The sequence below is a fragment of the Aeromicrobium sp. Root472D3 genome, assembly GCF_001426485.1.
Lineage (GTDB): Bacteria > Actinomycetota > Actinomycetes > Propionibacteriales > Nocardioidaceae > Aeromicrobium.
The window spans coordinates 111907-169577 of the sequence record NZ_LMET01000002.1; the positions used below are offsets into that span (position 1 = coordinate 111907).

Below are 57671 nucleotides of genomic sequence, written 5' to 3' on the forward strand. Positions count from 1 at the left end.
TCGACGCCGGTGTCGGGGCGGGCGGCCGTGATGCCGCCGGCGACGTCGCCGTCGATGATGAACTTGATGCGGGCGCCCGCGGCGCGGATCTCGTCGACGAGACCCTGGTGGCGGGGACGATCGAGGACGCAGACCGTCACGTCGCTGTTCGAGATGCCCTTGGCCTTGGCGACGAGGGCGATGTTCTCGGCGACGGGCAGCCGGATGTCGACGACCTCGGCGGCCTCGGGGCCGGCGATGAGCTTCTCCATGTAGAACACGGCGGACGGGTCGTACATCGAGCCGCGGGGAGCCACGGCCATGACCGACACCGCGTTGGGCAGGCTCTTGGCCGTCAGGGTCGTGCCGTCGATGGGATCGACCGCGACGTCGCACGCCGGACCGGTGCCGTCGCCGACCTCCTCGCCGTTGAACAGCATGGGGGCCTCGTCCTTCTCGCCCTCGCCGATCACGACGACACCGCTCATCTGCACGGTGTTGATGAGCGAGCGCATCGCGTTGACCGCGACACCGTCGGCACCGTTCTTGTCGCCGCGGCCGACCCACCGGCCGGCGGCCATGGCTCCTGCCTCGGTCACACGGACCAGGTCGAGGGCGAGGTTGCGGTCGGGCGCCTGGGCGGCGGGCTTGAGGCTGTCCACGGGCACAGCCTAGCGGTCGGCCGCCCCGGGCGGGTCGGCGACGAGGTGGCACGGAGCACGTCGGCGGCTCGCCCCGTAAAGTGGGATGGCCGACACCGCAGGGGTGTCGCAGAGGTGAGGACGTAGTGCCATGAGCTCGACCGGATCGTCCCGCGGCAATCCCGCGATCGGCGACATCATCCGTTCGATGGTCGTGATCGGCGCCGTGATCCTCGGCCTCTACGGCATCGGACAGCTGTTCACCGCGAAGCCCGAGGCGAGCGTCGAGACCGTCGACTACGCCCAGGTCGTGTCGCAGGCGCGTCCCGCGGCGACGTTCCCGCTCGCGGCGCCGACGGGTCTGCCGGAGGGGTGGCGGGCGACGTCCGCGCGCTTCCAGGAGAACGGCTGGCACCTCGGCGTGCTGACCGACACCGACGACTACGTCGGCCTCGAGCAGCTCAAGGGCCCCGCCGTCCGCGCGGTCGAGCGCTTCGCTGACGGCAGCAAGAGCGACGGCACGGCCGACGTCGCGGGGCAGACGTGGAACGTCCGCACGGGGCCGAACGGACGCCTGACCTACCTGCGCAACGAGGACGGGCTCACGACGCTGCTGAACACGACGGTCTCGCGGCCCGTGCTCGAGGACTACATCGCGTCGCTGTCGACGTCCTGAGCCGCGGTGGCCTTGGCCAGGCGAGCCCTCGCGCCGTCGAGCCACTGCTGGCAGATCGCCGCGAGCTGCTCGCCGCGCTCCCACAGCGCGAGCGACTCGTCGAGGCTCGTGCCGCCCTGCTCGAGCCGCGACACGACCGCGATGAGCTCGTCGCGGGCCTGCTCGTAGGGGATCTCGGGCGGTGACGCGGGCTGTGTCGTCTCAGGCATGGTCGTCCTCGGGGCTGGTGGAAGCGGTGGCGGCGGGCTCGGTGGCGGGGTCGGTGGCGGCGGGGTCGGTGGCGAGCGTGCGGGTCGTGATCGTGCCGTCGGCGACGCGGACGGTCAGCTCGGTGTCGGCCGTGACCTGGCCGATCGAGGTGACGACGGTGCCGTCGGCCAGCTGGGCGACGCCGTAGCCGCGCTCGAGGGTCGCGAGCGGCGAGAGCCCCCGGACGCGGGCGAGGTGGTGGACGATCTCGTCGCCCGCCCGGTCGAGGCGGTGGCCCAGCGAGCGGCGCGAGCGGTCGCGCCAGTCGCGGACGACGGACTGCTCGGCGTCGACGAGGGTCGACGGCTGGGCGAGCACGGGGCGTGAGCGGACGTCGGCCAGCCCGCGCACCTCGCGGTCGACCATCGAGCGGATCGCGAGGGACGCGCGCTCGCGCATCATCGCGACGCCGGCGAGCTCCTCGCGGACGTCCGGGACGATGCGCTTGGCGGCGTCGGTCGGCGTGGACGCCCGCAGGTCGGCGACGAGGTCGAGGATCGGGGTGTCCGGCTCGTGGCCGATCGCGCTGACGACCGGCAGCGCGTACGCGTGCACGGCCCGCACGAGCGCCTCGTCGGAGAACGGCAGGAGGTCCTCGACCGAACCGCCGCCGCGGGCGATGACGACGAGGTCGATCGAGCGGTCGGCGGCCAGCTCGGCGAGCGCGCCCATGACGTCGCGCGCCGAGTCGTTGCCCTGCATCAGGGCGTGGCGCACGACGAAGTGGACGTCGGGCCAGCGCAGGCGCGCGTTCTCGAGGATGTCGCGCTCGGCCGCGGAGTTGCGACCGGTGATCAGCCCGATGCCGCGGGGCAGCAGCGGCAGCGGCTTCTTGAGCCGGGGGTCGAACAGGCCCTCGGCGGCGAGCAGCTGCCGCCGTCGCTCGAGCTGGGCCAGCAGCTCGCCCTCGCCCTGCGGGCGGATCTCGCGCAGGTCGAGCGAGAGGCTGCCGCGCGGTGCGTAGAACGCCGGCCTGGCGTGCACGACGACCCGCGATCCCTCCGTGACGGGGATCGGCGAGCCGTCGAGCACGCTCACGTGGCACTTGGCGTCGATCGAGATCTTCGCCGTCAGGTCACGCAGCGTCAGGAAGCAGATGCCCTGACGCCGCGTGAGCTGGGCGATCTCGGCCTCGACCCAGACGGCCCCCAGACGACCGATGTAGCCGTCGAGCAGCTGCGAGATCTGTCGCAGCGGCGCGGGGGTGTCCGCGCTGGTGTCGAGAGCCATGCCCTCAGCGTAGGGGCCGGGTACCCCGTGTCAGCGGGACGTGTCGAGGCCGGCCTCGGCCGAGGCGACCGTGACCGATCCGCCGGCGGGACGACGCACGACGTAGCCGCTCGACCAGATGTCGTGACGGCCGACGGGGACGCCGGTGCGCTGGGCCTCCCACATCTCGCCGTCACCGGCGTAGATGGCCGAGTGGTAGGCGGTGCCGCCGCGCATGAAGACCAGGATGTCGCCGGGCTTCTTCTTGCTCTTGGGGACGCTGGCGCCCGAGAGCTGCGCCCCGGACGTGCGACCGATCTTCTTGCCGGCCTTCTTGTAGACGTACTGGACGTAGCCGGCGCAGTCGAAGCCGCTGGGCGTCGCGCCGCCGTAGCGGTACGGCTTGCCCTTGAGCTTCTTGGCCTGGCTGATGACGGCCTTGGACCGGTCGGTCTTGACGGTCTTGACCGTGGTCTTGGTCGAGCCCTCGGCCAGGGCCGGGGCGGACAGTCCGGTGAGGACGATGGCGGAGCCGAGAACGAGGCTCGCTGAGACGCGTGCGTACATGCGCATAGGGGGGTTCCTTCGTGCACGCCTGTGAAAGATGACCTGTCGGGTTCAGGCGCGAAGGATGCCTGTCGGTGGTGCCGATTAACCCCAAGACTCCGTGGGAGCCGCACTGCTGGGTCTTCCATGCCCGTCGCGGTTGGATCGATGACTGCGGACGTGACGGGCCTCGGCGCGTGCGCAGTGCCGACCTGGTGAGGCCAACGCCGCAGAACGTTACAGACCGATGACGAATGATGCTCGCGGGGGCCGTGTGAGGTTGATCGCCCTGCGGTCCCGGGACGTTCGGCTCTTCGGGGGCCGCGAGGCGTCATCGCCTAGGATGGGGGCCATGTCCTCCCAGGTCTCCCTCGGCATGCCCCCCGTCGGCGGCAGCGTGCTGCTCGCCGACCCGCGCGGCTACTGCGCCGGCGTCGACCGGGCCGTCATCACGGTCGAGAAGGCCCTCGACCTCTACGGTGCGCCGGTCTACGTGCGCAAGCAGATCGTGCACAACAAGCACGTCGTCAACAACCTGGCCGCGCGCGGCGCGATCTTCGTCGAGGAGCTCGACGAGGTGCCCGAGGGGGCCACGGTCGTGTTCTCGGCCCACGGCGTGTCGCCGATGGTGCACGCCGAGGCGGCCGTCCGCAGCCTCAAGACGATCGACGCCACGTGCCCGCTCGTCACGAAGGTGCACCACGAGGCCCGACGCTTCGCGAGCGAGGGCAAGCACATCCTGCTGATCGGGCACGAGGGGCACGAGGAGGTCGAGGGGACGGCCGGCGAGGCGCCCGACGACATCACGATCGTCCAGACGCCCGACGACGTCGACGACCTCGAGTTCCCCGAGGGCACCCGGCTGTCGTGGTTGTCGCAGACGACGTTGAGCGTCGACGAGACCATGGAGACCGTCCGCCGCCTGCGCGAGAAGTTCCCGCAGCTGGAGGACCCGCCCAGCGACGACATCTGCTACGCGACCCAGAACCGCCAGGTCGCGGTCAAGGAGATCGCCAAGGACGCCGATCTCGTGATCGTCGTCGGCTCGGCCAACTCGTCCAACTCGGTGCGCCTGGTCGAGGTCGCCCTCGAGGCCGGCGCGAAGGCGTCGTACCGCATCGACGACATCTCCGAGTTCGACGAGGCCTGGCTCGTGGGGGTCGAGAAGGTCGGCGTCACGTCCGGCGCGTCGGTGCCCGACGACCTCGTGCAGGACGTGCTGGGCTTCCTCAGCGCGCACGGCCACCCCGACGCCGACGCCGTCCGCACCGCCGACGAGAGCCTGATCTTCGCCCTGCCCCCCGAGCTCCGCAAGGACATGAAGGCGGCCGGCGTCCCCTACAAGTGACCCGGACCCGTCACCGGGGGCGGACGACCAGCGCGCTGCCGCCACCTCGACGTCGCGGCTCGGCCACGGCGGTCAGACGTCCGCCTCGGCCGACCTCGATCGTGGCGGCGGCTCCGATCTCCGCGGCCGACGTGAACGTGTCGCCCGAGGGCGTCAGCCTCTGTCCGTAGGGCGCCAGCAGCTTCTCGTAGGCGGTGATGAACCCGGGCTCGGCCGGTGTCGAGGCGGTGTTGCGCTGCGAGGCGCGGGGTGCCGCGACGGCCTGCGGCAGCGTCATGCCGAGGTCGATGCGGTTGACCAGGATCTGCAGGACGGTCGTGATGATCGTCGCGCCTCCGGGGGAGCCGACGACGTACCTGAACCGGCCGCGATCGGTCACGATCGTCGGCGCCATCGACGAGCGCGGACGCTTGCCGGGGGCGATGCGGTTGGGGTCCTTCGGGTCGTACGCCGCGGTGAAGTCGGTCAGCTCGTTGTTGAGCAGGAAGCCGCGGCCCGGCACCGTCATGCCGGAGCCGCCGGTCTGCTCGATCGTCAGGGTGTACGAGGCGGCGTTGCCCCACCTGTCGACGACCGACAGGTGGGTCGTCGAGATGTTCTCGGTGTCGGGCCTGTCCTGCGTCGAGACGGTCGTGCAGCCCGACGCGTACGGGTTGCCCGCCGCCACGGGGCGCGTCGACGCCGTGGTCTGGTCGATCGAGCAGCGGCGCGCGTTCGCGAACCTCTGCGACGTCAGCCGCTTCGTCGGCACCTTCGTGAACCGCGGGTCGCCGACGTACGCGGCCCGGTCGGCGAAGGCACGGGCCGACGCCTCGAGGTACAGGTGCAGGCTGCGCGCCGTCCGCCGGCCGCCGCCGAGTCGGTACGTCTCGAGGATGTTGAGCGCCTCGCCGACCGACGTGCCGCCGGACGACCCCGGGGCCATGCCGTACACGTCGAGCCCGCGGTAGCGCACGTGCGTCGGTGCCTGGTGGCGCACCCGGTACGACGCGAGGTCCTTGGTCGAGAGGGTGCCGGCCGGCGCGGGGAGCGCCGAGGACGGGTCCTTGCGCGGCGAGCGGACGACGCTCGAGATCTCGCGCGCGAGCGCGCCGCGGTAGAAGGCCCTGGGGCCCTTGGTCGCGATCGACGTCAGGGTGCGGGCGAGCGCGGGGTTGCGGAAGCGGGTGCCGACCTTCGGCGCGTCGCCGCGCGGCAGGAAGAGCCTGGCCGTGTCGGGGAACGCCGAGAACCGCTCGGCGTTGTCGAGCGTCTGGTTGCGGAACGTCTGGTCGACGACGAAGCCCTTGCGGGCCAGCGCGATCGACGGCGCGAGGGTGCGCTTGAGCGACCGGGTGCCGAAGCGCTTCAGCGCGGCGTCCCACGTCGCGACGGTGCCGGGCACGCCGACCGCGACGCCGGACGACACGAGCTGCGGTGTGAACGGGTAGGGCTGGCCCGTCGCGGGGTCGACGAAGGCGTCGTTCGTGATGCCGGACGGCGCGGTCTCGCGGCCGTCGATCGTGCTGACCTCGTCCTTCTTCGCGTCGTAGTAGACGAAGTAGCCGCCGCCACCGATGCCGGCGCTGTAGGGCTCCGAGACGCCGAGGCCGGACGCCATGGCGACCGCGGCGTCGGCGGCGTTGCCACCCTCGGCCAGCACCTGGCGACCGATGCGGCTCGCGTTGACGTCCACCGACGAGACCGCGCCTCCCGTGCCGGTGGCCGTCGAGGTGGATGACAGCCGACCCGTCCGCGACTCCGAGGCCGGGGCCGGCGCGGCCGAGGCCGCGGTGACGAGCGCTCCCGCGACGGCGGCGGCGCCGGTGGCGGCGACGAGACGGACGCGGCGGCGTGCGGTGTGGTGGACGACGGGCTCGGTCATGGCTTCCCCCCGGAAGGCGTGCGTGGCGTCTGCTCACCGTACGGCGGGCGAGACGTCTCCACCACCCGTTGCGGCCTGAGACAATGGGTCGGTGGAGACCGCCCTGACGCTCGTGACCCTGCTGGCCATCGTCGTCGCGGTCAGCGCGGTGGCCGGACGGTTCCGGATGTCGGCGCCGCTGGTGCTGATCGTCGTCGGCATCGCGGGCTCGTACGCGCCATTCGTCCCCGACTTCGAGCTGACGCCCGAGATCGTGCTGGTGGGGCTGCTGCCTCCGCTGCTCTACGCCGCGGCGATCCGCACGTCCCTGATCGACTTCCGGGCCAACAAGCGTCCGATCATGCTGCTGAGCGTGGGGCTGGTGCTGTTCACGACCGCCGGGGTCGGTCTGCTGGTGTGGTGGCTCCTCGGGGTCCCGCTGGCCGCCGCCTTCGCCCTCGGTGCGGTCGTCGCGCCGCCCGACGCCGTCGCCGCCACGGCGATCGCGCGGCGGGTGGGCCTGCCGCGCCGGGTCGTGACGATCCTCGAGGGCGAGAGCCTGGTCAACGACGCCACGGCGATCGTCACGCTGCGCACGTCGATCGCCGCGATCGGCGGGACGGTCAGCGTCTGGCAGATCGGCGCCGGGTTCGTGGTCTCGGCCGCTGGCGGCGTCGCGATCGGTCTGACGGTCGCGTTCGTCGTGGGACGCATCCGCCGCCTCATCGAGGACGAGGTCACCGACGTCGCGGTGTCGCTGCTGACGCCGTGGGTCGCGTACCTGCCGGCCGAGGAGATCCACGTGCGTGGTCTCGACTCGCAGCCGTCGGGCGTCCTCGCCGTCGTCGTCGCCGGGGTGATCCTGGGTCACAGGTCGCCGATCATCCAGTCGGGGGCGTCGCGGCTGTTCGAGCGCACCAACTGGGCGACGATCTCGTACGTCCTCGAGAACGCGGTCTTCCTGCTGATCGGCCTGCAGATCCGCACGATCGTCAACGACCTCGACGAGAGCACCCTGTCGGCCACGCGCATCACGGTCGCGTGCGTCGCCGTGCTGGCCGCGGTCATCGTGCTGCGGTTCGTGTGGGTGTTCCCCGCGACGTACCTGCCGCGGCTGGTCCCGCGGATCGCCGCCGCCGAGCCGCGTCCGGAGGCGCGGACGATCTTCATGGTCGCGTGGACGGGCATGCGCGGCGTCGTGACGCTGGCCGCGGTGTTCCTGCTGCCGCCGGACGTGCCGGAGCGCGAGGTGCTGGTGCTGATCGCCTTCGTCGTGACGGTCGGCACCTTGATGATCCAGGGCCTGACGATCCCGACGCTGGTGCGGCTGCTGCGCGTCCCCGGTCCCGACCGTCACGAGGACCACCTGCAGGAGGCCACGGTCTACCAGGCCGTGACCGATGCCGGCATGGCGTACCTCGACCGCGAGGTGCAGGGGACCGTCGGCGACGACGTCATGCACCGCCTCCGCGAGCGCGCCGCCGACCGGACCAACGCGGTGTGGGAGCGGCTGGGTGGTCTCGAGACGCCGAGCGCGCAGTACTCACGCCTGCGCGCCGCGATGCTGCACGAGGAGCGGCAGGAGCTGCTGCGCATCCGCGACGTCGGCGGCGTCGACCAGTCGATCCTGCAGCAGGTCATGAACGCGCTCGACGTCGAGGAGTCGATCCTCGACCGGCTGTCGGAGGGTGAGACGACGGCCGACCGCGAGACCGACCTGCGTCCGCCCGTCGACCCGGACGCCGCGTGCGAGCACCTGCGGGTCGCGTGCGACTACCCGAGGCCGCTGACGCCGACCGGCTGCGAGGAGTGTTTGCGTGACGGGACGCAGTGGGTGCACCTGCGGCTGTGCATGACGTGCGGGCACGTGGGGTGCTGCGACTCGTCGTCCGGGAAGCACGCCTCACGCCACTTCGAGGAGACGGGCCACCCCGTCATGCGCAGCTTCGAGCCGGGCGAGGCCTGGCGCTGGTGCTTCGTCGACGAGCTGACCGGCTGACCCCGGCCCGCGGTTTTCCCAGGTGAACCTGGGGTTCCGTCCTGACGTGCAGATTCCCAGGTGAACCTGGGAATCCCCGCCCGCGGGCGGCGTCAGGGACGGCGCGTGCGTGGCTCGTCGGTCAGGATGCGCAGCGCGATGATGACCAGGGCCAGGCCGCAGCCCGCGAACAGGGTCATGCCGTGGTCGAGCGTCGCCGCGATCAGTCGCGCGAAGGTGCCGGCGTCGGACGCCATGCCCTCGACGCGGATGGCGGACGGCTCGAACAGGCACACCAGCAGCAGGCTGACGACGAACAGCACCGGGGGGAGCACCCCGGTGGGGAACAGGTTGCGGACGCCGACGGCCATGGGTGGCGTCACGGCGATCAGGACGAACCCGACCGAGTAGAGCAGGTCGAGGCGTCCATCGACGAGGTCGAGCAGGACGATCGCGGTCATCGCGACGCAGGCCGCAACGATCGCCTGGCGGGCGGTCATGTCGGGCCGCGCCGTGCGAGGGGTGGTGCGCACCGCCTGCGTCATGGCACCGACGGTAGTTCATCGACGAGCTCGGGGGCCGTCAATGACCGGGGTGTCGTCTCGACGAGTCGCGGGGCCTCGACCGGCGTGTCGGCGACGTGCAGGGCGTTGAAGCGGCGCGCGGTGACCAGGAAGCGCGACTCGATCGAGCTGACGGCGTCGTTGTACGACTTGACCGTCGTCTCCAGCGAGCGGCCGAGCCGGTCGACGTGGCCCGCGACGGTGCCGATGCGGTCGTACATCTCGCGGGCGATGGTCTGGATCTCGCGGGCGTTGGCGGCGAGCTGCTCCTGGGTCCACGCGTAGGCGACGGTGCGCAGCAGGGCGATGAGCGTCGTCGGGGTGGCCAGGACGACCTTCTTGGCCGAGGCGTGCTCGAGCAGGCCCGGCTCGGCCTCGAGCGCCGCGGACAGGATCGACTCGCCGGGCACGAACAGCACGACGAACTCGGGCGTCTGGTCGAACTGCGCCCAGTACGACTTGGCCGCGAGCTGGTCGATGTGGGTGCGCACCTGGCGGACGTGACGTCGCAGGTGCTCGGCGGCCTCGGCCTCGGTGTCGGCCTGTGCGGCGTCGAGGTAGGCGTCGAGCGGAACCTTGGAGTCGACCACGACGCGCTTGTCGCCGGCGAGCCGCACCACCATGTCGGGTCGCAGCAGCGAGTCGCCGTGCGTGCTGACCTGCAGCTCGAAGTCGCAGTGGTCGAGCATGCCGGCGAGCTCGGCGGTGCGCTTGAGGTGCATCTCGCCCCAGCGGCCGCGCACCTGCGGGCGCCGCAGGGCCGTGGCGAGCGAGGCGGTCTCCTTGCGCAGCGAGTCGCTCGTGACCCTCACGGCGTCGACCTGCTCGCGCAGCTGGGTGTGCCACTCGATGCGGCTCGACTCGAGCTGGCGGAGCCGCTCGCCGAAGCGGTCGAGGCTCTCGCGGACGGGCTCGACGGCCTGGGCCGTGGCGGCGCGCGACAGGCTGAGGTCGCGGGCGGACGCGGTGGGCGCGCGTCGTCCGCCGAGGAGGTAGCCGATCGACAGCCCTGCGACGAGGGCCAGCAGGGCGGTCAGGAGGAGGGGGAAGGCTTCCATGTCCGCATCCTGACCGCGCCCACCGACAGTTCCGCCCGGGGCCACCCACCCGGGCCCAGCCGAACTCGCGAGTGGTGCGGTCTGGTCGATCTGGGACGGCGTGTCTGACCGAACTGCACCGCTCGGGGACGTCGATGCACCACTCGCGGCGCCGGGTCAGCCCTGCGAGCCGCCGGCGACCTCGTAGCTCCAGATCTCGCTGTGGGTCGAGACGGGTTTCGGGGCGTCGCCGCCCGCGCGCTCGGCGGCCGAGCGGTGTCCCTCGGCGAACGACGGCGAGCTGACCCAGGCCTGGAAGTCGTCCTCGCTGGCCCAGCGGGTGAGGACGAGCCACTGCGTGCGCTCGTCGGTCGGCTTGAGCAGCTCGAAGCCCTGGAAGCCCTCGGTGCCGTCGACGGCACCCGCGCGGGCGGCGAACCGGTGGGCGAGCTCGTCGCCCGATCCGTCGGGGACGGTGATGGCGTTGATCTTGATGACGGTCATGTCCCGAGCCTACGGACTGATATTTTCGAAGCCCCTCGGACGATCGGAAGCGGCATGCTGCCAGCCCACCACGCCGGCGCCTTCGCGCTCGCGGCACTGGCCCTCGTCGTCGTCCCCGGACCCAGCGTCCTGTTCGTGATCGGACGCTCGCTGTCGCTCGGACGGGTCGGGGGCTTCCTCAGCGTGCTGGGCAACGCCCTCGGGATGGTCCCCGCGATCGTCGCGGTGTCACTGGGCATCGGCGCCGTCGTCGCGCAGTCGCTCGTCGCCCTGACGGTGGTCAAGGTGCTCGGCGCGGCGTACCTGGTGTTCCTCGGCGTGCAGGCGATCCGCCACCGGCACGACCACGTCGGCAGCGGTCCCGAGCTGCCCGTCTCCCGACCGTCCGCGCGCCGGCTCGTGGCCGAGGGCTTCGTGGTCGGCGTGACCAACCCCAAGACGATCGTGTTCTTCGTGGCGGTCCTGCCCCAGTTCGTGAGCCGCGACGCCGGCGCGATCCCGCTGCAGCTGGCCCTGCTCGGCGGCATCTTCTGCGCGATCGCGCTGGCCTGCGACAGCGCGTGGGCGCTCACGGCGGGCACCGCCCGCTCGTGGTTCGCGCGTGACCCCGGCGTCTGGCGCGCATGGGGGCCGGCGGCGGCGTCATGATGATCGGCCTCGGCGGGGCGCTGGCCGTCACCGGCTCCAAGAGCTGACCCCGCGGAGGGCGACCCGTCCTCGGCGCCCTCAGCGGCGAACCACCAGCATGGACGGACACGCGCTCCTGGGCGCCTACGCGGTCGACGCCGTCGACGACCGCGAGCGGTGGACGTTCGAGCGGCACCTCGGCACGTGCGACGCGTGCTGGGACGAGGTCGCGTCCCTCGTGGTCACGTCGCGCGGGCTCGCGAGGATCAGACCGCCTGCGTCGTGACGCCACCGTCGGCCGGGGGAGCGGCGTGCAGGGCCCGCAGCGAGGTCGTCAGCAGGTCGGCGACCGACGCGGCCGGCAGCTCCAGCAGATCGGCGGCCTGCCGGTACGTGTGACCGCCGAACCGGCACAGCGCCAGCGAGGCGCGCTGGTGGACGGGCAGCTCGTGCAGGCGACTCAACGGCGTCGGCGCGGCCGGGACGATCGTCTCCAACTGCTCAGGGTGCCCGTCGAGCCAGGCGCGGACGACCGTCCCGCTCAGCCGGCCCAGGTCGTCGTCGGGCAGGGACGTCCGGACGGCCACGACGACCAGCTGCTCGGCGAGCTCGGGGTCGGTCGTCAGCACGCTCGCCACCGCGTGGAGATCGGCGCCGTGCAGGTCGAGGACCTGGAGGTGCTGCTCGCTCGTGCTGTTCATCGTCCTGCCATCCGCTCGGGGTCCTCTTCCGGACTGCCCCCTGGCTCCCCTTACCCCTTTCGTCGACCGTCCATGCGCCGGACGGGTGACAGAATCGAGCCGTGGCGATCATCGAGACCGAACGACTCACGTTGCGTCCGTTCACGACGGACGACGCAGACTTCGTGCTCGACCTGTTCGGGCGTCCGGAGGTGGCGCGCTGGAGCGGCTCGGGCGAGCTGATGACCCACCGCGACGAGGCCGTCGCGCGCATCGTACGTCAGCCCGGGCGCGCGGGCGACCACCCGGCGGCCGGCATCTTCCACGTCTCGACCCGAGCCGCGGGCGCGGTCGGGATGGCGATGCTGGTGCCGATCCCGGCGAGCACCTGCCTCGACCGCGACGACCTCGAGATCGGGTGGCACCTCCACCCCGACGCGTGGGGCAACGGGTACGCGACCGAGGCGGCGTCCGCCCTCGTCGCCCGGGGCTTCGGGCTCGGCGTGCCCGCGCTGCACGCCGTCACGCACCCCGACAACGTCGCCTCCCAGGCCGTCTGCGGACGCCTCGGCATGACCGACCTCGGCCTGCGCACCGATTGGTACGACAAGGAGCTGCGGGCGTTTCGCCTCGACCGCCCCTGACGACGTAGGATCGTCCCTCGTGGCTCTCAGCATCGGCATCGTCGGACTCCCCAACGCGGGCAAGTCGACCCTCTTCAACGCACTGACCAAGAACGACGTCCTCGCGGCGAACTACCCGTTCGCGACGATCGAGCCGAACGTCGGCGTGGTCGGCGTCCCCGACTCGCGGCTCGGACAGCTCGCCGAGATCTTCGGCTCGGAGAAGATCCTGCCGGCGACCGTCCAGTTCGTCGACATCGCGGGCATCGTGCGCGGTGCGTCCGAGGGCGAGGGGATGGGCAACAAGTTCCTGTCGCACATCCGCGAGTCGGACGCGATCTGCCAGGTCACGCGCGTCTTCCGCGACGAGGACGTCACGCACGTCGACGGCGACGTCAACCCCGCCAACGACATCGAGACGATCTCGATCGAGCTCGCGCTGGCCGACCTGCAGACCCTCGAGAACGCGCTGCCGCGGCTCGACAAGGAGTCGCGCAAGGACAAGTCGCTCGTCCCCGTGTTCGAGGAGGCCAAGAAGGCCAAGGAAGCGCTCGAGGCCGGCACCGGCGTGCTGAAGGCCGGGCTCGACCTCGAGCTGCTGCGCGACCTGCACCTCATGACGTCCAAGCGGTTCATCTACGTCTTCAACTGCGACGCCGACGAGCTGAACGACGACGCGCTCAAGCAGCAGATGCGCGACCTCGTCGCCCCGTCGGAGGCGATCTTCCTCGACGCCAAGGGCGAGGCCGAGCTCGTCGAGCTGGGCGACGACGAGGACGCCGAGATCATGCGCGCCGAGATGCTCGCCGACATGGGCGTCGAGGAGCCCGGGCTCGACGCCCTCGCGCGCGTCGGCTTCGCGACCCTCGGCCTGCAGACGTACCTCACCGCGGGGCCCAAGGAGTCGCGGGCCTGGACGATCCCGCAGGGCGCCACGGCGCCCCAGGCGGCCGGCGTCATCCACACCGACTTCGAGCGCGGCTTCATCAAGGCCGAGATCGTCTCGTTCGACGACCTGGTCGAGGCCGGCTCGATGAGCGCCGCCAAGAGCGTCGGCAAGGTGCGCATGGAGGGCAAGGACTACGTCATGGCCGACGGCGACGTCGTGGAGTTCCGCTTCAACGTCTGAATCAGCACGTTTCCGCAGGTCAGAGCGTTATGAAGTGCTAGCGGTCCGCAAATAGTCCGCAATAATAACCGGAGACGACAGTCCGGATCCAGCACAATTCGACGTTGAGACAAGCCTTCGAGGTGCGCCGGACGAGTCATCAGTCGTGGCCTAGTGATGCTTGTCCAACCCCTCGGGAGAGGCGTATGCGACCGAACTCTCGGGCCGCCAGATCCACTGACACGTCGGCTAGCTCAGATCCGACTGCCTTCGCATCCACGGCGAAAGTGTGCGCTTGGCGACACGGTCTCTGTCAGAATCCGACCATGAGTGAAAAGGCATCTGCGGGTTGGTATCCCGCTCAGGACGGCACCGAGCGCTACTGGGACGGTGAAGTGTGGTCTGAGCACCTCCGACCGTCGGAGGAAAAGTCCGTGATCAGCTCTGCGACACCTTCAAAGAAGGACGGGATGTTCGCGAGGCGACGGCAAGCGAAAGATGCGGAAACAGCCCAGCAGGAAGGGGCTGCTCGCGAGGCGGGCTCCCTCGTCACAAGCGGTGTCTTCGGTACTTCGACGATCGAGATTTACGCCGGCGGCTACGTCAGAGTCGCATCAGGAGAACGTGCTGATCTTCTTGGTAGAACACATCCGGGGAAAGCGATGAGTCCGGGAGCGGCCGTAAGCATCAAGAAGAGCACTCCGTTTGAGAGACTTCACTCAATCAAGTTCACTCGCCCCGACCAGCAGGACCAATCGAGCAGTCTGGAGGGCTCAGTCGGCCCAGCTGTGGCAAACGTTCTGCGAGGCGGCAAGAACATCATCCGGGCAAGTGCGCCAGGGTTAGCGGCAGCAGGAATCGCTCATATCGCGTCAACCGGCGGGCGAACATCATTTCTGACGATCTCGACTGATAGACAAATTCATCAGCTCACGAATCAGGGCCACAACGGCATCGTCAAGACAGTGAACAAGGCGCATAACGAAATTGGCGCGGCGCTGGAGTTTGCAGGCAACGCCACGCTGGGTGCGACCCAGACACCGGATCCGAAATCAGTAACAGGCACGCAAACTGACAGTGCATTCTCAACAGTTGCGCCGCCATCGAGGGCCGCATCGCCGACCATCAGTGAGCGGGTCCGCGAGCTCGCCGACCTTCACCGCGACGGCATTCTGTCCGACGAAGAGTTCTCTGCTGCGAAGGCGAAGGTGCTCGACCAGCTTTGAATCTGGACTCGCGACCCGCAGGACTCTCCTCATCTGAGCGAACCACTCGCCTGGCCGCGGGGGAATGGACGATGCCTTCAGGAATTTCGCCGTGAGCACCGCTTCAACTCGTTTGCGCGGAGACCTTCGTGGTCAATCTCGAAGTACGCCACGTATCCGTCGTCGTTCTTCATCGCCCAGTCATCACATCCTTGTACGACCTGCTCCTCGACCCACATTCGAATCGTGCGTGCCCAATCGTGAGGTCTTGGGCCCCAAGCCTGTCCCCAAGGCTGCGGGAGAGGTGAGTCTGGCACCGGAAGCCGAAGCCCTCGAAGTCGGGTCCGTCGCGTGATGGAGAAGTGGATGTCAATGACCCCCACGGCCTCAGGCGGGGACGGCCAAGTCAGATCTGGGACCTCCGCTGAGCGAAGTTGCACCCACAAGGATTCGGCCAACACGTCGAAGAGCGCGCTCGTCAACTCGCGAAGGTGCTGTGTCCGGGCTGTGTCCATCAATCGAATGGTCTAGCGGAGGTCTGACAAATCGCCGACGTGCGACATCCGACGGGCGGCCCGGCGAGCGTCGCGCGTAAACCAGAGCTCGGTTCGCGGGCCGTTAGGCGACCGGGCCACCCAAGGTGAAAAGCCCCAGATCAATCTCGCGCGCGCTAAGGCCGAGCCCTTCAACTCTCGCTTCATTAACGAGTTGGTCGACGAGTGCCATGTACCGCCCGTATCGACCAGACTTTGCTGTCAGCTCGAGCCCGAGGAGTTCAAGGCCTGCTTGCGCCCGTCTGTCATATACGGCCATACGCCCTGGTGCTAGGGCGTAGATGACAGCTGAAGCGAGCGCGTCGCCCACTCCGAATCCGGGGATTGGTGCAAGCGCCGACCTTGCCCTAGCCGCAGCCAGTTCTAAAGTCGACCCTTCCTGGAGGGCTGACTTGCGCGCCTCGGCGGTCGCGGCACGAACAGTTGCGTCGGAGGACCGCATCAGGTCAGACATCCAGCGCGTATTGGCATTGAGACGCTTCCACGCGACAAGGGCACCGATGTCAGCTTTTCCTAGATTCCCTTGCTCGGCGGCTCGCTTGGAAATCTCCTGCACAACTTCGTCGTAAAAGGGTGAAGCGCCCTCGCTATACCGCTCGACAGCTGCTTGAAGCTCGCCCACTCGTTGCTGAGGTTCCATTGCTGCAGGCTACGGCGTAGATCAATGACTAACCGACAAACGGAAAACCAGGTCGACTGTGCGATTAGCCAACTGCCTTGGGCCGGGACTGCGGTGGTTTGACGCTGGCTGGCTGCAGGATGCCCCGCATTGTCCTGCGGGCAGGGTCGTCCCGTGGCAGTCTGTGTCGCACCGATCACTTGAGCGTTCGAGGCGGCATGAGCGTCGGCAGGATACGGCCTGTCATACCTCGCGAGGTTTGGCCGCATGAGGCGCTGGACCTCACACCGTGGCTGCTAAACAACGTGGATGTGCTGAGCGGTCTCCTCGGGATGGATCTCGTGTGTGCTGGATCTATCGAAGCCACGACCGCGCACTCCAACTGCGGAGGATCGGTACGGATACTGAACAACTGCGCGGATTGACGCGATTCGAGATATGTCGGCGCCCCGGCCGTGACCCTTGGTTGCCGTTCGCAGGCGTAGTCGGGAAGTTGAAACGGCTCCGGATCAAATGGAGACACCTGGGGACTCAAGAACGGCCAGAAGCCGACCGATGCGGTCGCGTTGCCATAGAACTCCGGCGGCGTCCCGGAAAGTAACGTCAACCACCAGGCGCGACGGATCGTACGTCCCGTGATTGGGGTAGTCCATCCCATCGCCTAACGTTGGGACGCCAGGGATCATTACAGCGCCCGATTCGGCTAACCACCTGACCTCGCTGGGCTCTTGGCCCGGCGGCAAAACTGCCAAGTCCACGCCGCCCAAGTACCTGATGTCCGCCTCTGCGATCCCATCCGCGTGTGCGTGAACGACTCGAAAGTCGATGTGGATGTTCGTGACGGGGATATCCGAAGCGTTTCGAACCATGGCTACAGCGCCGGCGATACCCTCACGAACGAAGCTGGAACCATCGGGCTCTTGCTGCCAATTGGGCAGGAATTCGTGCGGCCACACAGCAACTTGGGCAGCCTGCGCGGTCTGTTCCGCACGGATTCGCAACTCCTCCCTCGCGCGCTCAAGGTTGAAAGCGCCGGCGGCGTAGCGGGCGGCGATGACGGCGGCACCAAAGGCGGCGACCGTCGCAATTGCGGCGACCCAGTCAGCTATCGACCCGTTGTCCATGTCTGCAATCACTCCGGCAGAAACAACAACAACGAGGCCAACGAGAATGCCGCCGGTCAAATTTGCATAGAACTTCTTGGTCGTCACAGCTCAATCGTCTCACCAGTCTGCTGGCAACGAATCCGCCTAGGCGGTGAAACGCGCTTCCCTCGTAGTGCGAACCTGGAGGCTGACGCAGATACGCATTGCTGACCCACCGAGGGCAGTATGGTTACGACTCGCTGTCGGGTGTCGGCTGCGCTTGGTGCTGACGCTTTATGGAGGGCAGGATGGACCCGCTAATTCGAGGCCTGTTCAAACAGTTTCGCGAAGGCCAAGGTCTGGAGCAAATGCGTGAAGATGATGCATTCGAACTCTTCGCGGCCAGCCTTTTGCTTCGGGACGATCTGCTGGACCAGGTAGAGCTATCAGACCTACTGATGGATAAGTCGACCCCGGGCGTAGATGTCGTTCTACTCGAAGTAAACGGACAGATCGTGTCAGGGGCTAACGAGGCCAAGGACCTGTGCGCTGACAGGGCCTCCATTGAGGTATCGCTTCACGTCTTACAAGCAAAAACTTCTACGTCCATTGACTCTGCACAAATCCTCAACATGGGTGACGTGGTCAAACGCCTATGTAGTGGGTCTTCGCCGTTCGACTACCCCAAACTTCAGGGAGTCTCGGAAGCGTTAGGAACAATATTCGAAGACTACGCCGGGAAGCTCAAGGAAAGACCCAGCGTCCATCTTCGCTTCGTTACCTCTGCAAACGATGTAGCCGTAATGGATGACAACGTGCAAGCTCGCGCGCAGACAGTCGAGCGTGAGTTGAGCGGCCTCGCGTTCCTTGGTGACGTCAGTGTTGTCGTATGCGGTGCCACGCGTCTTTACGACGCATCGCGGACGAAGAGCAACGCGAACGAAGCCGACATCGTGTTGGAAAAATCGGTCAATCTTCCAAAGATGCCTGACATAGACCAGGCGATCCTAGGCGTTGTCTCAATTGATCAACTACTCAAGCTCGTCCAGAATGACGACGGCTCACTTGACGAGCGTGTCTTCTACGACAACGTGCGTGGCTTCAAGGGGGAAGATAACGACGTAAATGCGCAGATCTTCAAAACGCTCGAATCTAGTGACCGGGCGCTCCTTCCCGTACTGAACAATGGAGTAACAGTGGTTGCGACTTCATATTCTCCGAAGCCGGGTGACGCTGTCACACTTACGGGATACCAGATCGTGAACGGCTGCCAGACTAGCCACTGTATTCATCTTGCAGAGAGTGCTATCGGCGAAGCTCGGTCAGAAGTGTTCGTGCCGATTCGACTTGTGGTCACTGAAAACAAGGATGTTGCGTCCCGAATCATTCGAGCAACGAACTCTCAAACAGCTGTCAACGACAGCGACTTGGTTGCGCTCACCGAGTTCCAAAAGAAGCTCGAAGAGTACTACCAGCAGGATCAACTTCGGTCGGGGTTGACCTACGAACGTAGGTCTGGACAATTTTACTCGAAGGACGTAACGCGAACGCGGGTAGTAACTATCAGCGAGCAGATGCGTGCTCTTGCGGCCACCTTCCTCGACCTCCCGCATCTCGCTGCCCGATATCCGCAACATCTGTATGACGAAGTCGGCAGGACAATCTTCGAAGCTGGGCACCGGTTTGCGCCCTACGTCGCGTCGGCCTATGCGGCGTACCGTCTGGAATCGGCATTTCGGACTAACCTGGAGTCGGAGTACAAGCCTTTGCGTTACCACATCCTCATGGCGTACAGATATCAGTTGTTTGGGGGCCGATCGGCACCGCTCAACAGCGGCAAGATAGACACTGAGAGCCAGGCGCTTGTTGATTCCTTGCGTACCAACGATTACGTAAGTAAGTTCCGGACGACTGCCGAAACGGTGCTGGCGACCGCGCAAGGACAGACCCCTAGTGCCGACCGACTCAAGAGGTCTCCTTTCACCACTGAATTGGTTGGCGATCTTGTGCGAAAGTGACTATGGGCGTGAAATCCCTTTCTGGCGGTGTTCGGAACGCGGACGACTATAGTATTGGAGGGAACCCGTAGGACCGCTAGGCCGCATTCCTGCTGCTTCCGACCATTGTGTTGCAGGCTTGCCTCAGAGATCGCCTGCGATGAATTGATCGCCCAATGATGCTGCCATGATCGACTGCGCGGCCGCGCGCGTCCGATCCTCGGCGGTGGGCCAGAGGTGGGCGTAGGTGTCGAGTGTCGTGGTGACCTTGGCGTGGCCGAGTGAGCGCTGAACGGTCACAACGTCGCAGCCCGCGGCGATGAGGCCAGAAGCGTAGAAGTGTCGTAGGTCGTGGAGCTTAATGCCGCTCAGTCCGGCGGCCCGCAGCGTCTTTCGCCACCAGTAGCCGACGCTGTTCTGGTGCACCGGACCGTCGCCCTGGCTGAACAGCCACTGCTCGGCCCCGACTGTGCCAACCTCAGAGACGTGCTCGGCGATGAGATCGATCAGACCGTCAGCGAGGTGGACTACTCGTTCTGATCCGTACTTGGGGGCGCGGACCTCAACGGTGGCACCGGGGGCGCGTTGCACCTGCCGGGTGACCTTCAGTTGCTTGCGGACGAAGTCCACGTCGTGGAGCTGGACCCCACAGGCCTCGCCGAGACGAAGTCCCGCGAACGCGCAGAGCGCGATGAAGGTGCGCATCTGGGTGTCGGCGACAACAAGAAGCAAACCGACATCCTCCGGGGTCGGGGTCGTCATGGCAGCGTCGGCTCGACGTCGGCGGGGGAGTCGGACGTTGTCGGTCGGGTCAATGCCGATGACGTGGTCCTTGACGGCTGCGCGGAAGACGGACCGGACGTTCACGTACCGGGTCTTGATCGTGCCGGGAGCGAGTCCAGCAACGACCATCGACTTGATCCAGGTCTCGACGTCCGACCGTCGGATCTGTCGCATCAGCTTGTCGCTGAAAGGGACGGTCCGCGCAGCGAGAGCCATCGCGTAGACGGTTCCCGGCACCCAGACCTGGCGTGCTGACCACTCGCCGTAGAAGGCGGCGAACGTGATCTGTCCGGCCTTCGGATCGGCGTACGTCCCAGTGATGACCGAGGCGGTGATCTGGTCTAGCCAGAACTGGGCGTCGACCTTGCGGTCGAAGTGCCGGGTTCGTTCCTGTCCGGTGTCGTCGCGGTAGCGGGCACGCCATTTCCCGTTGGGGCGGCGCGCGATGTTGCCGGCCATGTGATTCTCCTTCCCGGGGTCCTGCTCGGATGGTCCGCCGGATCAGCGGTGGGCGCACCGCTCAGTCACCGTTCTGTGGACGACGGGACTGTTCGTCGAGCCAGCGCACAACCTCGGTGCGCCAGAAGCGGACGGATCGGCCGATCCGGAATCCGCGTGGTCCTTGGCCGAGGTGACGCCAGTAGCGCACCGTCCCTTCGGGGACGCGGACGAGCTCGGCCACTTCCGCGATCGACATCAGCTCGTCGTCGGCGTGGGGGAGTTCGGTGTGCGAGGTAGGTGCGGTGCTCATGGAGGTTCTCCTTGGTTCGAGTCGATTGGGTGCGGTAGGGGATGACCACAGTGGCCCGGTCACGGTGCCCCAGTGGTCACCCCCGGTAGGGCTTGTGGGGAACGTTCGGGTTTGGCAGGTGTCCCTCCTTGTCCTCGTGGCCCGGGCGAGCCGTCGTCCTTCGCTTCTTTTCACCGGGTGCGCTGCCGAGTCACCGGGTGATCACGGATGGTTCTCTTCGATTGTGCGCGCCCGTCCGCACCACTTTCCGCCCGTCCTACCCCCGCCCGTCCTAGGACGGGCGGGGGCGTCGGGGAGGTGTTTGCGCAGGTCAGAGGGCGCCCGTCCACAAACTTGAAAAAGTTTGGCTGAAGCGGTTGCAGAGCGTCATTTGAGGAGACGCTTGACCGGTTGGTGGTCTCGCGAGAACCGGACGGGCGGTGATAAGGTTGGCTTATGACGCTGCTGGCTGAGTATCTCGATGCTCGGCGCGACGAGGACGTGTCGCGACTGCGTCGAGTCATGGCGTTGCGTGCAATGGTTGCGACCGGAGTGAGCCAACGCCAGATCGCTGATGCTCTGGGGATCTCGCAGCCAGCGGTCAGTCAGCAGTTGAGGCACGCACCGGGGCTGGACCCGATACATCCAGAGACGCTGCTGGCCGCGGCGACGCCAGTGTTGAAGGAATTGGCGGCCGACCATGGCTACAAGCGGCTGGCGGTCTTTGGGTCAGTTGCGCGTGGCGAGGCGCGCCAGGACTCCGATATAGACCTCATCGTGGAAGCGCCATCGGGAACGTCGTCGTTTCAGTTCATCCGGTTCAAGCAGTTGCTTGAGAAGGTTCTCGGTCGAGACATCGATCTGATCTCGTATGGCGGCCTCGCACCGACTTTAGATGACGACATCAGACGTGATGCGGTGCTGTTGTGATGGACCGTAGAGCGGCCAAAGAGCTGCTGCATATCGAGGGCTGGCTCGCCCGTTCCGCCGAGATCGTCGATCGTGGGAAGGACGCCTACCTTTCCGACGCCCTGCTTCAGGAGGCGGGGGACTCGCTGATGATGAAGCTCGGCGAGGCCGCGAATCGTCTTTCGCGCCTCAACGTGCTCGCGCCGGATGGGGTGGAGTGGGCGCTCGCAGTCGCCAACCGCAATTTCATCATCCACCAGTACGACCAGATCAATCGCGGACTGACGTGGGGCACGTTGTCGGTCGATCTGCCGGCTTGGCGCGTGTCGCTGACAAGCCTCGTTGTGAAAGCTAAGGACACGCTCGGCCCGGACTCCGGCTGAGTCTCGCATCAGAAGCCGATGCCCATGCCTTGTCTTGGGGGTTGGGACCAGGGGCGATCGGGCTCAGGTCGCCGGACACCGGTCGTTTCGGGGCGGGCGCGCTGGACGCGCCGACTCGGCTCGACGTACGGGTCGTACTTCGCAGCCTCTTCGGCGGCGAGCAAGGCGGCGTGTGCCGGACCGAGGTCGGCACGGTCGCGGGCGAATGTGAGGATCCATTGCTGACGAGCGTCGGCAAGGTCCTGGGCGACGAGGTGGGCGGTGTTCGCGTCGCGACCACGGGTCATGGCGACGTAGGCCGAGGCAGCGCCGGTGTGTTCGCCGAGCAGCAGGTGGGCGGCGGGAGTGGTGTCGCCTTGGGCCCCGTAGACGGTGGACGCGTAGGCGAGCTCGACGTCGTAGCGGGCGTAGCGGGTGGGGACCTCGCAGGTACCTGCTTTCCCGGCCAGGCGCATCGTGCCGTCATTGGACAGCGCGGTGACGGTCCAGGTGTCGCGGTTGGCCACGCCGAACTCCGCGGCGTTACGCCGAGTGGCCACGCGGTCGCCGACCCCGATCCGGTCGCCATCGGTGGTTATGAGAACCCTGCGGTCGTCCACCTGACCGGCCGTGACGAGTCGCTCGCGGACAGCCTGATTGAGATCAGCCACCTGCTGGCGGGTGTCTGCCACGACGAGCGCGCCGGACGTCGCGGCGTCGTCGGCGAGCGAAGCGGCGCGTGCGGACTCGTCGGGGTAGAGGACGATCTGGCCGCGTTGCACGAGCTGGTCGAACACTGCCTCAGGCTGCTCACCTGAGCGCATGGCAAGGCTGAGGGCTGCATAGTCGGGGTCGGTGAAGCGGTGGACGGTGTCCAGCGTGACGCTCGAGTCTGGTCCGGCCCAGCGTGCGGCGAGGTCGAGCACGCCACCTCGTCCGACCGCGGGAAGCTGGTGACGGTCGCCGACGAGCGCGAGCCGAGCGCCGGTGGTGTCGGCGATGATCGTCAGGGCTCGTGCGGTGTCTTGGTCGAGCATCCCGGCCTCATCGACCAGGAGCAGATCGCCATGACGCAGGCGGGCTTCGGGGGAGGGGTCCGCGGGTTCGCGGGTCCACTGACCGTCCTCGTTCCAGGAGAAGCCGTACTGGTGGGCGAGCCAGGCGGCGGAGTAAGCGCGAGTGCCGATCTCGCTCTGCGCGACCTGGGCGGCCTTCAGCGTGGGAGTGACGACGATCATCCGGTGCCCGAGCTGCTCCAGCACAGACCTGGCGCCGGCCAAGGTGGCCGTCTTGCCCGCTCCGGCGGCACCTTCGACGACGACCAACCGGTGCACGCCGACCAGTGCGCCCACGGCCTGTAGCTGCGTCTCGTCGAGGGCGACGCCGGTGACGGGTTGTGCAACGCCGCCCAAGGAGGCGCGGGTGGCGAACGAGGCGGTGAGGTCGGCCTCGACCTCGAGCACCTCACGGGACGTCAGAGCCCGGATGTGCTCCGGCATCCCATCGCCGTCGACGAGCAGGACGCAGGCCGTTTCCGCTCGTGCGGTCAGATCCTCGGCCAGCTCGGTCCGCACCGACGGGTCGGCGATCAGACCAGTCGCCGCGATGAAGATCTCGACCTGGCCGCGGATGTCGGCGGCGTTCCACGCCGACCGCTTCGCGCCCAGCCGGGACAGCACCCTACTGACCACTGCCTCGCGGTCGAGGGCCCCTGCGCGTGTAACCGGACGTGTTACCGCCGTGGTGGGGGACTGGAATCCGAGCTCGCGCAGGCCCTCGATCCAACGGTCGGTCAAGACCGTGCCGTCGGCGGGGATCACCTTGTCCGGTCGGGCCTCGGACCACGCCCGCCGGTCCCAGGTGCGGAGCAGCTCTGGTCCCGGTTCCTGCTGCGGGTGGTCCCTGCGCCAGTCGGATTCGTAGCGTTCGACGTTCCTCTCGATCTGCCGGGCGCGTGCCGAGAACGATCCGATGTAACCCGATAGTTCGTTCAACTCGCCGGACTGAGGGTCGAGGGTGAAGCCTTTGTCGGCCAGTGCTTGGCGGAACTCCGGGTCGCACATCACGGCTGCGTGACCGATGCCATTGACGGCATCGATCATGTCGCGGACACCGACCGTGTGGAGGCCCCGCCACCGGCCAGCCGCCCATACGCGAGCGTTGATCTGCAGGTGAAGGTGTCGATGTGGATCGCCGGCTCGTGACGTGTAGTGGCGGATGAGAGCGGCTTCGATCCGTTCGACCGGAACTTGAACCTGTCCTCCGCGCGGCCCGACCCGCGTGGTGGCGTGCTCAGCCAGCCAGGCGGTGGTCTCGCGTGCGGCTCGAGCCTGCGCGGCGTCGTAGGCGTCGGCGATGTCGGGGTCGAGCGTCGCCGCGAGCGACCAGGTCTTCGGCCCGTTGACGACCACCTCGACGAACCGCACCGCTGAGGCGTCATGACGTAACCGGCCGCGGGGCTCGCTTGTTACCGGGTCCAGGCCGGCGACCCACGCTTCGTAACCGTCGCCGTCGAGTGCTCCGACGGCCTCGACCCCGTCAGGTGTGGCGACCATCCGTTCGGCCAGGCCGGTGCCCTCGGCCAGGTAGTAGTCGTCGACACGCGCCCGGTCGGCTTCGACGTAGCTGCGGGCAGCACCAGGGCTTCCTCGGTAGACCTTCACACCGCCATGCACGACTCATCACCACCCACGACAACCAACAATCGGCCTGAAAACGCATCGTGGGCCGCCCGTCCTCGGGCGACCCATCTACATCCTTCGTAAAATGCGTGCCGACTGATTTGAAGGGTTCGAGAAGGTCGATTTGGACTGAAATCTCAGTCGTTGCCTGGTTGTTGTTGGCGGTGATTGGAAGTGTCAGTCGCGGCTGGTCTTGGTGCTCAGAGCGTGCTGATTCGCGTGGTGCTCAGAGTCAGCGCTGCTTCGCGCTCGCGAGCGTCCGCAGACGTGGCGGGATCGACGGCCGCCAGTAGGTCCGGGTCGTGGTCTGCGATCGTCTTGACCTTGTCGAGGTGATCGGTGCAGCGGACGGAGATCGTTCCTCGGCTGGCTCGCAGGTGGAAGCAGGAGACCAGGTCGTCCAGTAGGTCACCTCGGAGGTAGCCGTCGATGCCCTGCGCGATGGTGGAGTTGCCGACCGATCCGGATCCGCGCACGAGTTCGTCAGCGACCCGGCCAGCAACAGGACGGTGCCCGTCGAACTCATGATGGGTGGCTCGATTCCGAACTCGAGACACCAGTTCGGTGGAGTTGATGGTCCGGATTTGCTTCTTGAGCCGGGATGCCTGTGATGCTCCAAGCCATGAGGCGTCAGTATCGGCGAGCAAGCTGACCGCGGCCCACGCAGTCTTTTCGTCCCACACCCGTCGCTGGACCGTTCCACGGCGCCGCAGGAAGGTCGACACCGAATCGGCTTCGATGACGCCGCGGGCGACCAGCGCGATGCTGCCGTCGCCGGCGAGGTTTCGCACCCGGCGTTGGGACACACCGATGCGATCGGCAGCCTCAGCGACGGAAAGGAAATCCATGACCGATAGTTTCCGAATCAGGAAACTATCGGTCATGTGGTTTGTGTACGGAACGCGCAGACTTGACGGGACAGGAATGCTCTAGCTCGCGTTTAGTCGGGGCTAGCGGGCTCGCACGCGACCACTCGACATCCAAAGGATGGCGTATGAGTTGGCAACGCTCCCGACGTATTCCTCGCTCGTAGGCGAGCCGTTTCGACCAGGCTGACACAGGGATGGCGTGGCCCTCTGGGAAATCTGAACCGAACCCTAGGGTGAGCTTGCGTTGGGGACTCACGCGGGCGGCTCGGTCCGGGCGCCCTGGGTTCTAACGATAGCGTTGCCGGCTCGAACACCTTCCGCACAAACTAACTGTTCATCACATGATGCCGACGAAGATCCGCTCAGTCTCGGCTGTCAGTCCATCGGCTTGACGTGGGCGTCGATGAAAGCGATTTCTTCAGGGTCGAGACCGTACTTGGCATAGAGCTGGGCATCGATCTCGGGGAGCGACTTGGTCCAGTCGATGTCCGAGGCGGACGTGAAGTCCTGTTTCGGGACGTACTTCCATGTGCTGCGCGGGTTGTGCTGCGTGACCTTAAGGATGCCGAGAATCACTCGCGCGAACTTCGACTGGATGTATTTGAGGCACGCTTCGCCTTCGGCCCTTGTGTCGAAGGAGCCGATGCTGATGAAGGTCTGAGTTACGCCTACCCCCGGTTCCAGGAGGAGCGAGTATCCGGTGACAAGGGCGGGTTTGTTACCTAGCATCCCGCCTGCGTTTCGAGATGCAGGGACGGCGACCTTGTACTTGTCGAGGCTCTCAGGCCCTTCGATATAGTCCCGGCGGACCCAACGGTAGACGCGCTTGGTGTCGGCCAACCCATACATCCGTGCGTACTCGCGCCCATCATCGGGTCGCTCTGCATGGAACACCGGCAGCGTGAACGCACTCGTCACCAACTTGTATCGTTCGGAGTTAGGTAACTGAGCTTCGACTTCGGGATTCTCTTCGTGCATGCGCTCGGTATACCGGTAGGACCGCGAACTCGTGAACTCGAGCGACGCAATGGACTCGTGGGGTGCTTCGACAACCTTGTGATGAATTGCGTTCAGTTCTGCGAACATGGAGAACACCCCGATCGGTTCCCCTTCTCGCGACTCGTCGCGGTAGGTCACGGCAACTCCGCCCATAATTTCCGTGCCCGGGAAGAGATCGTCACTGTTCGGGACGTAGTGCGGAACACTGAGGTGCGGGTCAGCGAGCATCTTCGCGTTCCATGCCTTCGGCGTTTGGCCGGCATTGAACAAGAAGCGCGCTGGAGTGATGAGTACAGCCTTCTCCGCGACCTCGTAGGCCGCGTCCATGAATAGGTTGTAGACGGGCGTGGCGAAACGTCCGCCGCCCTCCGTCTCTTCCTGGTACGGAGGGTTACCGACAACAACATCGAACTTCTTGGTCATGTCAGTCGTCTCCAAGCATTTCGGCGGTGATCTTGGCGCGTTCTTCGGATGTCATGTAGGCGAGATTGCCGACCCGGAAGTGCCCGGAGCCCTCAATCCAGGTCTTGCGTTCTTCGACGCCGCCTGAGACGCCTTCGATAGTGATGCGGTGCAGAATTTCGTTGTGGCTCATCTCGTAGATCTGCGAGGTGAGGATGTGGCGCAGGCGTTCGTCCTGGTCGGGGATCGTTTCGGCGAGGCCTGTGTCGAGCCGGCGGACGAACTCCATGACGAAGAGTCCGGCTGTTGAGAATGGGTCGGCGAAAGTCTTTGTCGGGTCGCTGAAGATGCCTGGGTTTTCTAACTCGAGCGTGTCGACCATCCTCATGACGACTGCCTTCGGGGTGAAGACCAGGGAGGTCTTCTGCTGCGGGACGTAGGCGAAGATGTCCTCGGTGAGAGCTGGGTTGAAGTAGTCGGCGAGGTCTTCCTTCTTGGTGAGGAACTCTTGGATGGCCTGATTGAACACGTCCTCGTCGAACAGACCGGGGATCGTGGTGACGGTGCCGTCATCTTCGGTGACTGTTTGACCGTCGCGCAGGGTGCGGAACTCTGCCTCGCTGATGCCGGTGATCTCCTCGAACACGTCGTCCGGGGTGTAGTCGTCGAAGTTGCCGAGACGCATGTCCCGGTGGCCGTACGCCATGAGGAACATCGGGATGGTGCGGGCGAATCCGCGGAGGTGGCTCCGCGCGTCGTCCATCGACTTGTCGGCCTGCTTCTGGACCTTCTTGGTCTCCTCGCGGGTCACCACCTCCGGGACGATCTTGTTCATCGTCTCCTGGACGATGTCCAAAATGTTCGCCTGGAAGGACGACTCGGCCTCAACGCGTTTGATCTCGACTGCTTGCGCTTCGGCCTCGGTGGCCGCCTCAGCGGCCTCGTCCTCGAGGTGCTGCTGGGCAATGGTGTGCTCGGCGTAGGCGCGCTCGACCTCGGCCTTCACCTTGGCCTCGGTCGTTTTGGTGTCGCGCGCGACCTGTGCCGCTGTGAGCCCGTAGGACTCCTGGAGTTCGGTGCGCTTGGTGCTCGTCTCCGAGGTGACGGCCTCGGCGATTCTTGCCGCCGCTGTACTGGCGGGTGTATTGGGATCGACGGGTGGGAACGACTCGGCCGACCATATCGGCTTGCCGAGCTCGGCGACCTTCGGGTTGATGACGGTGTCGGCATCGACCTTGACGTTGCCGTCGCTATCGGTGATTGGCGGCGGGTGAGGGAGGTCTAGGGCCTGCCCAGTGCGAACCTTGCCCTGCTTGGCTGTGGGCAGCTTGTCGAGGATGTTCTTAACGTGCTCGCTGTACCGGAAGATGGCACCCACGTTCGCGAAGAGCAGGTTTGAGAGGAAGCCGCGTCGGACGACCTCTCGTGCTTTGAAAACCCGCGGGAACGTGAGCACCTGAGCGGCGTCGAGCTCGATCATTCGTCCCTCAGAGTCCTCGCCGAGAACGGGGAAGAAGTTCAGCAGCCGCCGAATGTTGTCCTGGCGCTCGCTGCTGTCTACGGGCGGGTGTAGGGCGAGGTTGTTGGCGAACTCGTCGAAGATGGTCAGTGTGCGTTCCGGGGCGAAGTCGAAGATGTAGGCGTTCTTCTTCTGAAGGACGGCGTTGTCGCTGCGGACAAATGTGTGAGGGTTTTGTGCGCGGAATGCCGCCTGCGTGTAGAGCGCCGGCGAGGAGATGTTGGAAAGCATGATGACCGCGGTCCACTCGGGGACCGTGACGCCTGTAGTGAGCTGGCCGACCGAGAGTGTGATCGTCTTGCCTCCGACGGCCTCCGTCCTCTTGATCGCCTCCTTGACCCTGTCCAGGGACTTGGCGGTGCTGGCGTCGTTGCTTGTCTCGTCGAGAGACTCGTCGTTGGCGGAGCGACCGTCGCCGGCGGCCAAGATGATCGTGTAGTCCTTGAAGACGTCGTGCTTCTTCAGCAACCGTTCGAGGGCTTTGGCAGAGGAGACGCGGTTGAGGAGCCAGAACGAGTGGCGGATCTCGTCACGGAGCTCGCGCGTGGAGAACGGGTACTTCTCGTTGGTCGTCAGGGTGTCGAGAAACTTGGAGACCTCGGCCTCATGCTCGAAAAAGCCGTTGTCCTTCGTTCGGAAAAACTCGGCCAAGTCGAACGTATAGTCGACGTTTGCCTCGTCCTCCTCTAGAGCCACACCCTCAGCGAGGCGGTCGGCGACCATGCGAGACAGCTGGTAGGTCAGCAGGTTGAGCGTCGGCAATGTGGCGTACGGGTTGTCCTGCGAGTCGTCCGACCACTGGTCGCGGGCGGTCTGCTCGTCCTCGTAGGTCCAGTTGAAAATCTGGTCCTCGGTGAAGCGGCCAGACGCCAGCGCCTTGAAGGGTGTGCCCGACAAGTGAAGGGTGTGGCTGCGCTTGATCTGGTCGAACGCGATGTCGGTCTTCGTTGTGTCGATGCCCTCGTGGGCCTCGTCGATGATGAGCAGGTCCCATTCCATCTCAGCGATGTGCTTGAGCTTGGCGTAGCTGCCACCGAAGTACTGCGACCCTTTGATGTCCTGCAGCGACACAAACTCGATGATGCGCGGGCCGCCGTCGACGTTCTGCGCGACGTAAGCACGCCATTGCTCGCGCGTCATTGGGGAACGCTCGGACAGGGACGAGGACTCGGAGACAAACTGGTAGGTCGTCTGATGACCGATGAACCGCTGGTAGTCGTCGTACCAAGAGTTGGCGATCGCCGGCCGGTTCGTCACGATGAGCGCCCTGCGAACGTCCATATCCCGCAGGAGCTGGTAGGTCGTCAGCGTTTTTCCGAACCGAGGCTTGGCGTTCCAGAGGACCTCACCCTCACCAGCTTTGAGAGCAGTCACAGCCTGCGCGACTGCTGCTTGCTGCTCAGGGCGGAGCTTGTAGTCGTCCTGGGACTCGCCAGGCGGTGTGACGAACGACTTCGAGGCGAACTCGAAGAAATACTCTTGCGACAATTTGGGTGCACTTGCAAACTCATGCCACTCGGTACGGTGCGGGGAACTCACAGGGTCGTACTCGCGTTTTATCCCTTGCTGCTTGAGGAACGCGTGGAAGTCGCTGTCGCGAAATGCTCCGCCGTCCTCGGTCATGAACGTCGCTCGATACGCCCAGACTTTGATCTTCTTGACGTTGAGTTGGCTAGCTTGTTGAGCGATCCGGGTGTCCGAGTCCTGCTCGGTGTATCCGATCTTCTCCCAACCGTCGTACTTGGGAATGTCAGGTGTTTTCCACGAATAGATGTACGGGACAACCTCGCGGAAGGTCTCGATCTTGGGACTGCCCATCAGCGCGGAACCTCTCTGTGCACTTGGTCGATCGGGCATGGCGAGAACGGGTTCTTCTGGCCGAGGTCAAACAGGTCGAAGAGATCCTCATGACCCTTCGCCTGCTTGCGGAGCGACTCAAGGGAAAACGTCTCGCGCTGAACAAAACCGGGTTTGCCGTCCACGCGGTGCCACCATGAGAAGGTGATGAGCTCCTGACTGGCCCCGAGCCCGTTCCCATCGACCAAGTAGCCGCTGAGCATATTGCCGCGAACCACGTTCGCCTCTACCAAGACGGCGGCGGCGCGCATCAGGTCGGTGCTCAAGTCAGAAGGAAGGCCGTGGCCTGAGTGGAAATTCCTGAACTCTTCAAGCATGGCAACGTGGGCGGCCGCGTGGTTGTCCTCGAGCAGCTCGATCCCGTAGATCGAGGCGAGCGCAAATAGAGACTCAGTTGGCCAGGCCTCCTGCGGGTAGTGGGCTGCCAATGCCCGCAGCTTGCGATGCAAAATCGCAACGAGGAAATTGCCATCTCCCGCGGCGGGTTCAAGGAACGTCTTGTCGACGAAGTCAGGTCCCACCTCCAACTCGTTTCGCACCAAGTCGAGCATCTGGTCAACCATGTGGCGCGGCGTGAAGACTTCCCCGTAGACCCTCACGCGATTCCGCGACTTCACCACTAGCTCCTCGGAAATCTCTGCGGTCACCGTCACCCTTCGATTCCAAGTCAGTCCTTCTCGGCCGGAACCGAGTTCTGGTGCTATGGGTGCACGTTAGCGGGAGGCGTCCATCTGAGGCCGCTACCTAGCCATCCTGCCCTCTACAGTCGTCCAACGGGTGGAGATGTGCCATGGAATCGCGCGTGGGACGAGATTTATGTCGAACGAGTGCGCGGAGCTGTCTGGATTTCTCGAAAGTGTTCGCTCCGGCCCGCCCGTCTCGCTCATAGGAGTGCTGTCTTGGCCCTGACCGAACTTAGCAGTGTCCAGAAGGCGACAGTCGTCGGGCTCGTTGATGCCGGGCGACCCCCTCTTCCTGGGGCCGAGGCGTAGCGTCCGATGTCCCGCAGAGGCTCATTGAACGGTCCGCAGCGGTCCGCAAACAGTCCGCAAGAGGCCCGAAAACAGCCTGTCAAAGCCGGTTTCGATCATTGGAGACCAACGATCTGGAAATCACGTTTCCGCGGGTAGAGGCTTTTTCTCTCTGTTTTCAACACTTTCTGTTAAGCGGAAAGTTCATTCCGCTTCAACGTCTGAGTCGATGTCTGACGGCTGACCCGCGCGTCCGGGAACGTCCCCGCGGCCGGCAGCGCCGAAATCATGCAACCATCCGAGGGTGGTGCACGAACCACATGGTATGGATCCCGGCGCCGCCCTCGGCATCCGCCTCGCCCAGCAGGACGAGGGGGCCTTGGCGGACGTGTACGCGGCGTACGGGTCCAGCCTCCGCTCGTACCTGAGCCGGTTCGTCGGGCCCGACGAGGCGGACGACGTGCTCCAGCGGACGATGCTCGACGTCTGGCTGTGCGCCGGGCGGTACGACACCTCGCAGCGACTCAGCACGTGGCTGTTCATGATCGCCCACCGGCGTGCGGTCGACACGCTGCGCGCCAGGCGGCACGACATCGTCGACGTCGACCTGGCCCGTGACCTCGTCGGCGAGGACGGACGGGAGACGGCCGAGCGTCACGCCGACGCGGCCGAGGTGCGGGTCGCGATGAACCGGCTGCCCGAGCACGAGCGGATCGTGCTCGAGCTGGTCTACTTCAGCGGCCTGACCCACCGCGAGATCGCCGACCGGCTCGACGTCCCCCAGGGGACGGTCAAGGCCCGCGCCTCGCGCGGCACCCACCGACTCAGCGCCTTGATCCGCGCCGTCGACACCTACGCGGGAGCATCATGACCTCGGCCGACCACTCCATCGACCTCGGCGGGCTGCTGCGCGGGGAGCTCACGAACGCCGCGGTCGTCCGCGCCTCCGAGCACCTCGACGACTGCGCGCCGTGCCTCGAGGAGCTCGCGGACCTCGCGGTGGGGCACTCGCTGCTGACGTCGGCGTCCCGGCGGCTCGGGCCCGCGGTGCCGGATCCCGCGCCTCTCCCTCCGCTGCCGACCGATCTGTCGCGCCGTCGCCGACCACGCAGACGCGTCCTGCTGGCCGTCGCCGCGGCGCTCGTGGTGGGTGTCGCCGCAGGTGTCGCCACGATCGGCTCCGACGCCGGACCGGACGCCGGGGGAGCGCCGATCGCGACGGCGAGGCTCGAACCGTTCGCCGGGTCGGCCACCGGCGTCGTCCTGATGGCGCACGACACCGCGTCGACGACCCGCATGACGATCGAGGCCGACCGTCTGCCGGTCGTGGACGGCGGCCGCTTCTACTACGCGTGGCTGCTGGACCCCACCACCAACAAGATGCTGCCGCTCGGGCAGATCGGCGTCGGGGACGCCTCCACGTTCACGCTGCCCGACGACCTCGTGGCGAGCTACAGCGCCGTCGACATCAGTCTCCAGGAGGACAACGGCGACCCCGCCCACTCCGTCACGTCCGTCCTTCGCGCCTCGTACGACTCGGGGTCGATCTGACCCCGAGCACCTCACCCCCCGGAAGGAAGAACCCATGAAGATCCGCACCCTCAGCACAGCCGTCGCCGCAGGTCTGGCACTGACGCTGGTCAGCCCGGCCGGCCCCGCCGGTGCCGCGAGCCACACGCCTCGGGGCACCGACAGCCTCGCCGGCGTGCTGGCCGCCGACGGCGCCGGCTACGACCGCAACTGGTCCGACTACGACATCCTCGACAAGGCCGTGACGACGGTGCTCGCGGCCAAGCCGGGCAGCCCGGTCGCGGTCCTCGCCGACGGCAGGACGGCGCTGACCGCCTTCCTGCCGAAGGACGTCGCGTTCCGCCGACTGGTGCTCGACCTGACGGGCCGCAAGCTGAGCAAGGAGAAGTCCGTGTTCAGGGTGCTGGCCGGGGTGGCCGACGTCGACACGCTCGAGGCCGTGCTGCTCTACCACGTCGTGCCGGGCGCGACGATCACCTACCGGCAGGCGCAGAAGGCGAACGGCGCCACCCTGGCGACGGCCCTGACCGATGCCGACCTGCGCGTCGCGGTGCGACGCGGTGCCGTCCACCTGCGCGACGACGACCCGAACGACCGCGATCCGCGCGTCATCGCGTCCTCGAGCGACATCAACAAGGGCAACCGGCAGATCGCGCACGGCATCAACCGCGTGCTGCGACCGCTCGACCTCTGAACGACGCGGGAGCGCGGTCCCGGGTGGCTCCGGGACCGCGCCGGCCCGTGAGGACGGTGCTGCGTCGCGCGACGCGAGAGGCTCCTGCTTCTCGGACGTGTTGAAGCTTCGCGCGAGGCGTGGCAGTCTGGTCGGTTGCCTCGCCTGAGTGCGCGACCGACCAGAGGGTCGGTCCTCGATCTTCAGAGAGTGGCCACGTCATGTCGAGACCCCGCCGCAAGACCTCGCCCCCGTACGTCCGACCGCTGCGGTTCGAGATCAGCGAGCAGGGTGTCATCGGGTACCCGATCCTCACGCCGTACCCGGTCGGTGGATCGATCGAGGACTGGCCGACCCTCACGCTGCCCCGGACGCAGGTCGACGGTGCGGATGACGCGTCGGTCGCCGAAGCGGCCGAGAGCGGCGACCTGACCGACCTGAGACTGAGCGACGGAGGCGTGCCGTACACGCGCCACGCCCTCGTCGAGTCGTTCGACTACTCGTTGGTGCCCCTCCCGACGCTCACCCTGGACATCGAGCCCGTCCCACCGAGCTCGCGACCCGCGAGGCTGCGGTTCGTCGACGCCGTCATCTCCGACTGGACGACCGACAAGGACCACGAACCCGGGCAGCCCCACAACGAGCTGTGCGAGCTGACCTGGGACGGGGCGCAGACGTTCCTCCTCGAGTTCTTCTCGTTCAAGATCCTCCTGAGGGCCGCGCGGCTCGAGGTGGGCCACGCGATCACCTCGTGAGCCCGTCCGCGTCTACGGTCATGGTCCATGAGCGACCCACCGCCGGCGGACGAGAAGCGCATGCTCCTGCGGTTCGCCGGCACCTGCCGGGTGTGCGGGATCGACATCCCGGCCAGGACCCCGGCGGTCTACGAGCGGTCCACCAGGACGGTTCGCTGCCTCGCGCACGACGAGAGGCACGACGTCCCTGCCGTTGATGGGCCCCTCGACGTCGGGACGCCCGGCGCATCGGCACGCCGCGAGTTCGAGCGTCGACGAGATGGCCGCGAGCGACGGCTGCGTGCCAGGTACCCGAGGATCGGCGGCTTCCTGCTCGCGGTGTCGGACGAGCCTCAGTCGACCGCCGCCTGGAACACCGGTGCCCTGGGGGAGGAGCGCCTCGGCAATCGGCTGAACGAGCTGGCGTCCGACCGTCTGCGGGTGCTGCACGACCGCCGTGTCCCTGGGTCTCGGGCCAACATCGACCACCTCGCCGTGACACCGACCGGGATCTACGTCATCGATGCGAAGAAGTACGCCGGTCGTCCGCGGCTGAGAGTCGAGGGCGGCGTGCTGAGGCCCCGGGTCGAGAAGCTGGTCGTCGGTTCTCGTGACTGCACCAAGCTCGTCGACGGGGTGCTGAAGCAGGTCGACGTCGTGAGAGAAGCCATCGGGGACGACGTCGCCGTGCACGCGGTGCTCTGCTTCGTCGAGGCCGACTGGCCGCTCATCGGCGGTTCGTTCACCACGCGCGGGGTCTCGGTCCTCTGGCCGCGGAAGCTCTACCCTCTCCTCGCGGCTGACGGATCGATGACGCTCGACGCCGTCGAGCGGACTCATCGTGACCTCGCCGCGGCTCTGCGGCCGGCGTGAGGAGCCGCGGGTCGGCCGCGTCGGCGTCAGTTCATCGGCCAGACGACGCCCGCGGTCGAGGGTTGTTGTGCGAAACACGCTGTTACGATCGCGCGATGCTGAGGCAAACTCTGGCGTGCGGGATCGGCGCCGTGATCGTGGCGATCGGTGCAGCGTGCGACGCGAGCAGCGAGGGTGACGCCGGCGCGGGATCGTGCGACGCGGCCGACCCGGCGGTGGTCAAGCAGATCATGGCGGGCGCGCGGACCGACTTCCGTCCGACCCTGGCCGATGGAAGCCCCGGTGTGCTGATCGAACGTCTGGAGCCGCTCGACGCCAGTGTCGCGAAGCTGCCCGAGAAGGATCGCGAGTTCGGTGCCGACCAGCTCGTCGCTCTGCAGGTCTCGGTGGTCCTCGGCGGCGAGGACACGTCGGGGGGCATCGGCGGATTCGACGGACCCGTCTACTTCGCGCTGGACGCGGAGGGGAAGCTCCTGGGACCCGTCGGCCAGTTCACCGCATCCCAGTTCGACCTCGAGTCGCCCGCCGACGCCGATTGGCTGAGCTGGGGAGACAAGGTCGAGAGCACCGAGCTCGGCTTCGACCTGGCCGACTGCGTCAAGCCGAGCTGACCCCACCGCCGCCGAGGAGCGACATGCCGTACGAGTCCGGGAGCAGCGCGACCCTGCTCTGGCAGGGCCTCTTCGCGGCCGCTGCGATGTGGTCGGTCCGTGGCTCGGTCGCGGTGAGGATCGCACCAGCGCGTGGGCGAGCCCTCGCGAGAGCCGGCACACGTCAGCGATGGTTCTTCGGGACGGCGTGGGCCGTCGGCGTCGCGCTGATCGCGGCGGGAGCGGTGCTGAACGTCGTCAACGGCTACTGGTGGTTGGCCGCGATGCTCGCGGTGGCGGCGACGAGCTGGGGTTGCGCCCTCGTCGAGAACGTGCGTCGACGCGACGACCCGCCCGGCGGCGGCCGGCCCTGGCCGAGGGCGTACCGGTACGTGTCGAACGCGGGCCTGGCGAGCTGGGCGCTGCTCATCACCGCGTGGGTCGGGGCGGACCTGCTCGACGGTGACTGGCTGGACGCCCTGCCCGGTCTGGCCGGCTGGTGCGTGTTCGTCGTGGCGGTCACCGTCGCGGCGGTTCGATCGCGACGTGCGGCGCAGGAGCACCGCGAGGCCCCACCCTTGCGGCGGGACGCCGGGCACGGTGAGCTGCGCCTGCGTCGACCCTCGAACCGATGGGCGTTCGGGCTGGTCCTGGCCGTGCACGTCGACGCGCACCTGGTCGCCGAGCTGCGGGCGGGGGAGTCGACCTCGGTCCGGGTCGAGGCAGGCGAGCACGACCTGGCCTTCGTCGTCGACAGGATGGGTCTCGCGGTCCACCGGGTCGACGTCCCAGCAGGCGAGTCGGTCGAGGCCGAGCTCGTCCTGGACGAGAACGACGTCACGCTGGCCCGGATACCCGACGGTCCGCTGGTCGTCCGCCTGACGCCCTAGTCGGTCCTGTGCTGCTCGGCGATCCACGTGTGGTCGACGATCGCGGCGCCGACGGCGGCGCGCAGCGCGGTGCTGTCAGCGCTTCGGTAGAGGTCGCGCGAGTAGTACGGCGACTCCTCGCGGTAGGGGCCGCTGTGGTGGACGCGGTGGGCGAGGTCGGAGAGGTACGCGTGACCGCCGGCCCGGTACGCGTCCCGTTCGGAGTCGTCGAGCCTGATGAGCGCCGAGGTGTCGATCAGCGCGCTGTAGCTGTAGCGGGCGTCGAGCAGGAGGACGTCGTCCTGCTCGACCAGGAACCACGCGCCGGGCTCGTGGTCGACGTAACGCATCACGGGCTCCATCCTCGTTTCAGCCGGCCGCGGGACGTGGTGGCGCGTGGAAGACCGTGCGGTGCAGCAGGTCGTCGTTCTCGACGAGCCAGTCGGTGACGCGCCACATGTCAGGCAGCAGCGGGTGCTGCAGCGCCGCTTCCCGGTCGATGGCCCGGCCCATGATCGCCCCGGAGTGTCGGAGCGGCGGGACGAGCGACGCGGCGATCTCGGCCTGCCCGTCGACGTGGCCGTACCGGCAGCCGAACGTCACGTTGTCGTCGTGGTCGGGCCCGGCGAACGACCCCATGACGACGTCGACGTACGTCTCGTAGGTGTGGGGGTACCAGTCGGCGAAGTAGACCGCGTGCGGCCTCCCGCCCAGCTGCACGAAGCCCGTCCGGCCCTCGTGCTCCTCGCCGCAGTCGTCACAGGTCTGGAACCGCTGATCGGGGGTGCCGTCGAAGGTGAACTCCGCGTCGGCCCCCACCCCGGTCCTGCGCCCCCACCGCTTCACGACGTCACCCGTGCCGGGCGACGTCGGCGGCGAGCAGGGCGGGCCACGTCTCGAGGTCGGCACGGGTCTCGGCGACCGCGAGCGTCGCCGACGGCATCAGGTCGACCAGGGCCATCGCGGTCGAGAGGGGATGCGCCGGGTCGTCGACCCACGCGAGGATCGAGGTCGGGACGTCGACGGTCGCGATGTCCTCGGCCGATGGCAGGTCGCTCGCCGCGGCTCCGCGGAACAGCGACGGCAGCAGGTCGATGTCGACGTCGGGACGGGTCTCGGGCAGGCCCGCGGTCGCGGGCGGGACGGGCGCGAGTCGTCCGGCCTCGACGAACACGTCGACGCCCTGCTCCTCGATCAGCAGGGCCGCGGCGCGGTAGTCGTCGCCCTTCGCGGCGCGGGTCGCCCACGCGGTGGGTGGCACGAGGAGGGTCAACCCGCTGAACCGCTCGGGCTCGCGGACGGCCGCGTGCAGCAGCGTCGCGGTGCCCATCGACGGCCCGACCCCGTGCACCTGCTCGTCGGGGAAGAACGCGTCGAGCAGTCGCAGCAGGTCGTCGGCGAGGTGGTCCCACCGGTAGTCGTCGGGCTCGGGCCGGCCCGTCGATCGTCCGTGCCCGCGAGCGTCGTAGCGCAGCAGCCGCGTGCCGCTGAGCCCCCGCCCGAGGTCGAGGTCGAGCAGCCGGTCGCGCGAGCGGCTCGACGTGAGCCCGTGCAGCTGGACGACGGCGTGACCGCCCTCGTCGCTGAGGTCGACGGCCAGGTCGGCTCCCGGGACCGCGAAGGTGCTCACGACGGCTAGGGTATCGGCCATGCGACTGACCAACGTCGCCCATCTGCGCCTCCCCTTCGGACGACTGATGGGGTACGACGTGAGGGTGTCCGAGCCGGGCCGACCGCTCACGGTGTCGTTCGACCAGCGCCGGCACGTCGGCGCGGGCGACCGTCCGGGCTCGTGGATGGCGATCTCGTTCCGTCTGCGCGAGCCGGTGCCGCGCGACGCGCTGGCCGAGGCCTGGCTCGCGGTGGTCGCGCGCCACGGCACGCTGCGCTCGACCTTCGTGCCCGGGGACGACGGCGAGCCGCGGCTGCACGAGGTCGAGGTCTCGGCGGGCGGCTGGGTCGAGCACCCCGTCGCGGCAGGCCAGTCGGTCAACGACGCGCTGCGCGACCAGCTCGACAGCGCCTGCACCCCGTACGCGTCGCCGTCGCACCGGCTCAGCGTGCTCGAGACCGCCGCCGGCCCCACGATCGTCGTCGCGGCCGACCACTCGCACGTCGACATGTGGTCGATGCTCGTGATCGTCCGCGACCTGCTCGCGGCGCTCGCGGACGTCCGAACGGGTCGCGCGCCCGCCCTGGCCGAGGCGCCCGCCTTCGCCGAGCACTCCGCGGCCCTGCAGCAGCGCCCAGCCGCACCGGACGACGTGCACCGTCGCTGGCGCGAGATCATCGACGGCAGCGGCGGGACGATGCCGCGCTTCGCGCTGCCGCTCGGCGATCCGGTGCCGCAGCCCGAGCGGGTCGAGGTGCGCGACGTGCTCGACGTCGACGACAGTGCCGCGTTCTCGGCGCAGGCCCGCGCCGAGAACGTCTCGACCCTGGCCCTCGCGGTGTCGGCGATGACGGACGTGACCCGCGAGCTGGCGGGCACGTCGCTGCGGGCGGTGTTCCCGGTGCACAGCCGGTACGAGTCGACGTGGCACGACTCGGTCGGCTGGTTCATCACCAACTCGGTCCTCGAGTCGGCCGACGCCGACCCGCGTGCCTGCGCCGCGGCCGTCAAGGAGGCCGTGCAGCTCGGCTCGTGGCCGCTCGAGGACGTCCTGGCGCCGTGGGGCGGCATGCCCGAGGCCCCCGGCATGTTCGCGATCTCGTGGCTCGACCTGCGTCGCCTGCCGGTGCGGGTCGACGCGGCGGGGCTCGAGGCGCAGTACATCGGAGCGGCGATCCGCACCGACGGCGTCATGCTGTGGTTCATCCTCGACGAGAGCGGCCTGCACCTGCGCTGCCGCTACCCCGACACCGACGAGGCGCGCACGCACGTCGGCGGCTGGCTCGACCTGCTGGTCGAGCGGCTGCGGGGCGTGGCGCACTCGTCGGCGGGCAGCCGGCTCGACGTCGACGACCGACGGTTCCGGGTGCAGCGGGCCGTCCGGGCCGACGTTCCCGCCGTCGTCGCGCTGCTGGCCGACGACGAGCTGGGTCGCGCCCGTGAGGGCGCGGAGGAGGCCCGGTACGAGACCGCCTTCGACGTCGTCGCGCGCGACACGTCGCAGTACCTCGCCGTCGTGCGGGACGAGGCCGACGTCGTGGTGGCGACGATGCAGCTGACGATCATCCCGGGCCTGCTGCGATCGGGCACGACGCGGCTGCAGATCGAGGGCCTGCGGGTCGCCGCCGGCGAGCGGTCGCGCGGGCTCGGCGCGGCGATGCTCCGGTGGGCCCACGAGCACGGACGTGCCAGGGGTGCGTCGCTGGCGCAGGTCACGACCGACGAGGTGCGCGAGCGGGCCCGGACGTTCTACGAGCGGCTCGGCTACGAGACCAGCCACGTGGGTCTGAAGCGGAGCCTCTGACGCGGACGCTCCGAGGCGTCCGCGCCTCCGGGGTCAGTGCAGGCCGGGCCATGCGTCGCGCGGCCGCGCGCAGGCGTCCTCGGGGGAGCAGCGCGACGTCCGGACAGGCCGAGAGGCCCTCGCCGCGGGGTGGGCAGGGCCTCTGGGAAGAACCGGTATCGCCCCGTGGAAAAGGCGGGGCGAGCCCGACCCCTCGAGCCTACGGCGGCAGCCCTCGCACGTCAGCCGGATCAGTCGGACTAGTCCTTTGGGATGGTCTTTCGGTCGTTCTTCGCGATCTCTCAGAATTCAGTCGTTGGAGGCGAAAACGGAGGTTACGCTTCCTGCGCACCATCGAGGGGATCGGTGTCTCGCGGTCGCGCTGATCCGTCGCGCACGCCGTCTGGCAGGTCCCCGGTTCGGGTGCATCCGATCGGGAGGTCTCCTTCCGCGACAGGAAGAGATGGCCATGAAGACCGCCACGTTCACCCGCTCGCTGGGGCTCGGCGTCACCGCCGCGCTCGTCGCGACCGCATTCCCCTTCACCGCAGCCTCGGCCGCTGCGCCGTACACGTTGACCGCGCTGTCGGTGGACGGCGACACCTTCCAGCCGAGCGAGTACGACGCGAAGGACATCACCGTCCAGGTCAAGGACGCCGCGGGCGACGTCGACGTCGACGACGCGCAGGACCTCACCTACTCGTGGTCGGTCACGCCGCTCGGCGGCGGCTCCGCGGTGCGGTTCCCGACCTCGGGCGACGCCACGCAGGCCACCGACACCGCGGGCTCGTTCGACGTGGACCTGCCCAAGGCCGGCGCCGGCACCTACACGCTGAGCGCGGGTCTCACCGCGACCGCCACGGGCGGCGACGGCGTCGCGGCGACGGCGCTGCGCACCTTCACGGTCGGCGAGGGCAGCACTGCCGTCGTGACCGCCCTGTCCACGGGCAAGCCCGGCGTCGCGCAGTCCGGCACCGTGACGGTCCAGGACGCCGACGGCAAGGCCTACGACGAGCAGCTCGTCACGCTCAGCCTCGACCACGGCTTCTTCACCCCGGCGACCTCGAAGGCTCCGAACGGCTCGCGAGCCGGCGACCTCGAGGACGACGGCGCCACGCTGACGGTCACGACCGACAGCAAGGGCACGGTCGACTTCTCGGTCGGCATCGCCCGCGACGCCGGCTTCGACGACGACGCCAAGGTCGACTCGACCGTGACGGTCGCCGGCGCCAAGACGTCCGGCACCGCCGCCGCCTGGAGCACCGCGAACCCGCTGAACGGGCAGGTCGCGGTCCGGCTGGCGCCCGCCAGCGTGCAGGACGGACCGGTCGCCCCGACGCTGGCCGGCAACCGCACCTTCTACGACGCCTTCGCGCTCGACCAGTTCGGCAACCCCGTCGACGGCGCCGAGCTCGAGCTGTCCTACCCCGGCAGCCTCAACGTGGACTCCGACCGCGACGGTGCGGTCAACACGTACGACGTGGTCTCCGGCCTGGGCTCGTTCGGCGCGATCGAGCTGACGCTGTACCGCGCCGGCTTCGTCGACGTCACCGGCACGTGGGCCGACGCCCCGTCGACGATCGTCGGCGGCACCACGACGATCGGCAGCACCCCCGCCAGCGGCTCGCTGCGCTCGACGACGTACGAGATCCAGTTCAACGGCTCGCGCTACTCGATGGGCTCGTCGGTCTCCGACACCGTCCGCGTGGGCACGCCCGTCACGCAGACCGTCCGCGCGGTCGACCAGCAGGGCAACCCGATCGAGGGCTTCCAGGTGCGCTTCCTGCGCTACGGCCCCGACGACGTCCGCGGCGACGTCGTCGCGACCCGCACGACCAACGCGCTCGGCGAGGCCACGTACACGTTCATCGGCACGCGTCCCGGACGCTCCACGATCACGGCCGAGATCAGCGACGGCAACCGTCGTCGCGAGCTCAGCAACAGCGTCGCGTTCGGCAAGGTCGTCCGCGCCAAGCTGGTCAGGACCAAGGGCTCGGCCTCGGGTCGCGGCAAGGACCGCCTGACGGTCACGACCCGTGCCGCGGCGCCCGGCGCCCGCGTCCAGGTCTACTCGGTCGTCAAGGGCAAGCAGCGCCTCGTGGCCAGCAAGAAGCTGGACCGCAAGGGGGTCGCGAAGTTCAGCGTCCGTGACCGCAACCGCAGCCGCAGCACGGTCTACGTCGCCGAGGTCCGCTCGACGAGCAAGACGATCGCCGACCGCTCGAACAGCGCCCGACTGCGCTGACGCGCCGTCGGCCACCCGCACCACCACCTCTCGACCGAAGGACCACCGTGATGTCGCTGCGGCCGCATTTCCTCACCCCCCGCCGCACGGCAGCGGTGGCCTCCGTGGCCGCCCTGTCGCTGGTGGTCCCGCTGTTCGGCACGTCGCCGGCCGCAGCCGCCGTCACGACCCAGCCCAAGGACGTCGCCGAGGTGCGGGTGGGTCTGATCCACCTGGGTCAGGCGATCGCGGCGGTGGGCCAGCAGCCGGCCCTGTCCGACGACCTGCCGCTGACCGACACGTCCGTGCGCGATCTGCTGTCGCTCGACACGGCGGTCGGCACGGCGGTCGACGACGCGCTCGCGACCGACGGCGACGCGACCCTCGACACGCTCGACCAGGCCTTCAAGGACTCGGCGGTCAAGGTCACGAAGGTGGCCGACGCGGACCGGTTGAAGGGTGCTCCGGCGGCGAGTCGCGAGTGGGACCTGACGATCGACCTGCAGGGTGCGCGCAAGGCGGCGCTGACCTACAAGGACGACGCGATCCAGTTCGGTACCGCGCGGCTCGGTGGAGACCTGGCGGCGTCGCTGAAGGCGACGATCCGGTTCCGGTACGACCCGGACGCGATCTCGCTGCGACGGTTCGCGGTCGTCGGCGACCCCACCCTGACGACCCACGTCTGGTCGCGCGAGGACGGCAGCTCGTCGACGACGGGCCAGAAGGTCACGATCCCCGGCTTCTCGGTGATCGACGGCTTCGTCCAGATGGACGCCGAGGGCGACGCCACGATCGACGCCACGACCGAGCTCGCGATGCGCGACCCCAACGGCCGTGGCCAGATCACGACCGAGGACTTCGAGTTCAGCAGCGCCACCGACCTCTTCACGACCACCGAGCGGCCCGGCGAGAACGCCGTCAGGACGACGATCGACCTGAGCACGTCGATGAGCGACCAGGCGACGGGCTCGATCTCGGTCGGCACGCGCGCCTCGGACGCCACGACCTACGCGGCGCCGAAGATCGAGCGCAGCGACGTCCTGAAGGACCTCGCGTCCCTGACGCGCCTGCAGGCCTTGACCGGCTTCACGCAGTACACGGGCGCCCTGCAGGCGGTGGAGAGCTCGGTCGACCAGTCGTTCCCTCTGCTCGACCGCTCGCTGACCGACCTGTACTCGCCGACCAGCGACCTGCTGGGGCTGCTGACCGAGCAGGCCACCGCCACGATCGTCTGCGGCGCCGCGGACACCTCTCCTCCGTCGGGTGCTCCCCGTCCCGGTGAGGTGCGGTACTGCCAGGCCACGAGCGCGGGCCTCGACGTCGACAAGAGCGACCCGGGGATCACGTGGTCGTCGCCCGACAAGGGCGTCTCCATCGACCCGAAGAACCTCGCCGGTTCCGTCGGCACGACCCCGACCCGCAACGTCGAGGTCAAGGGCGGCGACGGGTTCCCGACGCTGCGGGTCGAGTTCCGCGGCGACGACGGCAAGAAGCACGTCGCCCGGTCCGCGGTGCCGTCGATCCAGGCCCTCGGCCAGGCCATCGGTGGACTCGGCCTCGGCGGAGGCGTCTCGTACGACGCGACGAAGAAGGCCCTGACGGTCGAGGTCGAGCAGTCGCTCGACGCGCAGAGCGAGGGCACCAGGGTGCCCACCGGCGGCAGCGGCAACCTCGCGCCGCTCACCGGCCTGTCGGGCCTGTGCCAGGCCGCCAAGGACAGCACGCCGCGCCGGTGCCTGCCCAGCGGTGACCGTCCGACCCCGGACGGCGGCACGACCGTCGTCACGCCCGAGGAGGGCGCGGCGACCGTGACGCTCGGCAAGCGACGGTTCGCGGCCGACTTCGGCATCGGCCTCGGCAGCTCCGCCGCCCCCGTCGCCGGCCAGCCGGCCCCGGCGGGACCGGCCTTCTACCTGGTGCCCGGCGACGGCGGCCTGGTCTACCAGGTCGAGGACGCATCGGCCTCGATGCCCAAGGACGGCCAGGCCGCCATGGTCGCCCGCATCGGCTTCCTCCAGACCGACGTCGACGTGACCGCGTACTCGACGAAGAGCAACGGTGACGCGGCGAAGGTCACGATCCCCACCACCACGGTCGCGCTCCCGAGCAAGGACGAGGTCGACGGCGCCGCCACGGTCGGCGGCCTCCTGGAGCCCACCGAGAAGACCGCGCCCAGCGCGAAGCGCGGCCTGTCGGCGTCGGCCGAGCTCGCGGTGCAGGACTCCGAGCAGGCCGGCGGCTCCCGGCCGATCGGCAAGCAGGGCACCGTGACCGCCACCTGGGCCGATCTGCGGCCGAGCGCCCTGCCGACCGTGAAGACCGGCGGCGCGTACGACGCCCTGCGCCTGCTCGACATCGTCCCCGCGCGCCAGGGCGTGATGGGAGAGGGATCGGGCGACGGCACGATCAAGGACCCCGGCGCCGACTTCGTGACGCAGTTCGGCCTCGAGAAGGTCGCCGCCGCCGACCGCGTCGTCAACCGACCGCTGTACGACCTGGGTGGCGAGCAGAGCAGCACGATCTGCACGCAGTACCTCGTCGTGAGCGCCACCGAGCTGACGTGCCGCCAGGGTCCGCTCGCCGGCAAGGGCGTCGCCGCGAAGGGCCACCCCTACGTCATCGACGGCGACCAGGACGCCCTGCGCGACATCGTCCTCGACGACCTCGCAGGCCTGCACAGCACCCTGAGCACCCCGGTGGGCGGCCAGAAGTCCAACAAGGCGTTCCCGCTCGTCGACGTGCTGCCCACCGAGCTCAGCGCCGCCCGTGACGGTCTGGGCGTCGCGATCAGCCAGGTCCAGGACGTCGCCAACGCCGAGGCACCCTCGGTGTCGCTGCCGGCGACCACGTCGACCGTGTCGCGCGCCGCGACGATGCAGGAGTTCTTCACGGCCTTCGACACCGCGCTGAAGTCGGTGCCGGGCAAGGTCCAGAACGCGGACAGCAGCAAGCCCCAGCTCAAGTTCACGCTCGACGTCGCCCAGCAGCGACTCCAGCTCGAGACCACCGTGACCACCGCGGGCACGGAGAAGCTGCCGCTGTCCTTCGGCGTCGGAGACAGCGACGTCAAGATCTACAACAACGCCGAGGTCGCGAGCCCGACCGTCGGCGTCGGGTCGATGGCGACCTTCGCCTTCGGCGTCGACCTGGCGACGGCGACGTCGGTGGTCCGCGGCGACACCGGGACGGTCGAGCAGATCACCGGTGTCGACAACCTCGACGGCACCCGTCAGCTGCTGGCCGGCGCGCCTGTCGACTTCGGCTCGTCCCGGCTCACGACCGGCGCCAAGGCCGACGTGCAGGTGGGCATCGGTGTCAAGTCCGTCACGAGCCCCGCCGGCTCGGCCGACTCGTGGACGCCGATCGCCGACTTCGCCAAGAACCTCGAGCAGACGCGCTCCGTCGCCGGCCAGGCGCAGGGCTGCGGCAGCACGCCGAAGTCCGCCCAGATCGCGGCGTGCATCAAGCTGCCGTTCGACAGCGCCTCGAACGTGCCCGCGCTCGACGTCGCGCTCACGGCCGACGAGGGCGCCGTGAGCACCGGCGGGTCGATGAAGGCCAAGCCGATCGCGTACCGCTTCTTGGCCGAGGGCCTCGGCGCGATGAACAAGACGCTCCGCGACGCGCTCGACGGTGACCAGATCGCGAACGCCGAGGACAAGCCCGTGAGCCTGCCGCTGGTGGGCACCGACCTCGACGCGGGGGTCGAGGTCGCCGACGACGTCACGAAGTACGTCTCGCTCGTGCGGACGAGCCTGGAGCCCGTCGAGACGTCGGTCGCCGAGACCGACAAGGTCAGCACGCTCGAGACCGAGCTCGGCAAGGCCCTCACGACCCTTCGCGACGGCCTGGCCGGCAAGAAGCTGGCCGGGACCACCGGCACCCCCGTCATCCGCTGCACCGGCGACGTCGCCTGCGCCGCCGACAAGACCGTCGCCGACGTCGAGCGCATCTCGGTGCCCATCACGCTGACCGGCGAGACCCCGGCGAAGACGTCCGTCCCCGTGCCGTTCCAGCTCGGTCCGATCGGCTCGACGATCGTGTCGCAGCTGACGGTGCCCGCGACGGCCGCCTACTCGCTGAAGGTCACGCTCGGCGTCGCCCGCGGCAAGGGCTCGTTCGTGACGCTCGCGCACAACAGCGACGCCGACCCGCTGCTGAAGGTCGACGTCAAGGCCGACCTCGGCGAGTACGCCGCCGACAGGTGCTCGGACTGGACCCGCTCGGCGGCATGGACCGCGAGCGAGAACCCCAGCGCCGCCCTCAGGAACGGCTCCGTGCCCCTGAAGAGCGCCACCACCAAGCCTCGCTGCATGGACGCCTTCGTCGGCAAGTTCCCGGCGGTGCTCGTCGACCGGTCGACGAGCAGCACGCCCGCCACGTTCGTCGCCGCGACGACGAAGGTCAACCTGGGGGCTGCCACCGACGGCTCCGACACGTCGTACGTCCCGGCGCTCGCCAAGCGGGAGCGCGAGTTCGTCCGCACGGTCTCGGGTGACGGCAAGGTCTCGGCCTACTTCGAGTCGTTCGCCGGCAAGGTCGGCTTCGTCGACGTCGTCGGCGGCATCGACCTGGACTGGTCGGGCGGCGGCACCGGCGGCGGCTACGGCGACGGCGTCAGCTACGGCAAGCTCAAGCTCGACGTCGGCACCCTGAACGACGCGGTGCTGCCGGGCTTCAAGAAGGCCCTCGCCTGGACCGCCCCGCTCAACCCGGCCGTCGAGCAGCTGTCGAAGCCGATCCCGGTCGTCAGCGACCTGTCGGAGCTCGTCGGCAAGGGCCCGACGTCGATGCTGACGCTGCTGGCGAAGAAGGACACGCCGATCACCCTGATCATCAACCTGCTGCAGCTGCAGAACGTCGCGGCCGGCGTCCCCGCGGGCAAGGTCGACCTGCGCACGATCGGCGCCAACGACATCGGCGGCTTCAAGGTCAAGCCCTACGAGGTGGGCGTCGGCGGCGGCTCGTGCAGCGACAAGGACACCGCGAAGGCGAAGACGGGCGCGACGACCGACGGCGACCAGGACGGCAAGGCCGCCACGAGCGGCGGCAGCAAGCGGTGCGAGACGGGCAAGCTCGACAAGTCCAAGCAGTACCTCAAGGGCGAGAAGCCCAAGGAGGACGCGAAGGGCAAGGAGATCAAGAAGGACGACGTCGAGCCGGACAAGAAGAAGCCCGGTTACATCAGCCTGCCCAGCGTGTCGCTGCCCGTCCTGCAGGACACCAGCCAGATCTTCAACCTGCTGCAGGACACCGGCGACGCCACGATGCTGTACGTCGACCTCGGTCACGCCGGCATCAAGGGCGGCGTCACCAAGAACTTCGGTCCCTTCGCGGTCGGACCGATCCCCGTCACGGCCACGATCGGCGGTGAGGTCAAGTTCGACGGCCGCTTCGCCTTCGGCTTCGACACCAGGGGTCTGTCGCGCCGGATCGAGCGGCTCAGCACCGGCGACGTCGCCGGGTTCCGCAAGATCGTCGAGGCCAAGGAGAAGCCCTCGCTGTTCAGCGACGGCTTCTACATCGACGACCTCGAGGACGGCGAGGACGTCCCCGAGATCCAGCTGACGTTCACGGTCACGGCGGGCGCCGCGATCAGCATCGGCATCGTGTCGGCCGGCATCCAGGGCGGCGTCACGCTCGACCTCTCGCTCGACGCGTTCGACCCCAACGGGGACGGCAAGATCTACAGCGACGAGTTCGCAGGGGCGTCGAACGGGCCGTCGTGCGCGTTCAACGTCTCGTCGGGCATCTCGTTCGTGCTGCAGTTCTACTTCCAGATCGAGCTGCTCTTCTACACGATCGAGGAGTCCTTCGACATCGTGCGGAGCCCGCGCTTCAAGCTCTTCGAGTTCAACTGCAAGGTCGACGAGCCGGTGCTGGCCACGCCGGCAGCCTCCGCGACGGTCACCGACAGCAGCGGCACGGAGCGCACGGGCAGCACGCTGTACCTGAACATGGGTGCGAGGACCGACGAGCGCAAGGGCTACGGCGAGGACAAGACCGAGAAGTTCTCGGTGCGCCAGGTGGGGCAGCCGAAGGACGGCGAGGTCCAGCTGCAGGTCACGGCCTTCAACCTGGTCCAGAACTACACCGTGCCCACGGGCACGATCATCGCGGCCGACGGATCCGACGGATCCGACACCATCACGATGTACCCGATGCCTGCCGTCACCACGGTCGACGGCCAGCCCCAGATCCTCGGCCCCGGAGACGACGGGTACGTCGCACCGACGTTCTCGCTGGGCTCCGTCATCAGGGGTGGCAGCGAGGACGACACGATCGAGACGAGCAACGGCAACGACGACGTGAGCGGCGGCGACGGCAAGGACGCGATCCGCACCGGCCTCGGCGACGACGTCGTGCGCGGTGGCGAGAACGACGACACGATCGACGGCGGCCAGGGGACCGACCGCGTGTTCGGCGACGGCGGCAAGGACCGCGTCAACGGCGGCGCCGGCGCCGACGAGGTGCGCGGCGGCGAGGGTGACGACACGCTCGACGGCGGCATCGGTGCCGACCCGGCCGGCCAGTTCGAGATCGCGAAGGCCGATCTGATCCGTCCGACGCTGGACTCCGGCGACCTGGTCGTCGGCGGCAACGGTGCCGACCGGGTGACCGGCGGCAACGGCTCGGACGTCGTGGTCGGCGGTTCCTACTCCGACGACGCGGCGAAGCTGGAAGCCACCACCTCGGTGGACGTCACGGGCACCGACGCGACCGGCGACCTGGTCGCCGTGAAGGTCGACCAGATCCCGACCATCGCGCCCCTCGACGACGACACGATCGCCGCTCAGTGCAAGAAGGACGGCGAGTCCGGCGAGGTCGGGCCCGACCAGGTGACCGGCGGCGGCGAGGACGACGTCGTGATCGGCGGCGGCGGGAGCGACACGCTCTCGGGCGGCGGCGGCAAGGACCGCGTCTGCGGCCGCGGCGGGGACGACCTGCTCGAGGGCGACGGCACCGACGTCCCCACGAAGCAGCAGGGCGACGACGTCGTGCGCGGTGGGTCGGGACGCGACCGGATCTACGGCTTCGGCGGCAAGGACGACCTGGGCGGCGACGCGGGCGACGACCTCGTGCGCGGCGGCACCGGCGACGACACGATCGCCGGCGGCGCGGGCGCCGACCTGCTGCTCGGCGAGAAGGGGCTCGACGTCGTCGACGGCGACGAGGCCAAGGGCACCTCCGCCGTCGCGGCGGTCGACGCCGACAAGACATCGACGGGACGCGACGTCGTGTGCGCCGTCTCGACCAGCGTGGTCGGCGGCAGGATCGACCTCGACGGTGACCTGGCCGGCAACGACGACGGCACGCTCGAGGGCCTGACGGTCAAGGGAGGCGTCGTCAAGGCGCCCGACGACGAGAGCAAGAACTTCACGGGCTTCGCCGGTGACGTCGTCTTCTCCGACGGTTTGGTCGACCTCGACGGCGACGGCAGGATCACGGCGCGCAAGAAGGGCGTGCTCGGCGACACCGGATCCATCCCGCTGGCAGGGATCACCGGCGCCACGGGCAACGGCGACTGCATCCTGGGCGGCGACGAGGTCGACACCCGCCTGTCGGGTGGCGAGGGAGCCGACTACATCGACGCCGGAGCGGGCGACGACGTGAACGTCTTCGGCGGCAACGGCAACGACCTCGTGCGCGGTGGCGAGGGCGACGACACCGTGCACGGCGACGCGGGCGACGACCTCGTGGCCGGCGACGTCGGCGACGACATTCTGTACGGCAACGCCGATGCGGACGTCGTGCGCGGCGGCGCGGGCGAGGACCTCCTGGCCGGCGGCAGCTCCACCAAGGACGCGCCCGACGGCGCCGACGAGGTGCTGGGTGACGGCGAGGACGACGTGGTGGTCGGCGGCAACGCCGCGCTGACCCGCGCGGCGATGGCCAAGACGGCGATCCCGGGCCTCGGCGTGACGCTGCTCGACACCCCCGCCACGGCCGGCAAGGACGACCAGGTCTTCGGTGGCGTGGGCGACGACTGGGTGTTCGGCCAGACCGGTGACGACGCGACGCACGGCGGCCCGGGCGACGACGTCGTCGAGGGCGGCCCCGGCGCCGACCTCGTGCAGGGCGACGACGGCTACGACCTCCTGGTCGGCGGCTCGTCGACGACCGGCGCGGTCACGACCGACCGCACCGCCGAAGGCGTCCCGGACGCAGGCGACACCGTCGTCGGCGACGAGGGCGTCGACGACGAGGACCGTTCCGACGTGATGGTCGGCGACAACGCGCGTCTGCAGGTCACGGACGACGTCCGTGAGCGCTGGCAGAGCATCCGCAGCGGCGTGGCGATCACGCTGTTCGACGTCCCGACCCCGACGTCGACCCCGACCGCGGGGTCCAGCGGCGACGACACGATGCGAGCCGGCGGCGACGCCGACCTCGTGCTCGGTCAGAGCGGCGACGACACGATCGACGCCGGCGACGGCGACGACGCGGTCGAAGGCGGGGCGGGCACCGACACGGTCGACGGCGGCAACGGCGCCGATCGCATCGTGGGTGGCTCGTGGACCGACAAGACGCTCGACGCGAAGGACACGCTGTCCGGAGGCGCGGGCGACGACACGGTGCTCGGCGACAACGGCCGGCCGGCCGACGGCCTCTCGCTGTTCGTGCAGCTGTTCGACGCCCCGGCGCCGGGCGACTCGCCGGCGGGCGGGACGTCAGGTGGCGACACGATCGCGGGCGGCGCGGGCCGGGACCGGCTGTTCGGCCAGAGCGGCACCGACACGGTGTCGGGCGGCGACGACGTCGACGTCATCGAGGGCGGTGCCGATCTCGACACCCTCTTCGGTGACGCGGGCGACGACGTCCTCACGGGCGGCACGTCGTCCAGCGACGGCCGCATCACGCCGGACCGCGACGGCAGCGGCCAGCTCGACGCGCGCGACGTCGTGTCGGGCGGTTCGGGCGACGACGTCGTCGCGGGCGACAACGCCCGCATCGACCTGACGTCCATCACGCGCATCGACGGCACGCCGATGCGCTCGGTGCAGCTGTTCGACCTGGGCACGGCGTCCAAGGCGGCGCGCAGCGGCACGAGCGGCAACGACTCGTTGGACGGCGACGCGGGACGTGACCTGGTGTTCGGCCAGGGCGGCGCCGACGCGCTGACCGGTGGCGACGACACCGACTACCTCGAGGGTGGCGACGGCGCCGACTCGTTGGCGGGTGGCGCCGGCGAGGACGACCTGGTCGGTGGTGGCTCCAGCCGTACCGGCTCGATCATCTCGGTCTCCGGCTCCTCCGTCGTCGACCGCCTGCTGAGCCCGCCTGCGGGCACGACCGACAGCTCGGCGGCGACGCTGCTCGACGGCAACGACTCGCTCGTCGGCGGCGACGCCCGCGACGTCCTGCTGGGCGACAACGGACGGATCACCCGTGGTGGGCCGCTCGCGATCCTCGGCGGCGGGGCCTCGGGCCCGCACGCCGTGCGCACCGTCGCGATGGCCGATCGCCAGCCGGGCGTCTGGGCCGGCAGTGACTCGCTGGTCGGCGGGCAGGGTGACGACGACCTGTACGGACAGTTCGACAGCACCCGCACGAAGCGTCCGGGACAGTCGTTCGGCGGGATCGGCGTCCCCGGCGACGTCCTCGCGGGCGGCGACGGCGACGATGCCCTGGTCGGTGACCAAGGCGTCGACGTGCCGACCCCCGCCGCGCGGTTCGGCTCGATCAACCGGGTCCTGAAGGACAAGAAGTCGTTCGTGCGCGAGCTGGTCAGGCCGCGTGGCGGCCTCGTCCGGGTCGTCACCACGACCCAGTCCACGCTGGGCGGCGACGACCTGCTGCTCGGCGACGGCGGCGCGGACTCGATCCACGCCGGTGCGGGCCGGGACGTCGTCAACGCGGGAGCCGCCGACGACACCGTCTTCGGTGGCAACGGCGCCGACGCCCTCTGGGGCGGCGTGGGCCACGACCGTGTCTTCGGCGGGGAGGGCAACGACCTGCTCGACGTCAAGCGTCGCGGCGGCCACTCGGCCCTGTGGCGGGCGGCGGCGCCCCTGCAGGACACTGACGGCCGCCGTCGCACCACGAACGGCAAGGACCTGCTGTACGGCGGGTCCGGCGCCGACGGCCTGCAGGCCGACGAGGGCGACTCGGGACGCAGCCGGACCGGTCAGGGCGACCGCCTGATCGACTGGAACGGCAAGGCCAACGCGTTCAAGGTGTGCCGCACGGGCCGCGGCTCGGGCAAGGTCCTGGACGAGTCCAGCTCGTCGATGGTCAGGACGCTGCGCGAGCTCGTCCGGTCGTCCGGCTCCGTGGGCTCGTCCGAGCTGGCCGTGCCGACGCGCGAGCGGATCTCGAAGTACCCGGGTCGCGCCGGCTTCGTCTGCGAGCGCTGAGCCCTGACGCCGGCGCACCTCCCCACCGGGGCGGTGCGCCGGCGTCCACCTGCGTCGTCGTGGTGGACGCTGACGCACCCACTCGACCACGGCAGGCTCGAGCTCGATGTCGGCACGCTGCGCGACGCCGTCCTGCCCCGCTTCGAGAAGGCCCTGACGTGGCTGGCCCCGCTCAACCCGGTCGTCACCGAGCTCGGCAAGCTCTCCGGCAGCAACGACGAGACGACGATGCTGTCGTTGCTGCAGGGCGGCAAGACCCCCATCGACGTGACAGGGACGCCCCCACCGTCGACGACGGTGGGGCCTTCACGGTCTCGCAGACAACCGGTCTCGCCTGCGACTATCGTGTCCGCATGGTCAAGTCCGTCGTCATCGCCTGCCTCACCCTGTTCCTCGTCGGAGCGGGGCTGTCCGCGCCCGCCTCCGCGGCGTCCCGCCCGGCCGTCACGTCGCTCAAGGTGTCGACGGTCGAGCAGGGCAAGAAGGCCGTGCTGACGGGCAAGGTCGTCCGCGCGCGCAAGGGCACCAAGGTCACGCTGCAGGTCCGCAGGTCCGCCAAGTACAACTGGGTCAAGGCCCGCACGGCCACGGTGCGCAGCAGTGGCCGGTTCACGGCCCGGCTGACGACGCGGTCGGCGGGGAAGCTGACCTACCGCGTGTGCATCGGCACGGGCAAGGCCAAGCGCTGCAGCTCGTCGGTGCGGCACACCGTCATCAAGCCCGACGGCGACGTCAGGGTCGCGTCGTGGTCGGGCGTGACGGCCCCCGCCGAGAGCCCGGTGACGGCGCGCTTCGGCGTCGACGAGGCCCCCCTCACCGTGTCGGGCACCTCCGACCCGCGGTGGCGCTCGGCGCTGATGAACGACGGCCTCGGCGTCGAGCAGCTGAAGGACGGCGCGTGGTCGCGGCTGTACGGCGCGGTCGCCGTCGACGCGTCCGGCGCCTGGACGTTCACCGGCGCGATGCAGGCCGTCGGGCAGCGTCAGGCCCCGCTGCGCGTGGTCACCGGCCCGGGCACCACGGGGTCGATCCTGCGCAGCACGGTGGTCCGCCAGTTCACGACGACGTCGTACAAGGACATCCGGGTCCAGGACCTCGCGCTGACCAGCGGTGCGCTCGCCTACCGCACCTTCACCACGCTCGACGGCGTGCTGGTCAAGACCTCGTCCACGACGTCGCCCGTGGGTGACTCGTCGGCGTCGTTCAGCCTCGGCGGCTCGTGCATCCGGCTGTTCCACCGGGTCGGCCTGGCACCCGAGGGGGCGCAGACCGACCAGATGCAGGCGGAGATCGCCGTGGACGGTGCGACGGTCGTCTCCGAGTCGGTCGGGCCCACGCCGTCCGGCCCCTACGGCGGTCCGGCCGCCGAGCGCGACATCAGCGGGGCCGGCTCGCTGACCCTGTCGGACCGCACGACGGGGTCGACGGGTTCGGACGTCTGGTTCGACGCCTTCGTCCGCTGCACCTCGTAGCGGGCCCGTCGACCGACCTCAGTCGGCCATCGCCGGGGTGGCCGCCCCAGTGGGCGGCGCGACCTTGTTGACGCGGATCAGCGTCAGCGACGCGACCAGGGCCAGCGCCGTCACGACGATCGCGGCCTGGAACGCGTGCTGCTGGCCCGCCACGAAGACGTCCGCCTGCCCCGCGGCGGTGCTGGCGCGACCTCCCAGCTCGGCGGCGCGGTCGCTCGTCGCGTGCGCGAACACCGTGCCGAAGACGGCCAGGCCGATCGCACCGCCGACCTGCTGACCGGTGTTGAGCAGTGCCGAGGCGAGTCCCGTCTCGTGCGGTGCGACGCCGTTGACGGCCGTCATGGTCAGCGGCACGAAGCTGCAGCCCATGCCGACGCCGAGCAGCAGGATCGAGCCGAGGAACGGCCAGTAGCTGCTGCTCGCGTCGAGCTGCGAGAACGACAGCATCGCCGCGATCGCCAGGATCGGACCGACCGTCAGGAACGGACGGATGCCGAGACGAGGGATCAGGCGGCGCACGACGACGATCGACATGAACATGATCGTGGCCGGCATCGGCAGGAATCCGACGCCCGTGTGCAGGGGGCTCCAGCCGTGGACGTTCTGCAGGTACTGCGCGAGGAAGTAGAACGTCGTGAACAGGGCCGCGGCGAGGAACAGCATGATCAGGTAGGCGCCGGTGCGGTTGCGGTCGGCGAAGATGCGGAACGGCATGAGCGGGTGCTTGCTGCGGTGCTCGATCAGCACGAACGCCACCAGCAGCGCCACGGCGACGGCGAGCGTCACGATCGTGGTGGTCGAGCCCCAGCCGTCGTCGGCGGCCTTGGTGAGCCCGTAGACGAGCGTCGACATGCCGGCCGTGACGGAGATGGCGCCGGGCAGGTCGAGCCGGCTGTCGGAGCCCTGCGACTCGTTGAGGACGCGCGGGGCGAGGAACAGCACGACCGCGCCGATGGGGGCGTTGATGAACAGGGCCCAGCGCCAGCTCGCGTAGTCGGTCAGCACGCCGCCGAGGAGCAGGCCGAGGGCGCCGCCCGATGCGGCCATCGCCGCGAACAGGCCGAACGCCTTGGCCCGGGCGGCGGGCTCGGTGAACGTCGTCGCGAGCAGGGCCAGCGCGGTGGGCGCCGCGATGGCGCCACCGGCGCCCTGAGCCGCGCGGGCGATGATCAGCATCGCCTCGCTGGTCGCGAACCCGCCCACGAGCGAGGCGACCGCGAAGACCGCGATGCCGATCATGAACATCCGCCGGCGTCCGAAGAGGTCTCCGGTACGCCCACCGAACAGCAGCAGCCCGCCGAAGGCCAGCGAGTAGGCCGTGACGACCCAGGTGAGGTTGTTGGCCGAGAAGTCGAGGTCGGTGCGGATGCTGGGCAGCGCGACGTTCACGACGGTGGCGTCGAGCACGACCATGAGCTGCGCGACGCAGATCACGGCCAGGGCGAGCCCGCCGTTGCGGGTCGCGTGGGAGGGGGGTGCGTCGTTCATCGGGTGTCTCCGTGGGGGGTGGGGGAGGAAGGGGGGCGTGGGGGGAGGCCGAGCACGGGCAGCAGGACGCCGCCGACGACCTTCTCGGCGTAGGCGCGTCCGGCGGGCTGTCCGGTCATCAGCACCCGCTGGAGCATGAGGGACGGGACGAGGCTCGCGGCCATGTCGACGTCGACCTCCGCCGCGAGCTCGCCGCGGTGCCGCGCGCGCTGCAGGACCGCGGTGATCACGGCGATGCGCGGCTCGGTGAAGCGCGAGCGGAATGCCGCCAGCAGGTCGGGCTCGCGGGGGAGGGCCGAGCAGATGCTCGCCATGACCTGCAGGAGCCGCTCGCTCGGCGGGCTGCACGACGCGGCGACCAGGAGGTCGACGTCGCCGTCGAGGGTTCCGGAGTCGATCGAGTCGACGGAGGGCTTGACCGTCGCCATGGCGTCGATGACGAGCTCGGCCTTGCTGCTCCACCGCCGGTACAGCGTCGCCTTGCCGACGCCGGCCAGGGCCGCGACGCCCTCCATCGACAGCCGGTCGTACCCGTCACGCACGAGGAGGTCGAGCGCGGCCTCGATGATCGCCGCGTCGCGGGACGGGTCGCGGGGACGACCCTTGGGCGACTCGTCGGTCGAGATGGTTGCATCAGGCACCCAGTGACCGTAGCACGAAACGGAACGGGTCCGTTTCGTAAGATCTAGGTGTCCTGCGTCACTGCGTGCCGGTGCCGGCCTTCCCGGCGTCGGCGTACGAGCGCACGATCGACGTCGTCAGCGGGAAGTCGATCGCGAGGTCGCGGAACAGCAGGGCCGAGGCCGCGGCCGCCGACTGCTCCAGGTGCTGCACGACCTGCTCGGCGAGCCCGGCCGGCGCGTGCACGACGACCTCGTCGTGCAGGAAGAACACGAGGTGGGGCCGGTCGGCCAGACCTCCTGCTGCGCCCAGCTTCCACAGCCGGTGGCGCAGGTCGGCGATCCAGCACAGCGCCCACTCGGCACCGGTGCCCTGCACGACGAAGTTGCGGGTGAACCGCCCGTACGCGCGCCGGTCGCGGGCTCGACCGGCCGGGTCGACGGCCGGGTCGTCGGGGTCGACGTCGTCCGTCTCGCCGAGCCGCGGGGCCCCACGGCCCAGCAGCGTCCGCACCAGCTCGCCCCGCTCGCCGGCGCGGGCCGCCTCCTCGACCAGGCCGAACGCGGCCGGGTAGCGCTTCGTCAGCGAGGCGACGAGCCGGCCGCTGCCCCCGCTGGTGGCGCCGTACATCGCACCGAGCAGGCCCATCTTGGCCTCGAGCCGGCTCGCGACCGCACCGTCGTCGGCCATCGACTGGTAGAGGTCGGCCCCACGGGCCGAGGCCGCGAGCGCCTCGTCGCCGCTCATGCCCGCGAGGGCGCGGGGCTCGAGCTGCGCGACGTCGGCCACGACGAGCCGCCAGCCGTCATCGGCCACGGCCGCTGCGCGCACCTGCGCGGGCAGCGACAGTGCTCCGCCGCCGTTGGACGACCACCGACCCGTCGAGGAGCCCGCCGGCTGGTACGACGGCCTGAAGCGACCCCCGGAGACCCATTGGTCGCTCCACGCCCAGCCGTTGGTCTTGGCCAGCTGCGCCAGGTTCTTGTAGCGCAGCAGGACGTCGACGGCGGGGTGGTCGACGGCGCGCAGGGTCGACGCGCGCACGTCGGGCACGTCGACGCCGGCGCGTCGCAGGGCCGCCAGCAGCTCGGCCCGGGAGTCGGGGTTGAGGTCGGGCGACGCGAGCGCGCGGCGCACCTCGTCGGCGACGGCCTCGAGGAGCCGGGGACGCATGCCGCGCAGGGGACGCGGCCCCAGCAGCTCGGTCAGCAGGCGGTCGTGGACGTCGGCGCGCCAGGGCACGCCCGCGAACGTCATCTCGGCCGCGACCAGGGCGCCGGACGACTCGGCCGCCAGCAGCAGGCCGAGGCGGGTCGACTCGTCGCTGGCCCGGACGACCGCGAGCTGGCGTGCGTCCTCGAGGTCGGCACGCAGGTGCTCGGACGGGTCGTCGACGGCGAACAGGGCCGGGGCCGCCTCGGTCGAGGGGCCGAGCCGGTCCCACAGCTCGGACTGCTCGCCGTCGAGCAGGCGCTGGCCGGCGGCGGGCGCACGGCGCAGCACGTGGTGGGCCAGGCGCAGGTCGTGGCAGCGTCCGACCCTCACGCCCGCGGCGAGCAGGGTGGGGTACCAGCGGGCCGTGTCGTCCCACACCCAGCGCGGTGACGACGCAGGATCGGTCTCGCGCTCGGCGACGAGGGCCGGCAGGTCGTCGACCGCGATCTCCCGCCGCGCCTCGCCGTCGACGACCA

At 68.8% G+C, this 57671-nt stretch carries 46 protein-coding genes and 1 riboswitch (2 of these 47 only partly in view); of the genes, 22 read left to right on the forward strand and 24 right to left on the reverse strand.

Going from position 1 to position 57671, the window contains the following annotated elements:
- Positions 1 to 641 carry the 5' portion of a class II fructose-bisphosphatase gene (gene glpX, locus ASD10_RS15330; protein ID WP_157432674.1) on the reverse strand. Its footprint begins 367 nt before the window's first position, so 641 of the gene's 1008 nt are visible here — the first part of the coding sequence; it begins with the start codon at positions 639 to 641; the stop codon falls past the left edge of the window.
- Between the two features lie 130 nt (positions 642 to 771).
- Here glpX and ASD10_RS15335 point away from each other — a divergent pair, with 130 nt between their 5' ends.
- Positions 772 to 1296 (forward strand): DUF4245 domain-containing protein, encoded by a 525-nt coding sequence (locus tag ASD10_RS15335; RefSeq protein WP_056610884.1) that lies wholly within the window; start codon positions 772 to 774, stop codon positions 1294 to 1296.
- Here the strand turns inward: ASD10_RS15335 and ASD10_RS15340 are convergent.
- From ASD10_RS15340 to ASD10_RS15350, 3 genes are read right to left on the reverse strand one after another with little or no spacing between them, the layout of a single operon-like run.
- Positions 1269 to 1505, reverse strand: a complete 237-nt coding sequence (locus ASD10_RS15340; protein WP_056610887.1) for an exodeoxyribonuclease VII small subunit — start codon at positions 1503 to 1505, stop codon at positions 1269 to 1271. The genes ASD10_RS15335 and ASD10_RS15340 overlap by 28 nt on opposite strands.
- Entirely contained in the window at positions 1498 to 2775 is a 1278-nt protein-coding gene (gene xseA, locus ASD10_RS15345) for an exodeoxyribonuclease VII large subunit (protein WP_056610890.1), read from the reverse strand. The genes ASD10_RS15340 and xseA overlap by 8 nt, the downstream gene beginning before the upstream one ends.
- A gap of 30 nt (positions 2776 to 2805) precedes the next feature.
- The gene (locus ASD10_RS15350; protein WP_056610892.1) at positions 2806 to 3327 is read right to left on the reverse strand and encodes a C40 family peptidase; all 522 of its coding nucleotides are present in this window, start codon (positions 3325 to 3327) and stop codon (positions 2806 to 2808) included.
- Positions 3328 to 3331: 4 nt separating this feature from the next.
- Positions 3332 to 3506, reverse strand: a riboswitch (cyclic di-AMP (ydaO/yuaA leader).
- Between the two features lie 146 nt (positions 3507 to 3652).
- Here ASD10_RS15350 and ASD10_RS15355 point away from each other — a divergent pair.
- Complete coding sequence (locus ASD10_RS15355; RefSeq protein WP_056610895.1) at positions 3653 to 4648, forward strand: 4-hydroxy-3-methylbut-2-enyl diphosphate reductase; 996 nt, start codon at positions 3653 to 3655, stop codon at positions 4646 to 4648.
- Positions 4649 to 4658: 10 nt separating this feature from the next.
- On the opposite strand, the gene ggt is transcribed toward ASD10_RS15355, so the two are convergent.
- The gene (gene ggt, locus ASD10_RS15360; RefSeq protein WP_056610898.1) at positions 4659 to 6512 is read right to left on the reverse strand and encodes a gamma-glutamyltransferase; all 1854 of its coding nucleotides are present in this window, start codon (positions 6510 to 6512) and stop codon (positions 4659 to 4661) included.
- A gap of 91 nt (positions 6513 to 6603) precedes the next feature.
- On the opposite strand from ggt, the gene ASD10_RS15365 reads away from it, so the two are divergent.
- Complete coding sequence (locus ASD10_RS15365) at positions 6604 to 8490, forward strand: Na+/H+ antiporter (protein ID WP_056610900.1); 1887 nt, start codon at positions 6604 to 6606, stop codon at positions 8488 to 8490.
- 92 nt (positions 8491 to 8582) lie between these two features.
- Here the strand turns inward: ASD10_RS15365 and ASD10_RS15370 are convergent, their stop codons facing one another.
- The 3 genes from ASD10_RS15370 to ASD10_RS15380 form a co-directional block, all read right to left on the reverse strand.
- On the reverse strand, positions 8583 to 9014 hold the full coding sequence (locus tag ASD10_RS15370) for a DUF6542 domain-containing protein (protein WP_056610904.1): 432 nt from the start codon (positions 9012 to 9014) through the stop codon (positions 8583 to 8585).
- A complete protein-coding gene (locus ASD10_RS15375) occupies positions 9011 to 10090 on the reverse strand; it encodes a DNA recombination protein RmuC (protein WP_056610907.1) in 1080 nt (359 codons plus the stop codon). Before ASD10_RS15375 ends, ASD10_RS15370 begins: the two co-directional genes overlap by 4 nt.
- 156 nt (positions 10091 to 10246) lie before the next feature.
- Positions 10247 to 10573 carry an antibiotic biosynthesis monooxygenase gene (locus ASD10_RS15380; RefSeq protein ID WP_056610910.1) on the reverse strand — a complete coding sequence of 109 codons (327 nt, stop codon included), beginning with the start codon at positions 10571 to 10573 and terminating at the stop codon, positions 10247 to 10249.
- A gap of 54 nt (positions 10574 to 10627) precedes the next feature.
- Between ASD10_RS15380 and ASD10_RS15385 the strand changes: the two genes are divergently transcribed.
- Both ASD10_RS15385 and ASD10_RS18920 read left to right on the forward strand, forming a co-directional pair.
- Positions 10628 to 11221 (forward strand): LysE family translocator, encoded by a 594-nt coding sequence (locus ASD10_RS15385; protein WP_235502045.1) that lies wholly within the window; start codon positions 10628 to 10630, stop codon positions 11219 to 11221.
- A gap of 97 nt (positions 11222 to 11318) precedes the next feature.
- On the forward strand, positions 11319 to 11486 hold the full coding sequence (locus tag ASD10_RS18920) for a zf-HC2 domain-containing protein (RefSeq protein ID WP_157432675.1): 168 nt from the start codon (positions 11319 to 11321) through the stop codon (positions 11484 to 11486).
- On the opposite strand, the gene ASD10_RS15390 is transcribed toward ASD10_RS18920, so the two are convergent.
- Positions 11467 to 11901, reverse strand: coding sequence for an RNA polymerase sigma factor (locus ASD10_RS15390; RefSeq protein WP_056610913.1), 435 nt, complete (start codon positions 11899 to 11901; stop codon positions 11467 to 11469). The two genes, ASD10_RS18920 and ASD10_RS15390, sit on opposite strands and share 20 nt — an antisense overlap.
- 101 nt (positions 11902 to 12002) lie before the next feature.
- Between ASD10_RS15390 and ASD10_RS15395 the strand changes: the two genes are divergently transcribed.
- The 3 genes from ASD10_RS15395 to ASD10_RS18445 all read left to right on the forward strand — a co-directional run bounded on the left by ASD10_RS15395 (position 12003) and on the right by ASD10_RS18445 (position 14837).
- Positions 12003 to 12524, forward strand: a complete 522-nt coding sequence (locus ASD10_RS15395) for a GNAT family N-acetyltransferase (RefSeq protein WP_056610917.1) — start codon at positions 12003 to 12005, stop codon at positions 12522 to 12524.
- Between the two features lie 19 nt (positions 12525 to 12543).
- Positions 12544 to 13632 carry a redox-regulated ATPase YchF gene (ychF, locus tag ASD10_RS15400; protein ID WP_056610920.1) on the forward strand — a complete coding sequence of 363 codons (1089 nt, stop codon included), beginning with the start codon at positions 12544 to 12546 and terminating at the stop codon, positions 13630 to 13632.
- Between the two features lie 305 nt (positions 13633 to 13937).
- Positions 13938 to 14837, forward strand: coding sequence for a DUF2510 domain-containing protein (locus ASD10_RS18445; protein ID WP_162248869.1), 900 nt, complete (start codon positions 13938 to 13940; stop codon positions 14835 to 14837).
- Positions 14838 to 15434: 597 nt separating this feature from the next.
- Here the strand turns inward: ASD10_RS18445 and ASD10_RS18450 are convergent.
- Complete coding sequence (locus ASD10_RS18450; protein ID WP_200938333.1) at positions 15435 to 16010, reverse strand: hypothetical protein; 576 nt, start codon at positions 16008 to 16010, stop codon at positions 15435 to 15437.
- A gap of 488 nt (positions 16011 to 16498) precedes the next feature.
- Complete coding sequence (locus tag ASD10_RS15405) at positions 16499 to 17200, reverse strand: hypothetical protein (protein WP_056610923.1); 702 nt, start codon at positions 17198 to 17200, stop codon at positions 16499 to 16501.
- 182 nt (positions 17201 to 17382) lie between these two features.
- Here ASD10_RS15405 and ASD10_RS15410 point away from each other — a divergent pair, with 182 nt between their 5' ends.
- Complete coding sequence (locus ASD10_RS15410) at positions 17383 to 19092, forward strand: AIPR family protein (protein WP_056611745.1); 1710 nt, start codon at positions 17383 to 17385, stop codon at positions 19090 to 19092.
- 123 nt (positions 19093 to 19215) lie between these two features.
- On the opposite strand, the gene ASD10_RS15415 is transcribed toward ASD10_RS15410, so the two are convergent.
- Both ASD10_RS15415 and ASD10_RS15420 read right to left on the reverse strand, forming a co-directional pair.
- Positions 19216 to 20313: a site-specific integrase gene (locus tag ASD10_RS15415; RefSeq protein ID WP_056610927.1), complete on the reverse strand. Its 1098-nt coding sequence runs from the start codon at positions 20311 to 20313 to the stop codon at positions 19216 to 19218.
- 61 nt (positions 20314 to 20374) lie between these two features.
- Positions 20375 to 20605, reverse strand: a complete 231-nt coding sequence (locus tag ASD10_RS15420) for an AlpA family transcriptional regulator (RefSeq protein WP_056610930.1) — start codon at positions 20603 to 20605, stop codon at positions 20375 to 20377.
- Between the two features lie 435 nt (positions 20606 to 21040).
- Between ASD10_RS15420 and ASD10_RS18460 the strand changes: the two genes are divergently transcribed.
- Both ASD10_RS18460 and ASD10_RS15430 read left to right on the forward strand, forming a co-directional pair.
- Positions 21041 to 21514 carry a nucleotidyltransferase domain-containing protein gene (locus tag ASD10_RS18460; protein WP_082556334.1) on the forward strand — a complete coding sequence of 158 codons (474 nt, stop codon included), beginning with the start codon at positions 21041 to 21043 and terminating at the stop codon, positions 21512 to 21514.
- Entirely contained in the window at positions 21514 to 21876 is a 363-nt protein-coding gene (locus ASD10_RS15430) for a DUF86 domain-containing protein (protein ID WP_157432676.1), read from the forward strand. Before ASD10_RS18460 ends, ASD10_RS15430 begins: the two co-directional genes overlap by 1 nt.
- A gap of 8 nt (positions 21877 to 21884) precedes the next feature.
- On the opposite strand, the gene mobF is transcribed toward ASD10_RS15430, so the two are convergent.
- From mobF to ASD10_RS15455, 5 genes are all read right to left on the reverse strand, one after another.
- On the reverse strand, positions 21885 to 24518 hold the full coding sequence (mobF, locus tag ASD10_RS15435; protein ID WP_056610936.1) for a MobF family relaxase: 2634 nt from the start codon (positions 24516 to 24518) through the stop codon (positions 21885 to 21887).
- Between the two features lie 218 nt (positions 24519 to 24736).
- Positions 24737 to 25420: a hypothetical protein gene (locus tag ASD10_RS15440; RefSeq protein WP_157432677.1), complete on the reverse strand. Its 684-nt coding sequence runs from the start codon at positions 25418 to 25420 to the stop codon at positions 24737 to 24739.
- A gap of 360 nt (positions 25421 to 25780) precedes the next feature.
- A complete protein-coding gene (locus ASD10_RS15445) occupies positions 25781 to 26827 on the reverse strand; it encodes an Eco57I restriction-modification methylase domain-containing protein (protein ID WP_056610943.1) in 1047 nt (348 codons plus the stop codon).
- A 1-nt stretch (position 26828) separates the two neighbouring features.
- The gene (locus ASD10_RS15450; RefSeq protein ID WP_056610945.1) at positions 26829 to 30143 is read right to left on the reverse strand and encodes a DEAD/DEAH box helicase; all 3315 of its coding nucleotides are present in this window, start codon (positions 30141 to 30143) and stop codon (positions 26829 to 26831) included.
- A complete protein-coding gene (locus ASD10_RS15455; protein WP_056610948.1) occupies positions 30143 to 30835 on the reverse strand; it encodes a hypothetical protein in 693 nt (230 codons plus the stop codon). The genes ASD10_RS15450 and ASD10_RS15455 overlap by 1 nt, the downstream gene beginning before the upstream one ends.
- Positions 30836 to 31478: 643 nt before the next feature.
- Between ASD10_RS15455 and ASD10_RS15460 the strand changes: the two genes are divergently transcribed.
- The 7 genes from ASD10_RS15460 to ASD10_RS15490 all read left to right on the forward strand — a co-directional run bounded on the left by ASD10_RS15460 (position 31479) and on the right by ASD10_RS15490 (position 36443).
- Positions 31479 to 32024: an RNA polymerase sigma factor gene (locus tag ASD10_RS15460; RefSeq protein ID WP_056610952.1), complete on the forward strand. Its 546-nt coding sequence runs from the start codon at positions 31479 to 31481 to the stop codon at positions 32022 to 32024.
- Entirely contained in the window at positions 32021 to 32704 is a 684-nt protein-coding gene (locus tag ASD10_RS15465; protein WP_056610955.1) for an anti-sigma factor, read from the forward strand. Before ASD10_RS15460 ends, ASD10_RS15465 begins: the two co-directional genes overlap by 4 nt.
- A gap of 34 nt (positions 32705 to 32738) precedes the next feature.
- Entirely contained in the window at positions 32739 to 33377 is a 639-nt protein-coding gene (locus ASD10_RS15470; protein ID WP_056610958.1) for a fasciclin domain-containing protein, read from the forward strand.
- A gap of 200 nt (positions 33378 to 33577) precedes the next feature.
- Entirely contained in the window at positions 33578 to 34111 is a 534-nt protein-coding gene (locus ASD10_RS15475) for a hypothetical protein (protein ID WP_056610962.1), read from the forward strand.
- Positions 34112 to 34138: 27 nt separating this feature from the next.
- Complete coding sequence (locus ASD10_RS15480) at positions 34139 to 34963, forward strand: nuclease-related domain-containing protein (RefSeq protein WP_200938334.1); 825 nt, start codon at positions 34139 to 34141, stop codon at positions 34961 to 34963.
- Between the two features lie 95 nt (positions 34964 to 35058).
- A complete protein-coding gene (locus ASD10_RS15485) occupies positions 35059 to 35574 on the forward strand; it encodes a hypothetical protein (RefSeq protein ID WP_157432678.1) in 516 nt (171 codons plus the stop codon).
- A gap of 23 nt (positions 35575 to 35597) precedes the next feature.
- A complete protein-coding gene (locus ASD10_RS15490; RefSeq protein WP_056610971.1) occupies positions 35598 to 36443 on the forward strand; it encodes a hypothetical protein in 846 nt (281 codons plus the stop codon).
- Here the strand turns inward: ASD10_RS15490 and ASD10_RS15495 are convergent.
- The 3 genes from ASD10_RS15495 to ASD10_RS15505 are packed head-to-tail and all read right to left on the reverse strand — an operon-like array spanning position 36440 to position 38052.
- Positions 36440 to 36775 carry a hypothetical protein gene (locus tag ASD10_RS15495; protein ID WP_157432679.1) on the reverse strand — a complete coding sequence of 112 codons (336 nt, stop codon included), beginning with the start codon at positions 36773 to 36775 and terminating at the stop codon, positions 36440 to 36442. The two genes, ASD10_RS15490 and ASD10_RS15495, sit on opposite strands and share 4 nt — an antisense overlap.
- 16 nt (positions 36776 to 36791) lie before the next feature.
- Complete coding sequence (locus tag ASD10_RS15500; protein WP_157432680.1) at positions 36792 to 37268, reverse strand: hypothetical protein; 477 nt, start codon at positions 37266 to 37268, stop codon at positions 36792 to 36794.
- A 4-nt stretch (positions 37269 to 37272) separates the two neighbouring features.
- Complete coding sequence (locus ASD10_RS15505; RefSeq protein WP_056610980.1) at positions 37273 to 38052, reverse strand: alpha/beta fold hydrolase; 780 nt, start codon at positions 38050 to 38052, stop codon at positions 37273 to 37275.
- Between the two features lie 19 nt (positions 38053 to 38071).
- On the opposite strand from ASD10_RS15505, the gene ASD10_RS15510 reads away from it, so the two are divergent.
- The 4 genes from ASD10_RS15510 to ASD10_RS15525 all read left to right on the forward strand — a co-directional run bounded on the left by ASD10_RS15510 (position 38072) and on the right by ASD10_RS15525 (position 53871).
- Positions 38072 to 39838 carry a GNAT family N-acetyltransferase gene (locus ASD10_RS15510; protein WP_056610983.1) on the forward strand — a complete coding sequence of 589 codons (1767 nt, stop codon included), beginning with the start codon at positions 38072 to 38074 and terminating at the stop codon, positions 39836 to 39838.
- 448 nt (positions 39839 to 40286) lie between these two features.
- Positions 40287 to 42062 carry an Ig-like domain-containing protein gene (locus tag ASD10_RS15515; protein WP_157432681.1) on the forward strand — a complete coding sequence of 592 codons (1776 nt, stop codon included), beginning with the start codon at positions 40287 to 40289 and terminating at the stop codon, positions 42060 to 42062.
- 104 nt (positions 42063 to 42166) lie between these two features.
- The gene (locus ASD10_RS15520; RefSeq protein WP_157432682.1) at positions 42167 to 52399 is read left to right on the forward strand and encodes a calcium-binding protein; all 10233 of its coding nucleotides are present in this window, start codon (positions 42167 to 42169) and stop codon (positions 52397 to 52399) included.
- A 353-nt stretch (positions 52400 to 52752) separates the two neighbouring features.
- Positions 52753 to 53871 carry a hypothetical protein gene (locus ASD10_RS15525; protein ID WP_056610991.1) on the forward strand — a complete coding sequence of 373 codons (1119 nt, stop codon included), beginning with the start codon at positions 52753 to 52755 and terminating at the stop codon, positions 53869 to 53871.
- 18 nt (positions 53872 to 53889) lie between these two features.
- Here ASD10_RS15525 and ASD10_RS15530 read toward each other — a convergent pair whose 3' ends face one another.
- The 3 genes in view from ASD10_RS15530 to ASD10_RS15540 are tightly spaced (at most 58 nt apart) and all read right to left on the reverse strand, a layout consistent with a single transcriptional unit that may run on beyond the window.
- Positions 53890 to 55359 carry an MFS transporter gene (locus tag ASD10_RS15530; protein WP_082556336.1) on the reverse strand — a complete coding sequence of 490 codons (1470 nt, stop codon included), beginning with the start codon at positions 55357 to 55359 and terminating at the stop codon, positions 53890 to 53892.
- Positions 55356 to 56000, reverse strand: a complete 645-nt coding sequence (locus tag ASD10_RS15535) for a TetR/AcrR family transcriptional regulator (protein WP_056610994.1) — start codon at positions 55998 to 56000, stop codon at positions 55356 to 55358. The genes ASD10_RS15530 and ASD10_RS15535 overlap by 4 nt, the downstream gene beginning before the upstream one ends.
- Before the next feature lie 58 nt (positions 56001 to 56058).
- On the reverse strand, positions 56059 to 57671 hold the 3' portion of the coding sequence (locus ASD10_RS15540; RefSeq protein ID WP_056610996.1) for a bifunctional 3'-5' exonuclease/DNA polymerase. It continues 43 nt past the right edge of the window; the window shows 1613 of its 1656 coding nt (coding positions 44-1656); its start codon lies off the right edge, out of view; it ends in the stop codon at positions 56059 to 56061.

What these genes read in the sequence shown, in the direction of transcription:
- ASD10_RS15335 (WP_056610884.1), top strand. Translation starts at nt 772, where the DNA reads ATGAGCTCGACCGGATCGTCCCGCGGCAATCCCGCGATCGGCGACATC.
- ASD10_RS15355 (WP_056610895.1), top strand. Translation starts at nt 3,653, where the DNA reads ATGTCCTCCCAGGTCTCCCTCGGCATGCCCCCCGTCGGCGGCAGCGTG.
- ASD10_RS15350 (WP_056610892.1), bottom strand. Translation starts at nt 3,327, where the DNA reads ATGCGCATGTACGCACGCGTCTCAGCGAGCCTCGTTCTCGGCTCCGCC.
- ASD10_RS15510 (WP_056610983.1), top strand. Translation starts at nt 38,072, where the DNA reads ATGCGACTGACCAACGTCGCCCATCTGCGCCTCCCCTTCGGACGACTG.
- ASD10_RS15410 (WP_056611745.1), top strand. Translation starts at nt 17,383, where the DNA reads ATGGACCCGCTAATTCGAGGCCTGTTCAAACAGTTTCGCGAAGGCCAA.
- ASD10_RS18460 (WP_082556334.1), top strand. Translation starts at nt 21,041, where the DNA reads ATGACGCTGCTGGCTGAGTATCTCGATGCTCGGCGCGACGAGGACGTG.
- xseA (WP_056610890.1), bottom strand. Translation starts at nt 2,775, where the DNA reads ATGGCTCTCGACACCAGCGCGGACACCCCCGCGCCGCTGCGACAGATC.
- ASD10_RS15450 (WP_056610945.1), bottom strand. Translation starts at nt 30,143, where the DNA reads ATGGGCAGTCCCAAGATCGAGACCTTCCGCGAGGTTGTCCCGTACATC.
- ASD10_RS15460 (WP_056610952.1), top strand. Translation starts at nt 31,479, where the DNA reads ATGGATCCCGGCGCCGCCCTCGGCATCCGCCTCGCCCAGCAGGACGAG.
- ASD10_RS15430 (WP_157432676.1), top strand. Translation starts at nt 21,514, where the DNA reads ATGGACCGTAGAGCGGCCAAAGAGCTGCTGCATATCGAGGGCTGGCTC.
- ASD10_RS18920 (WP_157432675.1), top strand. Translation starts at nt 11,319, where the DNA reads ATGGACGGACACGCGCTCCTGGGCGCCTACGCGGTCGACGCCGTCGAC.
- ASD10_RS15375 (WP_056610907.1), bottom strand. Translation starts at nt 10,090, where the DNA reads ATGGAAGCCTTCCCCCTCCTCCTGACCGCCCTGCTGGCCCTCGTCGCA.
- ASD10_RS15525 (WP_056610991.1), top strand. Translation starts at nt 52,753, where the DNA reads ATGGTCAAGTCCGTCGTCATCGCCTGCCTCACCCTGTTCCTCGTCGGA.
- ASD10_RS18445 (WP_162248869.1), top strand. Translation starts at nt 13,938, where the DNA reads ATGAGTGAAAAGGCATCTGCGGGTTGGTATCCCGCTCAGGACGGCACC.
- ASD10_RS15475 (WP_056610962.1), top strand. Translation starts at nt 33,578, where the DNA reads ATGTCGAGACCCCGCCGCAAGACCTCGCCCCCGTACGTCCGACCGCTG.
- ASD10_RS15370 (WP_056610904.1), bottom strand. Translation starts at nt 9,014, where the DNA reads ATGACGCAGGCGGTGCGCACCACCCCTCGCACGGCGCGGCCCGACATG.
- ASD10_RS15530 (WP_082556336.1), bottom strand. Translation starts at nt 55,359, where the DNA reads ATGAACGACGCACCCCCCTCCCACGCGACCCGCAACGGCGGGCTCGCC.
- ASD10_RS15385 (WP_235502045.1), top strand. Translation starts at nt 10,628, where the DNA reads ATGCTGCCAGCCCACCACGCCGGCGCCTTCGCGCTCGCGGCACTGGCC.
- ASD10_RS15420 (WP_056610930.1), bottom strand. Translation starts at nt 20,605, where the DNA reads ATGAGCACCGCACCTACCTCGCACACCGAACTCCCCCACGCCGACGAC.
- ASD10_RS15390 (WP_056610913.1), bottom strand. Translation starts at nt 11,901, where the DNA reads ATGAACAGCACGAGCGAGCAGCACCTCCAGGTCCTCGACCTGCACGGC.
- ASD10_RS15480 (WP_200938334.1), top strand. Translation starts at nt 34,139, where the DNA reads ATGAGCGACCCACCGCCGGCGGACGAGAAGCGCATGCTCCTGCGGTTC.
- ASD10_RS15485 (WP_157432678.1), top strand. Translation starts at nt 35,059, where the DNA reads ATGCTGAGGCAAACTCTGGCGTGCGGGATCGGCGCCGTGATCGTGGCG.
- ggt (WP_056610898.1), bottom strand. Translation starts at nt 6,512, where the DNA reads ATGACCGAGCCCGTCGTCCACCACACCGCACGCCGCCGCGTCCGTCTC.
- ASD10_RS15415 (WP_056610927.1), bottom strand. Translation starts at nt 20,313, where the DNA reads ATGGCCGGCAACATCGCGCGCCGCCCCAACGGGAAATGGCGTGCCCGC.
- ASD10_RS15440 (WP_157432677.1), bottom strand. Translation starts at nt 25,420, where the DNA reads ATGACCGATAGTTTCCTGATTCGGAAACTATCGGTCATGGATTTCCTT.
- ASD10_RS15470 (WP_056610958.1), top strand. Translation starts at nt 32,739, where the DNA reads ATGAAGATCCGCACCCTCAGCACAGCCGTCGCCGCAGGTCTGGCACTG.
- ASD10_RS15380 (WP_056610910.1), bottom strand. Translation starts at nt 10,573, where the DNA reads ATGACCGTCATCAAGATCAACGCCATCACCGTCCCCGACGGATCGGGC.
- ASD10_RS15445 (WP_056610943.1), bottom strand. Translation starts at nt 26,827, where the DNA reads ATGACCAAGAAGTTCGATGTTGTTGTCGGTAACCCTCCGTACCAGGAA.
- ASD10_RS15340 (WP_056610887.1), bottom strand. Translation starts at nt 1,505, where the DNA reads ATGCCTGAGACGACACAGCCCGCGTCACCGCCCGAGATCCCCTACGAG.
- ASD10_RS15515 (WP_157432681.1), top strand. Translation starts at nt 40,287, where the DNA reads ATGAAGACCGCCACGTTCACCCGCTCGCTGGGGCTCGGCGTCACCGCC.
- ASD10_RS15465 (WP_056610955.1), top strand. Translation starts at nt 32,021, where the DNA reads ATGACCTCGGCCGACCACTCCATCGACCTCGGCGGGCTGCTGCGCGGG.
- ASD10_RS15490 (WP_056610971.1), top strand. Translation starts at nt 35,598, where the DNA reads ATGCCGTACGAGTCCGGGAGCAGCGCGACCCTGCTCTGGCAGGGCCTC.
- ASD10_RS18450 (WP_200938333.1), bottom strand. Translation starts at nt 16,010, where the DNA reads ATGGAACCTCAGCAACGAGTGGGCGAGCTTCAAGCAGCTGTCGAGCGG.